Genomic DNA, 56,265 nt, shown 5'->3' on the forward strand with positions numbered 1-56,265 from the left:
CCAGATTTACCCCCCTCAGTCCCCCCTTGAAAGGGGGGAAGTAAAGATTCTTTTCTTGTTCCCTCCCCTTTCAAGGGGAGGGCTAGGGAGGGGTAAAACCTAGAACCAAGTACGATCGCTAATGGCAGATTTCATCTTGCTAATCGCTTCATCGACAGAGATTGCACCAATCTCGCCATTCTTACGACTGCGGATACTCAAGGTTCCTGCTTCGACTTCCTTTGCACCGATCACTGCCATCACAGGTACTTTCTCAAGCTCGGCTTTACGGATTTGTTTCGCCATCCGATCGCCACTATAGTCTAGTTGGACACGCAAACCTGCTGCTTTCATCTTGGTTGCAACTTCCTCAGCATATGCCATTTGACTATCAGAGACGGCAATGAGCTTAGCTTGGACAGGCGCTAACCAAAGAGGGAAATCCCCTGCATAGTTCTCAATCAAGACACCGATGAAACGCTCAACGGAACCAAACAAAGCACGGTGAATCATGATTGGTTGATGGCGCACACCATCTTCACCGACGTACTCCATCTTGAAGCGATCGGGCAAATTGAAATCTAGTTGAATCGTTGAACATTGCCAACGCCGACCGATCGCATCTTCGATCTTGATATCAATCTTTGGTCCATAAAATGCGCCGCCACCTTCATCGACAACATAGTTCCAGCCCTTATGATTGAGGGCTTGTTTGAGAGCTTCCGTAGATTTTTCCCAGATCGCATCGGAACCGACGTATTTTTCGGGGCGGGTGGAAAGATTGATCTCATAATTCTCGAAGCCAAAGGTGGAGAGAATCAATTCCGCAAGATTGAGAACGCCGAGAATTTCCGATTCGATTTGTTCTTCGGTACAGAAAATGTGAGCATCATCTTGGGTAAAGCCGCGCACCCGCATCAAACCATGCATGGTTCCAGAGCGCTCGTAACGATAGACCGTTCCCAGCTCGGCATAGCGAATAGGGAATTCCTTATAGGAATGGAGCGTATCTTTGTAGATCAGCACATGGAAAGGACAGTTCATCGGCTTTAGCTGATAAACTTGATGTTCCACTTCCATCGGCTGAAACATACTTTCGCGATAGAAGTCGTTATGTCCAGAGATTTTCCACAAATCTAAGTTTGCCATATGGGGCGTAGTTACTGCCTCATAGCCATTCTGAGCATGGGTCTCTTTCCAGAAGGTTTCGATGGTGTTGCGGATAATTGCGCCTTTAGGATGCCAGAACACCAAACCACCACCAGCATCTTCTTGAATGCTGAATAGTTGCAAATCTTTACCGATGGTGCGGTGATCGCGACGTTTTGCTTCTTCGAGCATGGCATGGTACGCCTGAAGTTGCTCAGGGGTTTCCCATGCCGTGCCGTAGATCCGTTGCAGCATCGGATTCTTTTCATCTCCACGCCAATATGCACCTGCAATGCTTTCGAGGGCAAAGGCATCGGGATGAATTTCACCAGTACTTTCGAGGTGAGGACCCGCGCACAAGTCCCACCAAGGTTGCTTTTCAAATTTTTCTGGATCACCGATGAAATAGCGGCTAATATTTTGCCCTTCAGGAATTGCAGCTAGCAGCTCAATTTTGTAAGGCTCATTGAGTTTTTCGATTTCCGCTAGCATCTCATGACGAGGCAATTCCTGACGCACAAGGGGTTGATTCCACTTGATGATCCGCTTCATTTCCTTAGCGATCGCTTTTAAGTCACTAGGAGCAAAAGGCTCTTTGCGATCGAAGTCATAGTAAAAGCCATTTTCAGTTGCAGGGCCGATAGTCACTTTCGCATCGGGATATAACTTTTGGACTGCCATTGCCATCACATGCGAGCAAGTGTGGCGAATCCGCGCTAGTTTTTCGGTATCGGCTTGCCGCAGGATATCACTAGGTTTAATATCACTAGGTTTGCTTTCGCTGGGCTTTACTGCAACTGCATCCATAACTTGATGTCGTGACCTTTATTGATTACAAATTTACAAAATTTACTTCAGGCTACTATCTTAACTTTATTTGCTGAGTTTTTTATTTGCTGAGTTTATTGTGTCCAGCCTCTCGCTATTGGCTAGCCTTTAAAATATAGGACTCACGCAAAAGAACCAAAACCTCAAGTTCTTGACTCAAAGCTAAAGTCGGCTCAGGAACCTCTCTAGATCAACCCATTTCAACGGATTTAATCTTTCAGCCCGTAACTTATAGCTGCAGTCACTTACTAATCAAAACCCAAGAAGAGAAAGGCGGCGCTTCGCGCCGCCTTTCTCTTCTTGGGTTTTGCGACAGCTCAGCTATATTACATGGCTATTGCGTACGTCCTCAAACAAGACTTGGATTGTTGTGGCGTACTATGGCATCAAACATCGGGTTCTTTGTTTTACTACAAGTCTCCAAGCACAAATTTTGTCAAATCTATAGCCATAGCCAAGTAAGTTAAGACATTAAACCCAAAAGAGAGTTGCGGCGCTTCGCGCCGCAACTCTCTTTTGGGTTTTGTTTTTGTCATAACATAACTGGCTATGGCTATATATATCCAGATACTTAGACGCTATTTCATTTCCATTTCATATTCCCATGAAATAATCGACTGAATAAAAAAAATTATTACTCTCATTCCCCATGTTGAGATTTCCTACTTCAGGCTTGATGAGTTTATCGCTATGTACCTATTTAATTGCTAATCCTGCATTAGTTCTTGCCCATGCAGGACATGGCAATGAATTTAAAGGAAGCAGTACGACTCAAACCACAGGAATTTCCGTGGATCAGGAAGTGGCTAAGCGTTTGGGTATTAAGGTAGAACCAGTTAAACGCCAAGCTCTCAAACTAGCACTTAAGACGACGGGACAAATTGAGACTTTGCCAAGCCAAAAAGCGAAGGTGACAACTCCGATTAAGGGAACGATTTTAGCTTTATTGGTGGAACCTAATCAAAAAGTAGAGGCTGGTCAGCCTGTGGCAGTGCTTTCTAGCCCTGAGTTAGCAACCTTAAAAGTCGAGGCGATCGCCAAACAATCTGAGGCGGATGGCAATGCGATGTCGGCGATCGCTAATTTGCAACTGGCTGAACAAAATCTTGCACGGCAAAAATCTCTAGTCGAAGCTGATATTCAGCAGGCTCAAACGGAACTAAATCTCGATAAAGAACGTTTCGATCGCGATCGCGAATTATTTACGCAAGGCGCAATCACCAAGCGGCAAATGCAGGAATCGGAATCTAAATATGTTGCCGCCAAAGCGTCTTTAGCCAAAGCCTCCAGTCGTTTACCTTTGCTTGAAGCGGAAGCCCAAATGAGTCGGGCGGCGGCGGATGTCCAAGTAGCGCGATCGCGTATTTCCCTGAGTGGTGCTGCCTATGAAGCAAGGCGCAATCAGTTAGGGGCGATCGCTAATCCTGATGGTACGGTGACGGTGGTTAGCCCGATCGCTGGCGTGGTTAGCGATCGCGAGGCAACTTTGGGCGAATCGGTGGAGGAGTCAGGCAAACCGATTATGACCATTGTAAATGATCAGCAAGTCATGGCTTCGGCAAATATCTATGAAAAAGATTTAAGCCAAGTGCGGATTGGTCAAGCCATACAGGTAAAAGTAGTGGGAGAAAATACCAGCTTTGCGGGTAAGATTATTGCGATTGGCTCAACTGTGGATAGTGCCACTCGCGTTGTACCTGTAAAAGCCACAATCAATAATGCTCAGGGCAAATTAAAGGTGGGGATGTTTGCCGATTTAGAGATTATTAGCAATCGCACTTCGGAACCTGTAATTGCTGTTCCCATTGCCTCGGTAGTAGAAAGCAACAATAAGCAATTAGTATTTGTACAGAATGGAACTAAGTATCAACCAGTGGAAGTGAAGTTGGGGCGAACTTCTGGCGATTTGGTAGAAATTCAAGACGGTTTGTTTGAGGGGGATCTTGTCGTTACCCAAAGGGCAAATCAGATCTTTGCTCAATCTTTGCGTGGCGATACTCAAGACAAGAAAGGTAATGCCAATGATGACCATCACGACTCTGAGCAAAGCGTCTCGACAATTAGCCAAGGTTGGCTAGTCATGGTGATCGCTTTGGGGGCGATCGGTGGTGGTGCAGTCGTTGCGGCAGCTTTTTGGTTAGGCAGGCGATCGGGTACAAAAATGGTAATTCTACGCGAGCCATCGGATGAGCGATCTAAGGTAAGCGATCGAATTGAACAATAGCCTCTTTATTTCATCGTGATTTCATAGTTGTATGCGAGAGTGAGACGCTACAAACACTTACTCTCAAAACATCAATTCATGCTCAATGGGATTCTCAAATGGTCGATCGCACAGCGCTGGTTAGTCATTATCGGCGCAGTAATCATCACCTTTTACGGAATCTATACGATCGCCAAAATGCCCTTGGACGTATTCCCTCCCTTTGCGCCACCGCAAGTTGAAATTCAAACCGAAGCCGCAGGATTAGCCCCCGAAGAAGTGGAATCCTTGGTAACTTTGCCCATTGAGAGCGCTATTAATGGCACTGCGGGAGTAAGTGCTGTTAGGTCTTCGAGTGCCGCCAGTATTTCGGTGGTGCGGGTCATTTTTAAATGGGGAACTGATATTTATCAGGCGCGGCAATTGGTAACGGAACGCTTACAGGCGGCTCGGAGCAAGCTTCCCACATCCGTGGAAACCCCAAAAATTGCACCGATTAGTTCACCCATTGGCACGATTGTGACCTATGCCTTTACTTCTAAAAATAATGACTTGATGGAAGTACGGCGACTTGTTGATTGGCAAGTTACGAACCGCTTGCTTGCCGTGTCAGGAGTTGCCCAAGTGATTGTCTTTGGTGGCGATGTGCGACAATATCAAGTTCTCGTTGCCCCTGAAAAACTCCAAGCTTTTAATGTATCGCTGCAAGAGGTATCGGATTCAGTGGCGGCAGCAAATGTGAATGCGGCGGGGGGCTATTTGATTACACCCGATCGCGAAAAATTGATTCGAGGTATTGGGCGGATTGAGGATATTGAGGCTCTCAAGCAGTCAGTGATTACGGCGCGTAATGGTGTGCCTATAAGAATTAGTGATGTCGCTGACGTAAAAATTGGTGCAGCCGTGAAGCGTGGTGATGCCAGTGTGAATACTCAAAAAGCAGTTGTGGCAATTATCAATAAACAACCGCAAGCTGATACGCCGACCGTCACCCGTGCGGTGGAAGCCGCCATGAATGAGGTGAAAGCTGGCTTGCCTGAGGGCATTGAAATTAACACCACATTCAGTCAAGAAACGTATATTGATGCTTCCATTGAAAATGTTCAGGAAGCATTAATCGAAGGAAGTGTTATCGTTGCCCTGATTCTGATTCCCTTTTTGATGAATTGGCGGAACTTAGCGGTCTGTTTGGTGGCTTTGCCTTTGTCTTTATTGATTGGATTATTAACTCTCAATTGGTTGGGACAGGGCTTAAACACTATGACCTTGGGAGGTTTAGCCGTCGCAATCGGTTCGGCGGTTGATGATGCGATCGTGGATGCGGAAAATGTGTACCGATGTCTGCGCGAAAATAAACATTCTGACAAGCCTCAACCCGTTTTAGAGGTCGTATTTGCAGGCTGTCAAGAAGTGCGGGATTCTGTATTTGGCGCGACGATCATCACCATTGTGGTTTTCTCTCCCGTCTTTGCACTTACGGGAGTAGAAGGAAGCATTTTTATTCCGATGGGATTGGGCTACTTAGCCGCAGTATTAGCCTCTAGTTTTGTGGCGCTCACGGTTACACCTGCGCTTTGTGCAATTTTGCTACCCTATGGACATCTACCTGAGCGAGAGCCTTGGGTTGCAAGATTTTTTAAGAAACTGTATTTGCCCTTAATCAAATTTGCAATGCAGAGATCGCCAATTATTATTGGGATTGCCGCAGCTAGCTTAGTCCTATCCGTGATCGCTGTTCCTTCCTTTGGGCGCATCTTTCTGCCTGAATTTCAGGAGCAATCACTAGTTAATACCTTGCTGCTTTATCCCAGTTCATCCCTAGAGGCAACCAATAGCGCCGCCTCAGTGCTAGAGCATAAACTCAAGGACAATCCGAGATTCCAAAATATTCAGGTGCGCTCTGGTAGGGCAGAAGGGGATGCTGATGCCGCAGGAGTGAACTTGGCACATGTGGATGTGGAGTTGAGCGAGGCAGGAATGAAGGATCGTAAAGCTAGTGTTGATTTATTGCGCCAAGAGTTTGGGAAGGTGATCGGTGCGGCTCCGAATGTGGGCGGATTTATTTCCCATCGGATGGATGAGGTTTTATCGGGGGTGCGAAGTGCGATCGCTGTCAAAATCTTTGGCGCAGAGCTAGAGCAACTTCGCAGTTTGGGGCAACAGGTAAATGATGTGATGCGATCGGTTGAAGGTATTGTCGATTTACAACTAGAACCGCAGATTCCTGTAGATCAAATTCAAATTAAGTTCGATCGCGTGGCGGCGGCGAGATATGGGCTAACCATTGGCAAATTATCGGAAACGATTGAGACTGCCCTAAATGGCAGAGTAGTTTCCCAAGTTTTAGAACAGCAACAAACCTTTAATCTGGTGGTATGGCTGAAGCCTGAAGCGCGTCAGAGTCTCGAGATGATTGGGAATCTGGTCGTGGATACTCCTAGCGGTAATAAAATTCCCTTGGCACAGGTGGCGAAGGTGATCGATGGCAAGGGCGCAAATACGATTAATCGGGAAAATGTGTCGCGCTTGATTGTCGTGGCGGCAAATGCACAGGGACGGGATTTACGCTCAGTGGTGAATGAAATTCAGGCGAAGGTGAAACAACAGGTGCAGATACCTACGGGTTACTACATCCAATATGCAGGACAGTTTGAGGCTGAGGAAAGAGCTTCTCAAAATATTGTTCTCTTCAGTGCGATCGCCTTTGTGGTGATCACGGTGATCATGTATCTCTCGGTCAAATCGATCGCTTCCACTTTAATGATTATGATTAACCTGCCACTGGCGATGGTGGGCGGCGTGATTGCGGTGATGCTAACGGGTGGAATTTTGTCAATCGCTTCCTTGGTGGGGTTTGTGACGCTTTTTGGCGTTGCCACTCGCAATGGCTTACTACTAGTTGACAACTACAACACCAAATTTGCATCAGGAATGCCCTTGAGAGATCTATTAGTCCAAGGCTCAATGGAACGACTCAATGCAATTCTGATGACCGCTTTTACATCAGCGCTAGGATTAGCGCCCCTAGTTGTGGCGGGTGGTGCGGGTAAGGAGTTACTGCAACCTCTATCGATTGTGGTTTTGGGTGGTTTATTTACCTCCACTGCGCTCACGCTGTTAGTACTTCCCGCCATCTATGCTCGCTTCTGGAAATATCTCATTCCCAAACAGAAAGAGAAGACCCACGAACAAGGGGCTTAAGCCCCTTGTTCGCAAACCTTTGTTCGCCAACTCACAAAAGTGTTGTCACACTTTCGTGAATTGAAAAGCAACCCCAGTAATGATTTTAAAAACTAAAAATTGTAGCCATTTTTAGTTTTGGGATAAAACTTATATCAGGAGACTTCCACTATGCAATCTTTAAAATCTCTCGCCATCTCATCAGGACTAATAGGCATCATCGCGATCGCTGCCTGTGCGAGTCCTGCTCCAGAGTCCAAACCAGCAAATCCTTTCCCAAATTCCCCTAGCTCCAGTGAACCCAAAGCTAATGCATCTGCAACAGCTAGTCCTAAAGCCAGTGAGAAAGTAAATGAGAAAGCAGGTAAACCCAATCAAGGTGGGCAAGTTGTTGAATCTGGAGCATACCATTTGGAATTGGTCACGATCAATGAAGAAGGGGGTGTGCATATCGATCTATTCTTACAAAATGGCAGCGATCATTCGCCAATCCCTGACGCGAAGGTAAGCGCACAGGTTCAACTTCCCAATGGCACGAAAAAAGCTTTGGAAATGCCCTATAAAGAGGACGGCAAACATTATGGGGCATTGCTATCGGAAACAATTGCTGGGGAATATAAAGTGGTCATTCTCAGCGAGATTAAAGGCGAAAAAATCAATGGTAGATTTAGCTTTAAGCGATAAGGGTTTTGTCAAGTGCGTTGCAAAATGCCGCACTTGACATGATTGCAAATACGAGAAAAACCTATGCGAATTCTCTTAGTAGAAGATGAACCAGATCTCGGCGCAGCGATCGCCCATCGATTGCGTCAAGAAAAATATGTCGTGGATTGGGCGAAGGATGGCGCTGAGGCTTGGAATTATTTAGAAAGTCAATGGACTCAATATACTGTCGGCATTTTTGATTGGATGTTGCCTAAGTTGTCAGGATTGGAATTATGTAAGAAATTGCGATCGCAAAAAAGTACTTTGCCAATTTTGATGCTCACAGCCAAAGATAGCCTCGAAGATCGCGTGATTGGCTTAGATGCAGGAGCCGATGACTACTTGGTGAAACCCTTCGGCATGGTTGAGTTATTGGCTCGATTGCGAGCCTTACAAAGGCGATCGCCCCAATTGCAAGCAATTCAACTAAAAGTAGGCAATCTTACGCTTGATTACAATACAGCAACAGTTTCCTCTGAAGATACTAATGGCAAATCCACACAAGTTGCGCTGACGGCAAAAGAGTTTCAGCTTTTAGAGTACTTCATGCAGCGTCCCAATCAGGTTATTTCTCGCGATCAAATCCTCTATCAGCTATGGGAAGTCCAATCCGAACCAGAAAGCAATGTGGTTGCCGCCCAAATGCGCTTGCTAAGACGCAAACTAGCGGATAGTAATTGCCTCATTTCCATTGAAACTATCTATGGATTAGGGTATCGCCTGAATCAGAAAACCTGAATTTAAAAAGGGAGACAGATGAACCAGAATAGTCTATTTTTTCGCGCCCGTTGGCGGCTTGCAATTTGGTATTCAGGAGTGATGGGTATCATTCTTTGTATAGCAGGAGTAGGAGCCTATCAGATGATGGTTCATGCCCATTGGCAAGGATTACAGGATGAGATCGAGTCAGTAGCGGGAACTCTGCACGACACACTGGAGCCAATGCTACAGCAGCCCGATCGCATGAGTCCCTATGTCCAAAATGTACTACCTAATCTCTGTGTCGTAACTGAACCATGCGCGAAAAATCAACAAAATCTGAGCAATCGCCATATTCTCGGTGTTACCCAAACCAATGCGTACTACATCCATTTTCGCGATCGCAATCATCAAACAATCGCCACAGTTGGCAACCTACCAGAAGCAGAATTCAACCAAAATTCTGTTTGGCAGATGATTCAGGACAATCAAGGTCATCGCTACTATCAGTTCTCATTATTACTCAAAAATTCCGCAGGTTTACCTTGGGGCTATATGCAGATTGGGAGATCGATGGCAGAGTACGAGCAGCATTTAAGCGAGTCGAGACTAGCTCTATTATTGGGGCTACCCATTGGCTTGGTAGCGATCGCGATCGCCAGTTGGTACTTAACCAAAATCGCCATGCAGCCTGTTTATACTTCCTATCAACAGATTCAACAATTCACCGCCGATGTTGCCCATGAGCTACGCACACCCCTCGCCGCAATCAGGGCAACCGTTGAATCATCCTTAGCAATGGATGTACTTCTCGAAAATGATTCACGCAATATCTTAAGCGTAATTGAACGCCAAAATAGTCGTCTGTCTCAACTGGTTGGAGATTTATTATTATTATCACGATTAGATATCGAGACAAGTTCATCCCATTTCTCACCCTGTTGTCTCAATGATATTCTCAGCGATCTGATCGAAGAGCTAGCACCCCTCGCTTTAACTTCAAACCTTAACCTAAAGCTAAATCTCAAAACTGAAACACGCATCTTTGTGATGGGCAATGAGTCCCAGCTATATCGGCTATTCTCCAACCTCATCGCCAATGCTATTCAATATTCCAACGTAAATGGAAAGATTACTGTTTGCTTGACCATGCAGGATCGTGAAGCGATCGCCTATATTCGTGATACAGGTATTGGCATTGCCCCACAGGATTTACCATACATTTTCGATCGCTTCTATCGCGCTAATAGAGATCGCTCACGGACTACAGGCGGCTCTGGTTTGGGGCTAGCCATTGCTAAGGCGATCGTCCATAAACATCGTGGCAACGTCCAAGCCATCAGTGAGTTTGGCAAGGGCAGTGAATTTATAGTGTCTTTACCAAGGTTATTAACTTAGCTAAATCAAAATCATGCCATGTTGCAAATTACTCAAGGAGGCTGCATCAATGGAATTGCCTCTTAAATCGAGGCGCAATAGCTTGTTGAGCTTAGCAATTTCTGGAGGCAACTTAGTGAGTTCGTTATAAGATAAATCTAGTTCGGTAATATTGATGAGATTGCCAATTTCCGCAGGGAGAGAAGTTAATTGATTATTACCAAGATAGAGATCTGTCAGATTTGTGAGGTTACCAATTTCTTGGGGCAAGCTGGTGAGTTGGTTTTTTCGTAAATCGAGTTCCGTTAAACTTTTGAGATTACCAATTTCTATGGGCAAGCTTTCTAAATAGTTTTCGCATAGATCAAACCATGTTAAAAATTTTAGGACTCCGATCTCGGATGGCAATTCCTTCAGAGCATTATTACTAAGATCAATTCTGGCAAGATTGGATAGGGATTTAATGTCTGGAGGCAATTGGGAGATTTTATTTTCTGCTAAATTTAGCACTGTCAAATTTTGGAGATACATGACAGCATTGGGAATTTTCGCAATTTGATTGCATTCTAAATGTAGCCAAGTTAGTTGTTGTAAATTGGCGATCGCATCTGGCAGGGTGGTCAACTGATTTTCACTCAGATATAGCCAAACTAAATTTGTTAATTTCCCAATTGCTTCAGGAACTGCGGTCATTTGCAGTTCACTAAGATACAGAGAAGTTGCCTCAGAAACTCTAGCGGTCTCAATTGCTTCAAATATTGCCTGTTCGTTCATTGTGGGGTTTTATGGTACGCAAAGTACAAATCGGTAACTATGGGGTCACATACTACTCAGAGGGAGATGCCAGCAATCCTGCAATTTTGTTTTTACATGGATTTATGGGCGATCGCGATGAGTTTAAACAAGCGATCGCGTTTTTGTCGAAACAGTTTTATTGTGTGGCAATCGATTTATTTGGGCATGGACAGACCTGTTTAATCGATCACAACTATCAAGATCTAGATGACATTCCCCAACCAGAGCATTACTACACAATACATTCCAGCGCCGATCTTGTCATTAATTTTTTGGATTTTCTTCGTTTGGATTACTGTTTCTTAATAGGTTACTCTATGGGCGGCAGGTTGGCTTTATATCTAACCATCCATTTCCCACAATATTTTTACAAAGTAGTCTTAGAATCAGCCTCCGCAGGTTTACGCACAGATGCCGAAAGGAGCGATCGCTTAGCCAAAGATTACCAACTTGCCACTAAATTAGAAAGTGGTGATTTTAGGCAATTTCTAGAAAACTGGTATCAACAGCCTATTTTTAATTCGCTGCGATCGCATCCAGATTTCCAGCAGTTACTAGAACAAAGACTGAAAAATTCTCCATCGCAGCTCGCTAGATCATTGCGCGATCTCAGTACAGGGATGCAGCCATCATTATGGGAAGATCTCCCTAAAATTAAAATCCCCTTACTTTTATTAGCAGGAGAGTTAGATCCTAAGTTTGTAAAAATCAATCAACAAATGGAACAACTAACTGAATATTCCCAGTTAGAAATTGTGCCTAGTTGCGGACACAATATCCATTTTGAAAATCCAAAATTGTTTGTCGAAAAGATTCAAGCTTTTTTTCAGAAATAAAGCTTGACACCCTGTGCAAATTTTACCCCCCTTAGTCCCCCCTTGAAAGGTGGGGAAAGTTAAATCCTCCCCCTTTCAAGGGGGAGTTAGAGGGGGTTTTAAAGATTTTGTGCCTAGTTGCGGACACAATATCCATTTTGAGAATCCAAAATTGTTTGTCGAAAAGATTCAAGCTTTTTTCAGAAATAAAGCTTGACACCCTGTGCAAATTTTACCCCCCTTAGTCCCCCCTTGAAAGGTGGGGAAAGTTAAATCCTCCCCCTTTCAAGGGGGAGTTAGAGGGGGTTTTAAAGATTTTGTGCATCAAGTATATGAATGCATTTCTTTCTAGCTAGCTTCTTGCCGAAGCAATATTTTTTAAATCAGGACGAGTGGCAGGGGCAAAAAAGAGAGACTCAAAGGAAGCATCACGATTGCCTAGAGTTTCATAGAAGAAAAAAGAAAACCCATCAAAGGACATCTCACGCGCAACTTTTACCTGTCCCTTAATTTGACGCATATCGACATTTTGAATTCTTAAACCTGTCAAAATCCCAACAGCGACAGGAACTTTTTGGCGAATTTCTTGCCATTCAGGACGTTCTAGCTCTTTGGTAAAGTTTTCGATATTATCTCGGTAGAGTTGCACGACTAACTCATCGACTAATCCTAAATAAACCCAGCTATACCAATCTTGGAGATACTTTCTATAGGAAAAATCCTTAGGGTTAGGAGATAAAGAAATTAGACAGTTAGGTTTAACTGCTCTGACAGCTTTAGCGATCTTCTGCATCAAATTGCTAAGCTTGCTAGCACGCCATCGCATCCATTCAGGATCTTGAAAGTTGTCAGATGGCAACCTGCCGAAATGCTCTTTTTTGTACAAAGCAATTGTGTAATCATCGTAGCCAAGCTCCGCTGGCATACCAAAATGATCATCTAGCTGAATGCCATCTACATCATATTTTTTGACGACTTCCACAATTAGATCTGTCAAAAATTTTTGAACTTCAGGATGGGCAGGAGTTAACCAAACCAGTCGATGCTCATTATTTTCGCCATGAACGAAAACTTGAGAGCCATCTTTGCGGTTACTAACCCAGTCAGGATGTTGACGCATCAACTCCGAACCTTCCTCAGTCATTAATCCATATTCAAACCAAGGAATGACTGCAAAATTTTGCTCATGCCCCAACTCGATCACCTCGGCGAGCATATCGCGGTTTTGCAGGTCAGGGTTAGGATCGATTTCTACACCAAAGGACTTTTGGGCAACTTTACTGCGATACAGGGTATGCCCCCCATTCCAAACCGTAGGATACAGGGTATTAAACTTTAGGCGTTTTAATCTGTTAATGGCTTGCTGAAGCTTCTGGGTGGAAAATAAAACATCACTATCGACATTAGTGAGCCAGATGCCACGGAGTTCGTTGTTATTGGTAGGTCTAATTGGAATTGGGCTAATTGTAGGTTGATCAACTGTGTTAATAGCCGCATCACTAGCTGTTGCATTACTAGCAGTAGTTTGCGCGATCGCCCAAAAAGGAAAATTGAGCATTAACGCGATCACTAATCCTAAGAATGTTAAAAGTAGAAAGCGTAATCGTGATCGCCAAGACGCAAAATTAATTTTCCCCATAACAAATGAGCTAGGTAAGCTCTAACTCCTCAAATTTAGGCTTCAACTTTTTCAACCATTATTGTATAGCTATTTTTAGCACCAGAAAAACACATAAAAGCGAACTGTGCAATTCTTTTATAGCTGTCGCCAAGTGTATAAGACATAAAGCCCAAGAAGAGAAAGGCGGTGCTAAGCGCCGCCTTTCTCTTCTTGGGTTTTGAGTTTGTCCTAACATAAGCGACGGCAGCTATACTTTACAAGTCTCGTAGCTGTGCTCCCAAAAGATTGCGGTTCATTTCTAAAATCGGGCATAACAAATCAGCAATATCCTTAGGCAAGATCTGTTTAACCACATCCTGCATCACTAAATAAGTCACATTACAAGCTTCCTGTGCGCCAAAAGCCTGCATGATTGTCTGAAACCAATATAAAAACTGCTGTCGCAAAAGTTCGGGGTCATCCAACAAAACTGTCATTGCTGAATGACGCAATACCCGCAAAGTATCTTGTTTCCATTTAATTCGCGTATCTTCACCTTTGATTAACAAGGCTTTGGGCTGCGATGCTTGAATTTTGGCAAAAACCGCTTCAACAATTTCTGTCTCTACGGCTTTGATCCGACGATAGGCTTCTACCCTTGCATCAAAGGAGTTGATATAGTTATCCATAAACTGCAATTCATCATCGCTCGCGTAGCGACCATCTGAGTTTATTCCTAGTTGTTGCAGTTTACTTAACATAGTTGACGATACTTTGTCCGATAAAAGTGCTATCTATAGTTTATATGGCTAACAGCTTGAAACCATCCGCCACTTTAAGCATTATGTCTAGTGATCGCAGATTTTTTGTTACGATCCAGATAAATTGATAAACATCTATGCGATCGTTCGCCGCAATATCCTGTCATGTTATCTGACAACGAACACATTGAAGGGCTATTCCCAGAAGCGGCACAAAACTGGGACTTAAATCGACTCTACGCCGATTTACAAGCTGCTAGTGGTAAGGAAATTAAACCATTTGAAAAAGCTTGTTTACGGGGGTTACTCTGTCGCTATCGGCCGGGGCAGCTTGCCTTTAAATTGGCATGGACTTCGGGAGCTTTGCGGGTGGAGTTAAATAAGGGGTTATATAGATCACTAGAAGCGATCGCCGATCAGCCCATTAATACTTTACGTTGGGAAAAAGTCCCTGAATGGCTAGAGGCAAAAGGCTATAAGGCTCAGCGTCAAAGTTTGCATGATCCTGCGGTCAATTCGTCAACTAGTTCGCAGACGAATTTGGCTGATTGGGGTGAAGCTCCGAATATTCAAACCTTTTATGGGCGGATTGAAGAAATTGCCAAATTAGAGCAGTGGATTGTAGGCGATCGCTGTCATCTCTTGGCAATTTGTGGCATGGGTGGCATTGGCAAAACGGCACTAGCAGTGAAGTTAGTCGAAAATATTCAATCGCAGTTTGATTGCCTAATTTGGCGATCGCTACGAGGCGCACAGCCCACTGCTCAATTAATCGCCGATCTGCTGCAATTTCTCAACCATTCTCAGCAAACAGGTTTTAGTATTTCTGATCTATTAGAGGTTTTACGTCAGAAGCGTTGTTTAATCGTGCTGGATGACTTTGAGGCAACCCTCCAAGATGGGGAACTAGTGGGAGCCTATCGTCAAGGTTGCGAATTATATGCTGAATTGTTGCAGCGTGTGGGGGCAGAGCGCCATCAAAGTTCTTTAATCCTGATTGGGCGCGAACAACCCAAAGAAATCTCAATGCACCAAGGGGAAGATCAACCAATTCGCTATTACAAAGTGAATGGATTACAACGCCAAGGAGCCTTTGAGTTGCTAAGAGCCAGAGGCTTTAAAGGTTCTGAGAATGGACTAGATGCGCTGATTCAACAATATCGCGGCAATCCTTCGGCACTGCGAATTGTGGCAGGGACAATTCAGGAACTCTTTAATGGAAATGTTTCAGAATTTCTCAAACAGACCGCTCTGGCGCTCGGTGATGTGTTACGCACCTTGCTCTATCAACAGTTTGAACGGCTCTCAAAATTAGAAAAAGATGTGTTGTATTGGCTCGCCATCAAGCATCGTCCAGTCTCTCTCTCCACCTTGCGCTCGGAGATGAATTTACAAGCCTCTGGTTCAGAACTAATTGATGCCCTTGAGTCATTACGATGGCGATCGCTAATTGAGAAAATCAGCGAGCAGGGAGAAGTAATGTTTTTGCTAGAGCCTGTGGTCTTAAAGTACGTCAGTCGCCAATTTGTGGAAGAGGTCAACAAAGAGATTACGGCGATCGCCATGCAGCAAAATCTTAAATCCATTAATTTATTGCAAAGTCATGTTTTAGTCGAAGATCGCGCCCCCGACTCGATTCGGGCGATGCAGATTCGGCTAGTGCTGAAACCAATTAAAGACAAACTCAATAAAGCGATCGCCAAAAACAATATTGAGCTAGATTCCCTAAGAGAGTTACTTGCTAGTCATCAACAGACAAAACCAACAGAAGGCACAAGTTACACCGAAGTTAATCTCGCTCTAATCGGCTTATGGTGGTAGTTATAGGCAATCTCGCTGAATATCAATAGAGATAAGCGATCGCCTTAATTTATAAGATAAAATCCCCAGTTAATATATTACCTGCGCGATCGCAAAACATGATGTTTAGCTTTCTAAAAAGAAACCGTGATTTGGAAACACCTGAATATCAACTATGGCGACAGCAGTTTATGCAAAAGAGACTTAGTTTAGGAATGCGAATTGCATTCTTTTACTTTGTCACATTACTAGGTGAGCAATTTATATATTTATTACGGGGTTCCACTCACTTTTCGCAAATTTGGCTTATTACCATTCTGATAATTTTAGCAGCAATTATCTATGGCACAAACCATCTCAAAAGACTGCGCTCACCATTACAAACTTCACTGATTTTCTTAAGCATTTCTTGGACAATTACAATATTAATCCAACTTGTTGACACCATAAGTAGGCGAGTCAAGCCAGAGATGATGTTAATTTGGTGGATGGTGACATTTTTCTCTCAAGCCACTTTAGTGCCAGTCCGTTGGCGATTTCATCTCATTTCACAATTAGGAGGATTAGCCTATTATTTTATAGTAAATACTGCTGTAGGTATTGATGTGATTCCTAATAATATACCTACAATCTCTTGGTTTATTAATATATTTTGGACTTGTTTTATTAGCAATATTTCTGTTTATCTCTATGAGAAATTAGCTAAGTCAGAATTTTATGCTCGCAATACCTCTGAGAAACTGTTACTAAATATCTTACCTGAATCAATCGCAATGAGGCTCAAAGATGATGAGAACACTATTGCCGATAGCTTTACCGATGTGACAGTTTTATTTGCAGATATTGTCGGATTTACACAACTTTCTAGTCATTTACCACCCGACCAAGTTGTGGAATTTCTCAATCAAATTTTTTCGCAATTTGATCGCTTAGTCGAAATCCATCAATTAGAAAAGATTAAAACCATCGGTGATGCCTATTTGGTAGTATCGGGACTTCCCTATCCGCGACCTGATCATACTGAGGCGATCGCTGATATGGCGATCGATATGCAAATAGCGATGTATAAATTCAATCAAGAGACAGGAAAAAACCTGAGTATTCGCATTGGTATTCACACAGGTCCCGTAGTTGCAGGTGTCATCGGACTGAAAAAATTTGCTTATGACCTTTGGGGAGATACAGTTAATACAGCCTCACGCATGGAATCCCACGGAATTGCAGGTAAAATTCAAGTCAGTGCATGTGCTTATGAGCGCCTTAAACATCTCTATAAGTTTGAAGAAAGAGGTGTAATCACAGTCAAAGGTAAGGGAGACATGACCACCTATTTTTTATTGGGCAAAGTATTAGGGACTTGCCTCTAAAATACTCAGAGCCACAGCCTCTGCTACCTTAATACCATCAATTCCCGCCGAGAGAATTCCTCCTGCATAGCCTGCACCTTCCCCCGCAGGGAAGAGTCCTTCGGTATTTAGACTTTGATATTTTTCATTGCGCTTAATTCTAATTGGCGAAGAAGTGCGCGTTTCCACGCCTGTGAGCATGGCATCATCCATCGCAAACCCCTTGATTTTTTTATTAAATTCGGGAATCGCTTCACGAATGGCAGCGATCGCATAGTCAGGCAAACTCTCACTGAGATCGCCCAAAAGTACATCTGGTGTATAGGATGGATGCACAGTGCCGAGAGCCTTAGAAGGACGATTCGCCAGAAAATCTCCGACTAACTGAGCAGGAGCTGCATAGGTTCCGCCACCAAGCTCAAAGGCATGGGATTCTAAACGACGCTGAAAATCAATACCTGCAAGGGGATGCTCTGGATAATCATCGGGGGTAATGCCTACGACGATACCACTATTGGCATTGCGTTCATTGCGCGAATATTGACTCATGCCATTAGTCACTACACGCCCAACTTCCGAAGTTGCCGCCACGACTAATCCCCCCGGACACATACAGAAGCTATAAACCGAGCGACCATTTTTGCAGTGATGTACTAGTTTGTAATCAGCAGCACCTAAGGTTTTATGTCCTGCATAATCACCAAATCTAGCGCGATCAATGAGCGTTTGTGGATGCTCAATTCTGAAACCAATCGAGAAAGGTTTTGCTTCGATATATACGCCGTGGTTGTAGAGCATTTGGAAGGTGTCACGGGCACTATGACCGACAGCCAAAACTATATGATTGCTAGCAATATATTCGCCACTAGCAAGGGTCACTCCCTTCGCTTTGCCATTTTGAATATCAATATCTTCTACTCGACTTTGAAAATGGATTTCTCCACCAAGTTCTTCAATTCTGGCACGGAAATTCTGGACGATGCCAACAAGCTTAAATGTCCCAATATGCGGCTTATTGATATAGAGAATTTCAGGTGAGGCTCCTGCATTCACAAATTCGGTGAGAACTTTGCGCCCATAGTGTTGTGGGTCTTTGACTTGGCTATAGAGTTTCCCATCGGAGAAAGTGCCTGCACCACCTTCACCAAATTGAGCATTAGATTCAGGATTAAAAGCTGCTCTTTTTTTCCAGAAATTAAAGGTGTCGGCAGTGCGATCGCGTACTGCCTTACCCCGTTCTAAAATAATCGGACGAAATCCCATTTGCGCCAACATTAGCCCTGCAAACATCCCTGCGGGCCCCAGACCGATGACAATAGGACGAGTTTTTAAATTACTAGGAGCCTTGGCTACATGGTGATAACTCATGTCTGGCGTAATTGAGATATGTGGATCTGCTTGGAATTTTGCTAATAACTGCTTCTCTACAGATGTCTCAACATCAACGATGTAAACCAAGTAAATATCTGTTTTCTTTCGCGCATCATAACTACGCTTAAAAATAGAATAATTAGTTAATTCTTCTGGCTTAATTTGCAGCTTTTTGAGAATTGCTAATTTCAGCGCATCTTCAGGATGATCTAAGGGTAGTTTAATCTCAGTAATTCGTAACATAATTTAAGGCAATTCTTAGTTTATTAACTTAGCTGTAAGTACTTGAGCAAATCGCTTTAACATCAACAATGAAAGCCATGTACTCAAGTTCTTAGATTATTTGCATAAGTCCTAGAACTATTAATTATAGTTTGCAATTACATTAACAACTTTACCCTCAGCATCTATTTCCATGAACTCGGCTGCTTTCACTCCATTTTGATTAACTGAGAACTTGCACCATTCTGGAAAGGGGTTGCAAAGAGAGTAAAGATGTGAAAAAAAGGGCGTAGTAGTAAATTAAATAACGATTATGGAAAGCATCGTTAAGCACGCCCAAGGTTTAGTGTATAGCCTAATTTGTCTGATGCCAAGTGTGTATCAAAAAGCAAGTCTGAATGCAATATTAGGGCTATTTCTGGAAGCGCAAGGGCATCCCTATCCAGAACATACACAGGTAAAATCAGCGAGTGCATTAAGCCGATTTCTCAATCACTATAACTGGTCAACAAGAGGACTAATTCGAGCAACAAGGCTGTCAATTTTGGGGCAAATCGCCAAGCATCGCCCATCGAAGAGAGTGCCATTAAAGATACTGATAGACCTGACCACCTTAGAAAAAAGCGGCAAGTTTTTACATTTGAGCAATCCCACCCCAAACGAACCAGACCCATGGGTGAGAATCCTCAACGGAAAGCGAGGACTACATCTGGTTGTACTGTATCTGGTCTATGGAGAGTGGCGCGTACCATGGAGTTTTAGAGTATGGCGCGGCAAAGGATACTCCAGTCCCTCTGACTTAGCTTGTAAGTTATTGGGGACAGTACCCAAGCAACTAACCCAAGGCAAGACTGTGATTGTCCTTGCTGATACTGAGTTTAGTACGGTGAAGTTTTTCAATGCTGTCCGCGCCAAGTCTTGGCGCATCGTTGTCGGTGTCCGCAACAATCGTAAACTTCAAGATGGACGTACCGTCAAACAACTTTATCCCCATGGCAAACGTGGACAACTAATTTTACTGGAAGGGCTAAGTACGCCTTTGACGATCTCTTGGTTCTGGCTCAAAAGAGCCGATAGTAAACGGGAGTTACGCTTTGTGGTCTCTTCTCATCCTTATTCTGGCGCTTATCTGGTGATGTTAGGTCGTAAGCGTTGGGCGATTGAGGGATTCTTCAAAACCATCAAACATCGCTTTGGTTTGCATTGTTTTGGGCAATCTACAAAACTTGGCGTTTATCGTTGGCTTATCCTCTCTCTGCTTTCTTATCTTTTGGCTCATTGGATTGATCAATGGTCGTTTCCTCCCATCTTGGACTGGAAAGCTACCTGTGATTTAACCCTTTCTGTTTTATTCCCTTCTGTCCTTTGGTTGAAACTTCTCAGGTATCTTCAAATTAGTGCCGATATTGCTGCTCGTCATGGCTTTGAAATTATTCTCAAACCCATTCCCACTTGACTCTTTCACGAATGCTGCAAGATCTCAGTTAATGTAATATAGGACAATGCTAGAGATTCCCCACATGACATCGATTAGCTCAAATTTCAGATCAGGATAGAACGCTAGTCCTTTTTGGAAATATGCACGTAAAGCAGTCTTTCCTGACACTTTACCCGATGGGTCATTAAGTATTCTGGTAGCGATCGGTGATATCAGGACGATATCCTCACTGTAATGAGATAGAATCGCATCTAAATCATGGGAATTCCATGTCCTAATCCAATCTTCAGCAAAAGCCAAAGCTTGACTTTCTAGGGCAACCGCACACGTTTCTTAACAATTAACGAGATTTAGACAGCGACTATGTTTAAGGCACTTAGGACATCCTTAAGATAGTTATTGTTCCAGCCAGCTTTAAGACGTTTAGTCTTGACCCCGACCTTACTAGTTTTATCTCTTGACAACAAATTTAAACTGATATGACGTATAACAGCTAAGTTTTCGGCAATATAGCCTCGACAGGATTGAGAAGCATCCTCATTAAAGCCAACATCGAGAATCCAATGTAGTCGATTTTCAATACTCCAGTGATTTCTGACAGATTGGGAAAATCTGTGGACATCACTCTCAAGACTAAGCAGATAGTATCGCTGTTCAGTAGAAATAGTTCCATTTATAATTCGATCTGATTCAACCATACCAATACTTTTCAAACCTATCCATTTCTCCGCACCAATTAAGTATTCGGTATTACCCATTGTCCAATAGCGACGGGTTTCAATGCGCCCATGTCCTTTCTCAACCGTTTCATAGAACTGATGTTCAATATTTTTGAAGTTCTGTTCTCGTGCAGAGGTAAATAGTTCACGCACATCTTTATGGAGATTACCTTGATTGCCTTTCAGCGCTAACACATAATCTGCTCCCTCTTCGATGATTGTTTTCGCGATTTCGGTCTGACATCCCATTGCATCTATGCTCACCACTGAACCTCGTATCGCTAACATTTTTAGCAATGATGGAATCGCTGTTATTTCATTGGATTTCTCGTCTACTTTTTTCTGTCCCAATACCAAATGTTGTGATGCTGACCACACACTCACCATATGAATCAGACTACGTGAATTTCCTGATCCCTTTGCCCCTCTCAGAGTTTTGCCATCTATGTTAATCAATTCTCCATCGGTTGATTTATGGACTGCTTCCATCCAACTAATAAAGCTTTTTTGCAATTCTTCTGGCTTTAGTCTCGCAAATAATCTCTCGAATGTATCTACTGATGGTATGCCGTTGGCTAATTCCAAAAATGTCTTTAACCATTCTTCTTTCTCTTTGCCATATTCGGCGATTGCGATGAAATTATCAGCTCCACAGATCACTGCACAAATCGTGATTATCAATATGTCGAGCAGCTTATGCAGGATACCGTGTGCTGCTCTGGGATCTTGCAAGTTCCCAAAGTGGGTTTCGATTAATCCGATGGGGTTGACTGTATCTAGCATTTTGGGCTGCTCATTCTAAATATTCTCTATTCTCTCGTTTCTACCTTTTTCTCCTTGTTAAAAATGCTTACTAGTTTGTTAAGAAACGTGTGCGGTTGCCCTACTTGACTTTCTAGAATCATTTGTTCTCCTCTAATTTCATGTTAGGCTAATCACTCTCTAGCATAATCATTTTTATCTCAGAAATAAAAGTTTTTGCATCAGCGATCGCCCTATTAGCAATTATCTCATCAGCTACAAAATTGGTACTATAATCACCCGACTGTCGCAGATCGTAAGTACTTTTCAGGAGTTTAGCAATATCTAGGGAAAGCTTGCCCGTATGAGCAAAATGTAGATTTATCAATTTGATCACTCCTTTATGAGTAGAAGTATCTAAACCTTCTGAAAGCAGCAATGCCTGAGCAGCATAATACATCGCATAATAAGCACGAGATATACAAGAACGATAACGCTTTGCCTCATGCAAAAGTTCTGCTGTTTCTAAATCCTCGGATGATAAGCTCAAAAGTTTAGAGATTTCACTCATAGCTCAATACCTTCCCGCTTTACTACTCGAATAAAAGAAATTGCAGAATCTAAAAAGGCTGACTTCGCAGTAGGAATAATTGAAACTAATTCACCATATTTATCCATAAAGTGCCAACCAATATCAGATGTTCGATATATTTCCTCAGCCACATTTACAGGATCATCAAGGACTGTCATCACATCAATATCTGAGTCAGGAGTTGCTTCTCCCCTAGCTTGAGAGCCAAACAGAATCACGGAAAATAAGCGATCGCCATAAAGATTTACTAAACTAGCTTTTAGCTCCGTTAGTAAAGAGGATAATTGCTTGTTCTCAACGGTTTTCGTCATTGTGCCTGATTCCTGACACCTTGGATGCCAATCCTAATATAGCTCGTACTTCATCAACTGACAGGGCAAGGCTCCATTGAGTACCGCCGTTCGTTCCGCACACTTTAATCCAATCGTCTGCGATAACTGTTTATTACCACTCAGGACAAACGCAGTCCAGCCCTTAAATTGCTGCTTGAGAACATTCCCTAATTGCTTATAAAAAGCGCCCAAATCACTGTCACGTCCTAGCCTCTCACCATAGGGAGGATTGCAGAAAACAACGCCACTATCCGCAGGTGCGACCACTTCCGCTAGATCTAATGCTGAGAAATAGACATGATTGGCTAAGCCACAATTTTTGGCATTGATCATTGCTTGATCGACCACCTCAGGATTGCGATCGCTACCCCAGATAGGTGCAGGTAAAGCATCTAAACGATTATCATCAGCTTCTTGAATTAATTTGGCTAAAAGCTCTTGATCAAAATCTAGCCAAGTTTCAAAGCCAAAATGTTCGCGAAACATTCCGGGGGCAATATTTAGAGCTTTTAAGCTTGCCTCTAGTGGCAAAGTTCCTGAACCGCAGAGGGGATCGTAAAACATTTGATTGGGTTGCCAACCTGACATCTGGATAAGAGCAGCCGCAAGGGATTCCTTTAAAGGGGCGGCTCCCACCGCAGGACGATAACCGCGACGGTGGAGACTATTGCCAGAGCTATCGAGGCTAACGGTGCAACCATTGTCATCAATATGCACACCGATTCGCAAATCTGCTTCGTGGGTATCTACATCCGATCGCTCACCAAATCGATCCATCTGCTGATCAACGATCGCATTTTTGACTTTGAGCGCTGTAAAATGCGTGTGATTAAGCTGATCGTTTTTGCCAGTAGCATTCACAGACAAGGTCATTTCAGGGGTTAAAAATTCTGACCAGTCGATCGCTTTAATTCCTTGATAGAGATCATCCGCATCAAGGCAATCAAATTGATCGAGGTGCATTAAGATGCGGAATGGTAATCTTGCCCAGAGATTGACACGATAAAGTAAAGTGCGATCGCCTTCAAAGCTAACACCACAAAATCCCGCTTCAACGGAATGAGCACCTAGTTGTTCTAATTCCTGTGCTGCGAGGGCTTCTAAGCCTCTCGCCACAGTTGCAAAATATTGATTCATTAACCTATCATACTGTTACAGCGCATTGAGCTAACTTGAAACCGAGAGAAAATTTTAAAAGCATGGCTTCGCCATGCTTTTAAAATTTTCTCTGTACCGATTTAAGGGGGAGTTAGAGGGGGTAAAAGTAGAAATTTTTGCTAAACAGGATGCTTATCAAATACGCTCTAAGCCTTAACAGGCTGTCAATTGCCCCATTATTGTTTAGTATTCACTACATCCAATGATTGCAGAACTTTGTTATATTCCTCAAAATTGATCGGATTGCAAGGCTTTCCATTGGTAGACAATCCACCTGTAATCAAAGACTGACCTTCCGCGTTCTTCCGAATCCATCCCCAGTGCTGCAAGGTTCCACTACGACTATGTGTTCCCGAAGACACTTCAACTACTCCCACCTTCGTATCAATTTGCATCTTACTCGGATTCTTTTGCCACATTGACTGATAGCCAGATCCTGCTTCAAGACAGGTGTTGTCTGTACCGATATATTGAATATTATAAAAAGAATAGTCGGCAGCTTGTGAGGTTTGCTTTTTGTATGCCTTAAAGCTGCCAAGTTTAGTTCCCGCAGGTAAATAAGTCGGGAGAATCACATCTATTCCCAATTGCGACAATTGATTTTTTTGCTCTGCGGACAAGAGATTATCGGAATTGCTAGGATTGGATGCGATCGCACTTTGATTTATTGCATTGTTGGTACTGGTATTTTCGCCAAAATCCAGCACTTTTAGTGCTTGTAGCACCTTGTCATATTCTGCGTCACTAATAGAATTGCAACGAATATTTCTACCCTCTTGACTAGAAGGCATCCAACCACCAGTTCTTAGCATATATGCACTAGTTGGTGAACCACTGGGAACGCTAAAGCGTCCCATCGTAATTGGCTTATCCTCAACATTGCCATAAATAATAGTCACGTCCTTATTGCTAATCGGAATCTGCATGAACCTTCGAGGCATCCGTGAAGTCAACATCGCAGGATCGGTATTCAAAGAAATATCGAAACAGGCATCATCTTCTCCTTTATAAAGAATGGAATAGTATGCATAGCTCCCAGAACGTAACTCTTCTCTACCAGCCTCAAGTTTAATTACCCGAAATCCCGCAGGAAGATAGGTCGGCACAATAATAGGTACGGACAGTTCTCTTAGCTTGTCTTTTTGGGCTGCATCCAGAAGATCTCCTGTGGCTTGGGCAACTTGAGCTACTGGAGTTGCGGTCACAGAGTTGGTGGGACTCGCTTCTGACTTTGCAGTTGCGGCTACTGAAGCATCGCTAGAACTGGTCGTTGTTTTAGTGGCAATAGGATTGCTACAACTAACAAGAGTACTTAGAGACAAGCTTGCAAAGATACAGGATGCAAGTTCGGGTAGTTTGATCATTACAAGAATATGTTTATAAGCTTATATTTTGATGATATTATTATAAACAATAAAAACAAAAACAGAAGAGAGTTGCAGCGCTTTGCGCTGCAACTCTCTTCTGTTTTTTGTCTTAGCTCACTTGGCTATAGCCATAATTTAACGTCAGTTCGACGAAGGCGAAAAATGGAAAAAATCGCTAAGCGATTTTTTCCATTTTTCGCCATTTGTGCGGCGCTTCGCGCCGCACAAATGGCGTTATCGAACTCACGTTAATTTAATTTGCTGTTATCTTGTAAATCCTCTAATTTTTGCAATGCTGCACCACTACTGATAATTTCTTGGGCATAGGTGATCGCCTCTGTAATATCTCCATGTAGTCCATAGAGCCAGAGATAAAAGCCACAATTCCACAATACCGAGTTGAGGTATTCGGAAGGTTCATTTTTGATGGCAGAGATGATTTTTGCCGCGATTTCAGAAGCATCTGCGATCGCAGGATCTTCTGAACTAAAGCCGTAATTTCTTGCCGATAAAGTCAAACGTTCAAAGCGATCGCCTCGGTTAATGCCGATAATTGCTGTACGCGATCGCGGTAAATCGACGCTTCCTTCCCAACCTTTCACTGTTGCAAACTCAGTAATGCCATGCTTGGCAAAGGCTTCTCGAATATTTGTCTCAGTGGGTGGATGCACAAATCCCGACACGATTAATTGTTGCCCTTGGTAGGGAGACCACATTAGCTCAATAGTTGCGAAGGGTGGACGCTTACCAATTTGTTCGCGATAGGGAACAATACTTTGAGCAAGGGGAAAATGTTTAGGCAAATAGACAAATCCCAAATGATGCTGTTCTAGATTTTGCTGTACTTGGGCAAGCTCTAAACTTTGCCAATTCAGTCCCAATTCATGCCAGATCTCAATCAACGGCAGCCCTTCCTTGGTAGGCATCCGATCGCCACCATGCATTAACACAGGAATGCCTGCTGCTGCCAACACAATTGCAGTTGCAGGATTAATAGGCGCAGTCTTTGATCTCCCGTCGTAGGGCAATCCCAGTACTAATACCCTTTTATCAGTAGCGATCGCTGCGACCTTAGCCCCCAAAAATTTATAGGCATCCAGCATTCCCGCCAACTCATCACTAGTTGGACGCTTAATCCGATGGGCGATCATAAATGCCCCGATCTGTGCAGGAGTTGCTTCTCCTTGCAACATCATCACTGTGGCACGTTCTGCCTCTTGGCGCGTTAAGCTTTTGCTGGTATGTGTACCGCTACCAACTTTACGCAAAAATTCGCGAAATTCTTTACTCATTACTCTTTGGGTGAATTTAATGCAAAAGTCGGTTAGATGTTGAATTATCTCACAGGCTTGCCATTTAAAAAAATGATAATAAGTAGAGCAAAGCTTTACCCATTACCATTTTTTAAGAACTCAAAGCACTTTTTAAGATGATCGGAATTTCCTGTTGCACCATTTCGGCAGCGAGCTTACAAAAATATTGAATTGGCGGAATTTGAATGCGATCGATGGTCGTCACTAACACAATCTCGCGAGTTAAGTTGGGTTCACTGAGCGATCGCACCACCAAGTCAGAATCATAATTTAACTCCACTAAAAAAGTTTCAGGCAACAGTGCAATCAAACTACCTTGCTTCACTACTCCTCGAAAAGCTTCAAGAGCATTTAGTTCCAAAGCAGCATTCAAGCGAATTCCCTGACGATTGAACTGATCTTGTACTAGGCGCTGTAACCCATAGCCATCCTTAAATACTGCCTGCGGAAAGTTATCGAGATCTCTCCAAGTTATAACCTCTTTTTTACTCAGTGGATGCTGAGCAGGTAGCAATAATTGAATCTTTTCTTCATATAATCTTGTGATTACCATTTCCGAACTCGCGGTCAAAAATGGATTATTCATCACGATCGCAATATCAATCAATCCATCTTTGAGAACCTTAAGAGCGCGATCGCTTCCTAATGTCGTTACCCGCAATTGTACGTTTGGATAAGTCCGAGAAAATTTTTGTAATATCGGCGGTAATTGATAGGCACAGGCGGAAGGAATTCCTGCTACACAGAGTTCTGTTTGCTTACCCGCTTGCAAATCAGTTAGCTCCTGCTCGGCAGTTGCCCAGATCTGACAAATTTTCTTGGCATGAGGTAATAGGCGATCGCCACCCAAAGTCAGCTTGGCATTGCCCTGACGATGAAACAACGATAAGCCGACAGTTGCCTCCAGAGACTGCACCTGTCGGCTTATCGTTGATTGACTAACACCGCACTTCTGGGCTGCCTGTTGAAAGTTTCCCGTTTCTGCCACTGCCAAAAAAGCCTGTAACTGTTCCAAACGCATGAGAGATTAACGCTATTCTAGTTAAGTCTCCCATCATTAAGCCGCTTCTAGGTTTTCGGAAAAGTAGCATCGGTAACAAGCTAGATTAAAAGGTAAATCCACTATTTCTTAATTTCTATGCACGATAACTTAAAGCAACTATTAGAAACAGTTGCAACGGGGGAACTAAGCCCAGAGAAAGCTTTAGAAGAGTTGAAATATCTCCACTATGAATCAGTGGGAAACTTTGCCAAAATTGATCATCATCGCAATTTACGAACAGGCTTTCCTGAAGTAATTTTTGGATTGGGCAAAACCCCCGAACAAATTGTGCAAATCATGCGCGTAATGGAATCCAAAAATCCTCTAGTTATGGCAACTAAAATTTCGGCAGCAGTTTATGCCCAAATCCAGCCATCTTTGCGCGGTTTGCGATATTTCCCCCTCGCCCAAATTTGCTGCCTTGGCGAATCAACGATGAAAAAAGAAGGGACAATTACAATTCTTACCGCAGGTACTGCCGATCTGCCGATCGCCGAAGAAGCTGCGATTACATCAGAACTCTGTGGCTTTACAGTTAAGCGACTTTGGGATGTGGGTGTCGCAGGAATTCATCGCTTGCTCAGTCATCGGGATGTGATCGCCAATGCCGATGTGATTATTGTTGTCGCAGGAATGGAAGGAGCATTAGCAAGTGTTGTCGCAGGTCTGGCAGATTGTCCGATTGTGGCAGTTCCTACCAGCATCGGTTATGGCGCAAGTTTTAATGGATTAGCTCCATTACTCACCATGCTCAATTCCTGTGCTACAGGTGTAGGTGTAGTGAATATTGACAATGGTTTTGGAGCCGCCATGCTAGCAGGGAAAATTTTACATCGTCATCAATAGAATAGGACTTCCGCGATACTAATGAATTTCGAGTGGATGTGGCGCGGGCGAAGCCCGCGCCACATCCACTCGATGCGTATTAAGAAAGTCAAGAATCGGTGAACCGATTCTTGACTTTCAAGGGAGTAAATAACACGAACGTTGATTAATGCACAAAGCGGCAGCATAACTTATGCCTAGTTCTAATTCTGTACTTAGGAGTTTTAAGTTCCAATCTCCGATCTGCAAAGTTGTACCGATCGCTGTTTCTAATAATGGCGAAACATCTAAACCTTCAAGAATATTAGTAATTCCCTGTCCAGTTGCCTTTCCATAGGCTTCCTTGAGTGTCCATGCTTGATAAAAAGCCTGAACTGCTAAAGATGGATCGCGATCGCCAAGTCCTTTAATTACCTCATACTCTGATGGTGAGAAATATCTCTGGGCAATTCCCTCAATATCACATTGAGGATTGATATATTCCAAATCGATGCCTACCTCGCGATCGCTACTGACAACATAAATTGCGAAATCTTGAGAATGGGCTAGATTAAAATAAATACCCTTGGAGTTTTGAAGATAGGGTTTACCGCGATCGCTATAGCTAAACTGAATTGCTTTGGGTTTACAACCTAGCCATTGCGCCAAGATGATCCTTAAATTTCCCCTTGCGGCTACAAAATTGCGTCTCAGATTTTCTCGCTTAAACCGATCCGCCCGCGATCGCTCATCCTCAGATAAAAGTTTCCAGAGGCGATCGCACTCAATTTCAGAGATATCGAGCCTCGCTTGATATAGTTGCAAATCTGTAGTCATTTGTGAGATTAAATAATTTGGGAGACTGCGCCCCTTTGGGGCGCGTCTCCCAAATAACTACAGATTTGCTATAGACTCTTGGAATTTGAGATGAATTGAGAAAAACTCTATGAACTTGCCTTTAGTAATCGGAGCATTAGTCGTATCGCTGCTGCTGTTGTGGTGGTTGCTCAGCGTGATTAAAGCTAGTTTTAAAACCGCCTTTCTGGTAGTTGCCGTTATTTTTAGCATCCAAGTGTTAACAGGTATCGGTCCCCAACAAATTTTTGCGCAGGTGGGGCAATGGTTTAGTGGCTTTTTTGGCGGATTGGGCAACTGGCTCCAAAACTGGGGCGGTAAGGGCAAAGTTGACGCTGATCCCAAAAAGCAATCAGCAATTTGGTTATTTCAACTCGCTGTGGAAATGCTTAGCAATATCTAATCTTTTTGGTGTCGCGGCAAGCCGCGACACCAAAAGCTAGGTCTAGCCCCCTGCGATCGCAGGAATGATGCTTACTTCATCGCCATCCTTGAGGGCAGTATTTGCCCCTTCGAGAAAACGAATATCTTCGCTGTTGACATAAAAATTAACAAAGCGGCGAAGATTTCCTTGCTCGTCACAAATACGAGCCTTGATCCCCGGACAATTGTTTTCCAATGAGTCAATGATTTCTTTAACCGAAGCACCAGCACATTCTACGGTGGCTTGGTTATTGGTTAATTGTTGTAGAGGAGTGGGAATTAAAACTTTGACAGCCATATTTTTGTATCGATATCTGAGAACTTTAGACTTGAACTTTAGGGTCGGACTTTAGATTTTGCCATACTGACCGATTTACATTTTAACGCGATCGCTTCCATAAAACAGAGGCAGCGCATTGCGCTGCCTTTGCTTACTTGTGATTCACGATTAGCGCCTGACCTTACCTGCAAATCCTGATGCTTTAAATTGTTTTAGCTCCAGTGGTTCAGGTTGATCGGCAGGAACAGCAACCATAATCTGAAAATTACTTGTGCCTGTGGGGATCTCTTCAACTGCACCTAGCCTTGCGCGTTCGGGCATAGCATCATTACCATTAGCATCATAAATGCGCCCAAAAATGTCGGCATTGTAAACAACTTTACCTGAAGTATTGTTGGCTTCTCCTTTGATGATGTAGCAGTTAGCCGACATCACCCCGCCGCCTAGCACCATATGCTTACCTACATCACCTGTACATGGCTCATAGGTAACATTAGTTAGCTTGATTTGCACATTTGCCGAAGCGGGATTGCTAAAAGCAAAGGTACAGAGGCAAAGTATCAGGGATAAAACGCTAACTTGAAAGATTTTGAGCAGGTTTTGCCAAGTTTTTGTCAAAGGGATAAATTGCCCATTTGATATCTTGTGATTTGCGATCGCCATAAATAAACCTATTTTATAAACCCTTGGATAAAAAATTTTCAGAAAAAAGAATGGCTTCTTTGACGTGGTAAAATTCATCTTAGCTCTTGAAGGAGGTCTATTTTTAATGCCACTTAGTCTATTGATTGCCACATTACCTGAAGCGTATAGAATTTTCGATCCACTGGTAAACGTTCTTCCTGTGATCCCTGTATTCTTCTTGCTACTTGCATTTGTATGGCAAGCAGCAGTCGGTTTCAAATAGGTTTCAATTTAAGTCTTGACTTAATCAAAAAAACTTATAACAAACTTTTCGGTACATCTCATACAGTTGTACTGACGCATTTATAAAACAAAAACGATAAAAGCAATCGGGGTGACGGCAACGTTACCCCGATTGCTTTCTAAGAGTGTGTCGCGAAGCGACACACTCTTAGAAACTTAAAAATAATATTTTTAATGAACTATGGAAACCATCGGACGTTGGACGAACAAATTTTTGATGTTCAATTTGTTCTTAGTATTTTTCTTTTTTGTATGGCTACTAGTTGCCCTCGGCGGTGAAAGTCTCAAAATCAACCTTGGGCTAGAACTATGGCGACAACTATGGGAACCACTGATTCAGCCAGTATTAGGGATCGTCATGGCTGGGGCGATCGCTAGTGGCGTAATCTCCAAAGTCAAGCAAAAAATCGCCAAACCATAATCACAGGAAAAAGTCACTTTGTGACTTTTTCCTGCCTTTTTTCTAGATATGCCGCACCCAACCATTGATCGTAAATCGACTGTCAGCAAAATATTCCGATGGACAACTCACAGGCAAAACTTCGTGCATACAGTGGCTAGGGAAAAAGACAATCGTATTATTCTGTGGCTGAATCACCTTATGGGACTTAGCCGCAACGGAAAAGCCATTTTCAATTTTGCCGTCATAGATGACTAACTCACCACCAGTAAAGGCTTTCGGCTCACGATAGTAATAGTAAACATAGGTCAGGGTACGTGTTGCCGTATCAGGACTACCACTATCATTATGAATTTTGTAATAATTACCGTGGTTATGGGCAGTCATTTGGGATTCAATTTGCCCAATCGCAAAGTTACTCATCCCCAAATGCGTCAGGATCTGCGGCGTAATTTTCCAAACGAGATTAATCATCAACTCGGAGAATTCAGGAAAATAAGGCAGATAGAATGAGCGCCGATAGTTAGGGTCATTTGCCGAATTTGTAGTGGGGACAAATTCGGGTTGTTTATTAATGCTGTAGCGCAATAATTCACTGAGTTGAGTTGGGGACAAAAAATCATTAATGAGGGCATAGGGAGAGGGAATAATCTCTTCCGCTGAGACATCTAGTAATACCGCTCCCCTAGGATTTGATGATGATTGAGACTCGTTAACTGTGAAAACATTTGCCGCTTTTTGCGAAGTATGGGATGTAGTCGTTGGTAATAAATCTTGCCGATCTTTAATTAACCAAAAGCCCTTCGCAAATTGTCGCTCTACCAAAGTACATTCAAAATTGCGCCAAAAAAAACTATAGTTCTGCTCCTGAGAGGCAACTTCTAGCTTGAGTTTATCGATAAAGCTATTCTCAAGATTGAGCAATATTGCTAGCTCCTCAGTTGACACCCAAAAGCCAGCTTTAACAATATGTTGGATATGCTCAAGTTGTTTGACTAGACGCTCAACTTGTTGACTGCTCTCTTCAGAAATGATTGGCGATTTTAAATGCTGATCTTGCATGATCTTCGACCATTAATTCCCATTAAAAATTTTGAGTTGAGATTTTGCATAAGGCAAAATCTCAACCTTTATAAGTTAGTTAAACCAACTTGGCATCAGCAAAACTGGTGGATCATAGTTTCCCATTTGCATATTTTGCCCAGCCAATTTTGAAGTTAACTGATCAGCGATCGCGCCAGAGATTTTGCCATTACCCACAACATCAAAAAATGGTAAAGCAATACTCACCCCAGCATGATTGAGCAATTGGTCTAATAGTCTTTCAAAGGAAGCAGGCGATTTACGAATTGGTAATTCCTTAGTTTCAGGTAAATTAAACTTCTTTCTTGCCAAGGTTCTTAAATCAACAACGGCTTCATCTAATGTCCCGATCGCATCGACTAGTTTATTTTCCTTAGCTTGGCTACCAGTGTATATCCGCCCATCTGCGAGCTTACGCACCACTTCTAAATCAAGTTTGCGCCCTTTAGCGACATCGGTAATAAATTCCTGATAGGTACTTTGCAACAGATCTTGCAGCAGTTGGCGTTCTGGGTCGGACAGATCTCGGAATGAAGAAAAAATATCTTTATAGGGGCCAGTTTTAATAGTTTGTGCTTGAATACCGACCTTACTGAGCAACTCCTTCGCATTGAATCCACTTAAAATCACACCAATACTGCCTGTTAAAGTCCCCGCATTTGCATAGATTTTAGTAGCAGAACTCGCTGTGTAGTAGCCGCCACTGGTTGCTTGGTCGAGCATACTCACAACCACAGGTTTTTTCTCGCTCAAGTCCTTGACGGCAGCATATAGCTCTTTACTTGCACCTACGGTTCCCCCCGGACTATTAATCGATAGCAAAACTCCTTTGACAGAGTCTTCTTCGATGAGTTCACGGAGGCGATCGCGTACTGCCATTGCCCCTGAAGCTGAAGCCCTTGCCCCTGTAATTACCCCATCTAAAGAGACCAGTTCAAGGCGATCGCGATCGAGTACCTTCTTTAAATTTAGGGCTTCATCCATTTGGCGGCGCTGAATCCCAAAGGTTGCCGAAATAAAGCAAACAGCGACTAAAACAAGAGCAATGATGCGATTGAGTTGCATAGCAAATTTTTCTGGTATCTGCTTTAGTTTAATATAAAACCCAGAAATGAAAGGCGGCGCGATGCGTCGCCTTTCATTTCTGAGTTAAAATCATTTTTCTGTAACCTTTCTTCACAATCATGGCTAATCAAGCTCTCAATAAGAACTCCACAAAAAAATCTCCCAAAGACAAAGACATAGTTCGCGATTATTTTAATTCCACTGGCTTCGATCGCTGGCGACGGATTTATGGAGAAGGTGGTGATGTCAACCGCGTCCAACTTGACATCCGCACAGGACATCAACAAACCGTCGATTATGTCTTAGGTTGGTTTAAGAATGACAAAAATGCGGTTGGACATACAGTTTGTGACGCAGGTTGTGGCACTGGTAGCTTGAGTATTCCCCTCACCGAAATGGGCGCAAAGGTCTATGCCAGTGATATTTCCGAAAAAATGGTGGGTGAAGGTAAAAACCGTGCCACCGATCCTGAAAATCCTGTCTTTGAAGTTAAGGATTTAGCATCATTGTCTGGGGAATATGACACCGTAATCTGTCTAGATGTGTTGATTCATTATCCAGATCAAGATTCTGAAGCGATGATTGCCCATCTTGCTTCCCTTGCTAAATCTCGATTAATCCTCAGCTTTGCTCCTAAAAATCCCTACTATGTACTAATGAAGAAGGTAGGTGACATGGTTCCAGGACCTAGCAAGGCAACTCGTGCCTATTTGCACAAAGAATCTGACGTGCGGCGCGTTCTTGAAGGCTTGGGCTTCACGATCAAGCGCAAAGAATTTACTGCTACCTCCTTTTATTTCTCACGCCTACTTGAGGCTGTCCGCAATTAGACCAAATCGCTGCCCTAGGGCAGCGATTTGACTCAGGTAAGAATTCTTTACATTTTGCAAGTAGGCGATCGCATCGAAACCGTAGCAAAACCTGTTTGAATAGAAAATGGTGCTTTTACTTCGATTTTTATAATCTTTTTATATCTTAAAAATCTCACCTTACCACCTTCACCCACAAAACTTTTTTAATTATTCACCCTTTGTCCTATGGTTGCATCCTCAACAGTTCGCATTAGTTCTCGCAAAAGTCAGCTAGCACTGGTACAAACGCATTGGGTACAAGCGGAACTAAGCAAAGCACACCCCGATCGCCAGTTTGAAGTCGTCACCATGAGTACACAGGGCGATAAGATTCTTGACGTAGCTCTCGCTAAAATTGGTGATAAAGGCTTATTTACCAAAGAATTAGAAGTATCTATGCTGACCAGAGAGTCAGATCTAGCTGTACATAGCCTCAAAGATTTACCAACTAAGTTGCCTGAAGGTTTAATCCTTGGCGCAGTAACAGAGCGTGAAGATCCCGCCGATGCCCTAGTTGTCCATGAAAAGCTCAAGGACAAAAACCTCGCAACTTTGCCTGCGGGTACTGTTGTCGGCACATCTTCCTTACGTCGCCTCGCGCAACTTCGCCATTACTATCCTCATCTCACCTTTAAGGATGTACGTGGCAACTTGAATACCCGTCTCCAAAAGCTCGATTCGGGTGAATATGATGCCTTGATTCTTGCTGCCGCAGGTTTACGTCGTCTAGGCATGGGCGATCGCGTACATGAAGTAATTGATGCTGAAATTTCCCTCCATGCCGTCGGTCAGGGAGCTTTAGGTATCGAGTGCCGTGCCGAAGATCCCGATATTTTGGCTTTGTTTACCCCGATCATCCACTATCCCACCACTCAACGTTGCCTTGCTGAGCGCTCTTTCCTTCGTGAGCTCGAAGGTGGTTGTCAAGTTCCCATTGGTGTTCATACTGCTATCAATGGCGACAAGCTAACCCTGAAGGGAATTGTGGCAAGCCTTGATGGTAAAACTTTAGTCAAGGGTGAAGTAACAGGGGATCTCACTAATCCAGAAGTGATCGGTGCAGAATTAGCCGATGATCTCAAATCTAAGGGCGCTCAAGACATCCTCAACAAGATTTTTGCGGAAGTTCGCGCTTAAAACGTCAGTTCGGCTTAATCTGGCAAATTTTAAAATCCCAAAAGTAAAAGCTTTGCTACGCAAAGCTTTTACTTTTGGGATTTGAGAGAGGGTTTGCGTAGCAAACCCTCTCTCAAATCCCGTTTCAAATTATCCCGAACTCACGTTAAAAAGCAGAAAATAACCAGTTTCTTACACTGACTCTTTTCTACTTACAAAAAAAGAGGTGGTACAAAGTACCACCTCTTTTTTGTAATTGGCCGATTACCGTTTCGAGTATTGAGGAGCCTTACGAGCTTTCTTAAGCCCGTATTTTTTACGTTCTTTACAACGAGGATCGCGAGTCATATAACCTTCAACCTTGAGAGGCTTACGATTTTCAGGGGCAAGTTCGCATAATGCACGGGCAACACCTAGACGAATTGCGTCAGCTTGACCTGTAACACCACCGCCATGAGCATTAACGAGCACATCATACTCATTTTCCAAGCCTAAGGTTTCCAAAGGAGCCTTAACACCTGAAATGTAGCTAGGATTGAATTGCAAATACAAATCACCGGGTTTGCCGTTGATTACGATTTTGCCTTCACCAGGGACAAGGCGTACACGGGCGATCGCAGTCTTACGGCGACCAGTACCCCAGTAAACAGCACGATTAGAACGTTCAGTATCTGACATCGGTTATTTCTCCTACTTCTGCGATGGAATGGTGTTGATGACCAAGGTTTCGGGCTGTTGAGCCTCATGGGGATGACTAGCACCCTTGTAAACCTTGAGCTTGGTGAAAAGCTGACGACCGAGGGTATTCTTGGGCAACATGCCTTTAACAGCATGTTCAAGAACGCGCTCAGGTACGCGGGCAATTACCTTATCAAAGGTTTCGGTCTTCATTCCACCTGGGCGACCAGAATGTCTTCTGTATAGCTTTTGGGTTGATTTTTTACCAGTTACGGCAATTTTTTCGGCATTGATTACAACGACGAAATCGCCAGTATCTAAGTGGGGCGTATAGATAGGCTTATCTTTACCGCGCAAGATTACCGCGATCGCGCTAGCAAGCCGCCCGAGGCGCTGACCTTCCGCATCGATAACATACCACTTACGATCTGGATCTTTAGGTAAGTAGCTTTTATTAGGAGTGAGTGTAGTTGTAGTCATTAGTTTCTCTACAAGCGAAATTTATCTATCAAATTTTTATCTTGGAAAACTTGAGCTTTAAGCATCAAATCAAGCTAATTGCCCGATCATTTGTTAAGCCCAAAGTTTGCTTGCGCGATGCGAACTCAGCGAATGGGTTATCGGCGTAGCCGATCGCTAATAAGCAGAGTCCTTGCGGTGGTGCTGCGTATTTAACTTCAATACGACGCTTTTCCTGCCATCTACTAGTAAAGGCTTCGACACTGAGACGCGAACGCCCCACATCAATTAGCTGTCCCACTAGCAGACGAATCATGCCGTAAAGAAAACCACTTGCCTGAACTTCCACATGGACAAAATCACCATCTCGCCAACATAGTGCTTCTTGAACCTCAAGACGACTATGGGGACGACTTGAACCTGCTCTTTGAAATGCAGCCATATCTTGTTCGCCGAGCATTGGCTGTAAGGCTTGATGAATAAGCCCTTCATTAAGGCGCTCATGGTAGTAGTGCCAACTAAACTGCCTTACAAATAAATTCGGGATTGGTGCGGTGTAAATCGTGTACCGATAACGTCGCCATGTCGCCGAAAATCTCGCATGCCAGTCAGAGGCAACCTCCGTCGAGCCAAAGATCAAGATATCCTCTGGCAAGTAGCTATTGAGGACTTTTGCCCATTTCTGAGGAGGAATCACACTCGAAGTATCGAAATGCGCTACCTGAGCCGCAGCATGAACACCTGTGTCAGTTCTACCTGCACTATGCACAACGGTTGGTTTACCGCAAATCTTAGCGATCGCTTCTTCAATCGTTTGCTGCACTGAGGTATGATTTGGCTGCCTTTGCCATCCGTAATAATGTGTACCTAGATATTGAATAGCTAAAGCCACACGACGAACAGAATCAGAATCAGCAGACAAAATCATCTCTGGCATCTCAGGAATTTACCTGCTTATACCAGTTGCAAAATCGCGATTTCGGCATTATCGCCACGACGACTGACCGTGCGAACGATACGGGTATAGCCACCATTACGATCAGCATAACGTTCTTTAGCTTGGCTAAACAGTAAGTCTACTAAGCTAGTTACGCGCTCTTCTTCAGGTAATTTCTCTTGTTTTGTCTTAGTTTGGACGCGATCGCTCACGGGTTCGCCATCCTTAACCGAGATATCGTATAAATAGGCGATCGCTTGACGACGAGCGTGCAAAGAACCATTTTTAGCAAGGGTAATGATGTGATCAGCAGTAGTGCGAACAGCATTAGCTCTTGCTCTAGTGGTCTTAATTTCGCCTCTGAGGATCAACTCAGTAGTCAAAGCCCGTAGGAGAGCTTTGCGCTGGTCAGCAGCCTTATTAAGCTGGGGTGTTTTACAACGGTGACGCATAGGTGTGTACTAGATGGATGTTTAATGCAATATTTGCGAAGCACGGAGCTGCAAATATTGCCATTTTTATAGAACTTTTATAGAGATACTCTTATAAAACTTTAGAAGACTTAGATTCGGTCAAGGTCAAGCCTAGATGCTGCTTGAGCGCATCCATAACTTCCTCAGCCGACTTTTGACCAAAGTTTTTGATCTCTAGTAGATCGTCTTGAGTGTACTCCAGCAAATCCGCCACAGTATTAATCTGTGCACGTTTGAGACAGTTGTAAGCTCTGACCGACAGTTGCAATTCTTCAATGTGAATTTGCTTCGTCTCATCTTGCTCATCACGCTCTTGGGGCAGTGAAGGCGCAAGGGTGATTTCTTGCAAGGGAGAGAATAAACTCACCAAGACACTAGCGGCTTGGCTAAGCGCTTCTTGAGGTGTAATGCTGCCATTAGTCCAAATATCAATTTGGAGACTCTCTTTATTGATCGCATCACCGATCCGAGCATCCCTAATCTCATACTTGACCTTACGCACAGGCATAAACACAGCATCAATTTTGAGCGTGTCAATGGGAGAACTGTGATCTTCTTTAGAGCGGTCTACGGAACGATAACCTTTACCACGCTCAATCGTTAGTTCCATCTCCAAAGTTGCGCCCTCACTGAGGGTAGCGATGTATTGGTTAGGGTTAACGATTTCGATGTCCGATGGCAAAGAATGAAAACTAGTGGCAGTGACTAACTTTGGACCGCGCTCTACCAGCCGAATGATCTGTGGTGCTGAGCTATAAGACTTCAACACTAGTTCCTTCAGGTTGAGCATCAAATCCAAAACGTCTTCCCGCACGCCTGGAATCGTCGCAAACTCATGGTTGACACCAGCAATGCGAACAGCAGTGACGGCCGCACCCTCAAGATTGGAGAGCAATACCCGTCTGAGCGCATTTCCAATGGTAATGCCTTGCCCCCGATCTAGTGGTTCCAGTACAAATTGGCTGTACTGGCTATTGTCTTTTTCTGTGTGGGATGCAACGCACTCAACCTGAAACTGTGCCATATTTGTACCGACTTAGTCTGCAAGAGTAAACGAAAATCAAAGGGGAAATTAGAGAATTGCAAAATTACGAATTACGAATTACGAACTTAAACTTTTAATTCGCAATTGGTTATACACGTCTACGCTTAGGAGGACGGCAACCATTGTGAGGGATGGGGGTGATATCACGAATCAAAGTGATTTCCAAACCAGCAGCTTGTAAAGCTCTGACTGCGGTTTCACGACCAGATCCAGGTCCTGTAACCATCACTTCAACTTGGCGCATTCCTTGCTCGATCGCTCTTCTGGCAGCAGATTCTGCGGCAGTTTGCGCGGCAAATGGAGTACCCTTCTTTGCGCCCTTAAAGCCGCTCGCACCAGCCGAAGACCAAGAGATTACATCGCCTACGGTGTCAGCGATCGTGACGATAGTGTTGTTGAAAGTAGACTGGATGTAAGCGACTCCATTAGGGACATTACGCTTATTCTTGCGTGCGCCAGTTCTACGTGTTGTTTGACGAGCCATAGTTTCGTACTAATCCTTAATTACTTCTTACCTGGAGCCTTCTTCTTACCTGCAACAGTGCGACGACCGCCACGACGGGTACGAGCATTGGTACGGGTACGTTGTCCACGCACAGGAAGTCCCATACGATGTCTACGACCTCTGTAGCAGCCGATGTCTACTAGGCGTTTGATGCTTAAACCTTCGAGACGACGCAGATCGCCTTCTACTTGAAAGTTGGATTCTACCTCTTGGCGTAAAGTCGTTACTTCAACGTCAGTAAGTTCTTTAACCCGCGTATCGGGGTTTATTTTGGTAGCTGCTAAGATTTTTTTGGCGCTAGTTAGACCGATTCCGTATATATACGTTAGTCCTATTTCAATGCGCTTGTCACGAGGAAGGTCAACTCCTGCAATGCGAGCCACTATAAGTCTCCCAATTTGTTGTCAGTTTTCAATGTAACGTTTGCCCTAAATTAAAATTAAAATTTCTATTCTTAAAAATTCTAATTATTTGGTTGTCCTAAAATAACTTTTTGGTAAATTTTGGGCGAACCTTTGGGGCGGATAGCTGTACAAGTCAATCTTCGAGCGAGCGAGCGTTTTATGCAGTGGGTTAGCTACAGTCATCAGCAAGAGCAAATTACGAAGACAGCATATTTTACAGCGAACTCTATAATATATTGACAATGGCAACTTCTGTCAATATTTTTGCAATTTAGCTTCTCAGAGTTAGCTCTATGCTATTGCTTGTTGTGGTTAAAGTGCGGTGTAGTTACCGCTAAAAGATCCTCAGAGTTAAGAGGAACTAAAATTATTACCTTAAGTTACTACTAGTCGCGATCGCTATCGATCGATCCTATCCCAGAAATTGGGCGATAGGAATAACTAGCGATCGCAGGGGCGGAACTAGGAGATTGTGGACGTGATATTTTCATAATATCTTCTTTAATCGCTTCGAGATCGACATAGCGGTCAGCAACATTGATCAGGTGATCACTAGTCATTGAGCGCAAACTGACTACCTCAACGCGCACACCCCGATAACTAGCAGCATCAACGGCATAGGCGAGATCCCCATCGCCACTAACAAGAACGGCTGTATCATAGGAACCAATCAAGGCCATCATGTCCACAGCAATTTCCACATCAAGGTTCGCTTTTTTAGAACCATCGGGAAGTTGGACAAGCTCTTTAGAAATTACTCGATAGCCATTACGGCGCATCCACAATAAGAAGCCTTGTTGCTTTTCATTGGTGCGATCTACCCCTGTATAGAAAAAAGCTCTGAGTAAACGAGAGCCATCAGTAAGACATAAAAGCAGCTTGGTGTAGTCGATTTCGATACCTAGCTGAAGAGCTGCATAAAAAAGATTAGAACCATCAATAAAGATGGCAACACGCCCTCGATTTTCTAAAATTTGGTCTGGTTTAAAGCCAGAATCTTGCTCGAACGGTAACATATTTTTGCCTATAGAACGTTTGTTATCTAGTGCTGTGGGATGAAGCTTTGGTATTAGCATTGATACTTAAAACCGTCCTAAGTGTTTACCTAATTCAGAAGAACCTCTTAAAATTTTTTATAAACTACCGCTTAAATCGTATAAGGATTAGCGATGGACGTTTAAAGCAATCTTTAATAAGACAATCAGCCTTATCCCAAGACCATCAGAAAAAATAAATTTTGAATAAATTTTGGAAAAATTTAAAGCGAATTTAAGAATATAAAACGTTTTTTATAATAAGCCTATAATAATAAATTATTTATTTTTATAGCTTATCTTTAATTATACACTATAAGTAAATATACTTACAGGAGTATATTTTAGGGAAGTTAATATTTAATAAATAAGCAATTAAAAAGACAAAACTGAAGCCTTAAATTCTAACTAATCCCCAGTTTTTTCAATACGTTGAAAGATTGGGGTTGGGGAGGAAAGGGGAAGCCCTGATTGTAGTATTCCCCAATTTGTATGACTCCAATCAGGTGGGTTAGTTTCATCAAAACTTAAGCCTAATTGTTGATAGGAAGCAATACTCAAGCTTGGTGTAATCGGTGAAAGCAAATAAACAGCGATACGCACAGATTCTAATAAAGCATACAAAGTTTCGTTAACTTCTTTTTGTTTTCCTGCTTTAAATTGCTTCCACGGTGTAGTTTCATCAATTAATTTGTTGCAATTCCAGATTAACTCTAAGATTTTTTCACAAGCAGCTCGAAAATTAAGATTTTGATAATCAATTGCCACGCGATCGCCTAAATTTGATGCCTGTTCGATAACTGGTTTAATTAAATTTGATACCTCACTGGGATCGCTGGGATCATTTGCAGGTATAGTTCCTTGACAATATTTATTTGCCATTCCTAGACTGCGATTGAGCAAATTGCCAAGACTATTAGCGAGATCAGCATTGACAATTGAGATAAATCTCTCTTCGCTAAAGTCACCATCTTTGCCAAATTCAATTTCTTTTAAGAAATAGTACCGAATAGCATCTGCACCAAAGCGATCGACGAGATCATAGGGATCAATCGTATTGCCTAAGGTCTTGCCCATTTTGAGACCATCCTTTGTCAGCAAACCATGACCAAATACGCGCTTTGGTAAAGATAGTCCCGCCGACATCAACATCGCTGGCCAGTAAATCGCATGAAATCTTAAGATATCTTTACCAATGATATGCAAATTAAAGGGATACCACTTCTTGAGGGCATTTTTTAGAGTCGGCTCATCCTCAGGATCAAGCAGAGCTGTCACATAACCAAGCAAAGCATCAAACCAAACATAAATAGTATGGGTGGGATCGTTAGGAATCGGGAAACCCCAGTCAAGATTCACACGAGAGATCGAAAAGTCCTGCAAGCCTTGCTTCATAAAGCCGAGAACTTCGTTGCGGCGACTGTCAGGCTGAATAAAGTCAGGATTAGCTTCGTGAAATTGATCGAGTGCGTCTTGATATTTAGATAGGCGGAAAAAATAGTTCGGTTCGTCGCGCCATTCACATACAACATTGGTATGGATCGGGCAATGATGGGTGGAGGGCAGTTCTCGCTCCTCTTTAAATTCTTCGCAAGCGACGCAGTACCAGCCTTTTTGCTGATTTAAGTAAATGTCGCCCGAATCGTAGACCCGTTGAAAAAATTCGTTAACGATCGCTTGATGTTTGGGTGCAGTGGTGCGCGTAAAGCGATCAAAGCGAATATTAAACTTTTCCCAGAGTGTATAAAATTCTGCAACAGTGCGATCGCAATGTTCTTGGGGCGATAGATTATTTTTTTCGGCAGTGCGCTGAATTTTTTGTCCATGCTCGTCTGTGCCTGTCACAAACATCACAGGATGACCTTTGAGCCGATAGAACCGTGCAAAAGCGTCGGCAGCGATCGTCGGATAGGCACTGCCAATATGTGGGCGATCGTTGACGTAAAAAAGTGGTGTAGTTAAAGCAATCGGTTCTAAAGACATAGGGTACTCAATTCACGGCTAATACCATTTTGCAAAAAAATGGTGGTAAATGTAACATTTTTCACCAAAAGTAATGAAAAACCTACAAACTCATCAAAATTGCATGGATCAAGCGATCTCCTTGGCGCAACAGGCAGGAGAGGCGGGAGAAATTCCTGTAGGGGCAATTATTGTCGATAATCAAGGGAGTGCGATCGCCACAGGGGTAAATCGCAAAGAGCGAGATCAAGATCCTACTGCCCATGCTGAGATTGTAGCGATTCGTGAGGCTTCGCGCATATTAAGAGATTGGCATCTAACGGGTTGCACCCTCTATGTCACTTTAGAACCCTGTCCCATGTGTGCAGGGGCAATTTTGCAAGCGCGGATTAGTACTTTAGTTTACGGTGCTGATGATCCCAAAACAGGCTCAATTCGCACAGTAGCCAATTTACCCGATAGTCCCGTGTCTTTTCACAAGTTGGAAGTAATCGCAGGAATTCGCGAGAGAGAATGCCAAGAATTATTGCAAGCTTGGTTTAAAAATCTCAGAATTTGATATTGGTGGCACTTTTCTCCACCAATATCTAGGAATATGCAGCAATTTGTTGGGAAAACCAGATTGCAGCTTCAGTATTAGTTTTTGTAGCTAACAGTTCCACGGTTTGTTCTAACAAGGCGATCTCTAAATTTGGTAAAACGTGAGAAACCTCGCTTTAGGGTTATTTGGCACATAGGGTATTTATCGAATCGACCAAATCACTCTCCTTACCTGCCGCAGTTTCTAAATCCTGTTTAGCTTTGGTCTGAGCATTGGTATCCTTCGCTTCTACCGCCTTTGCCTGAGCCTTTAGCGCCGATGACACATCACCGTACATACTCAAGAGTTTAGTTTGCAACTCTTTAAGCTGTGAATCCTTAACGGCGATCGCTTGCGTCTCAGTACGAATTTGATCAATTTTGTCCGCAAGCTGGGTAAAGCCTGCCGCATCCTTAGGAGCTACTAAATCTTTGGTTTTATTCGCAACTGTAACAAATTTGTTACATTGAGTAACTCGATTTTCCCCACAACCATATAGGAGTAATCCCATACTCAAAGCAGTCATACCAAGAACATTGTAACGATTGAGCCGACTCGATGAAGTATGGGATGAAGACTTTTGAAGTTGCATTATGGTGATTGCCGATAGTCCAAATTTATTCTGCTGGGGTCTAAAAATTCTAAAATGTTTTAGTTAAGCTAACTCAAGAGATTTGAACTATGTCCGATAATCGCCGCAGTCGTGCAATTACCGAAGGCGTTCAGCGATCGCCTAACCGCGCTATGTTACGCGCCGTTGGTTTCCAAGACTCAGATTTTACTAAACCTATTGTCGGTGTTGCAAGCGCCCATAGCACAATTACACCTTGCAATATGGGCATTGCGCCTTTAGCTATCCGCGCCGAAGCTGGAATTCGTGCCGCGAATGGGATGCCCCAAGTTTTCGGCACAATCACCATCAGCGATGGGATCTCCATGGGAACTGAGGGGATGAAGTATTCCCTCGTTTCCCGTGATGTCATTGCTGACTCCATCGAAACTGCTTGCACAGGTCAAAGCATGGATGGGGTTTTAGCGATCGGGGGCTGTGACAAGAATATGCCAGGGGCAATGATTGCTATGGCGAGAATGAACATTCCTGCATTATTTGTCTATGGTGGCACGATCGAACCCGGACATTTAGATGGTGAAGACTTGACGGTAGTTAGCTCCTTTGAAGCGGTCGGACAATATAGTGCGGGCAGAATTGACGAAGTAAGATTGAATGCGGTTGAGCGCAATGCTTGTCCGGGCGCTGGATCCTGTGGGGGGATGTACACAGCAAACACCATGTCTTCTGCTTTTGAGGCAATGGGTATGAGCTTGATGTATTCCTCCACCATGTCCGCCGTTGCTCCTGAAAAGGCAGCCAATACAGAGCTTGCGGGTACGGTTCTAGTCAATGCGATTCGCAATAATCTATTACCTCGCGACATCATCACTCGTAAATCAATTGAGAATGCCATTTCCGTGGTTATGGCAGTGGGTGGTTCCACTAATGCGGTCTTGCACTTTTTAGCGATCGCCCATTCCGCAGGTGTGGAATGGAACCTTGATGATTTTGAGCGCATTCGTGAGCGTGTCCCTGTTCTCTGTGACCTCAAGCCTTCAGGCAAGTATGTTGCCACCGATCTCCACAAAGCAGGTGGTATTCCCCAAGTGATGAAGATGCTCTTAGTTCATGGATTATTACATGGCGACTGCATTACGATTACTGGTCAAACCGTTGAGGAACTTCTCAAGGATATTCCTGCTGAACCTCGCGCCGATCAAGATGTGATCCGTCCTTGGGATCGTCCCATGTACAAGCAAGGACATCTCGCCATCCTTAAAGGCAATCTTGCTGAAGAAGGTGCTGTTGCGAAAATCTCTGGTGTCAAAAATCCAATCATCACTGGACCTGCACGCGTTTTTGAATCGGAAGAAGATTCTCTCGCGGCGATTCTCGATAATAAGATCAATCCCGGAGACGTATTAGTTATTCGCTATGAAGGACCAAAGGGTGGACCTGGTATGAGGGAAATGTTAGCTCCTACCAGTGCAATTATCGGTGCTGGTCTAGGTGATTCCGTTGGCTTAATCACCGATGGACGGTTCTCTGGTGGAACCTATGGTATGGTCGTCGGTCACGTTGCCCCTGAAGCCTATGTTGGTGGCACGATCGCCTTAGTCCAAGAAGGTGACTCGATCACGATTGATGCCCATCAGCGTTTGATTCAACTCAACGTCAGTGAGGAGGAACTAGCCACACGCCGTGCTAATTGGAAAGCTCCTGCCCCTCGCTATACCAAAGGTGTTTTGGCGAAATATGCCACCCTTGTCTCAACTAGCAGCAAAGGTGCTGTAACTGATCTAGATCTGTTCTAGTTAATTGCAAGTAAAGAGAGACTTGCGTACAAGCCTCTCTTTACTTTTTTGCATAAAAGTAAAATAGCGATCGCTTTAAGTAGATCAGCTTTTAGCTAAATTACTATTTGTTTTGAGGTGCAGTAAAGGCGAGCGCTAAAAATTAGATTATGCCTTGATAATATTCTTCTGGCGACTTTTAGTCAGTCTCTGCAAAGAATGTTCAAGCGCTAATTCTACAAAAGAATTTAGAGAATGAGAACGCTCAGTAAATCCCATTAGATCAAGATAGATCGCCAATTCAAGGATGAAATGCAACACCTAGAGATCTTTGCATAAAGGGACTCATAAGGATAATCTGATGATAATCACAACAATCAGGATATCCTCATGAGCTTTACTCATCTTAGCATCACAGAAAGAAGTGAACTGTATAAACTGCGAGTAATCGAGCAACTATCGATGACAGAGATTGGTCGTCGGATGAAGCGAAACAAAAGTACGATATCCAGAGAGCTATCGCGGAACACAGATGAGCGCGAGATCGGATATCTGCCAGATACGGCAGTTGCCCTGATGCAGGCAAGACGGAAACAAGCAAAGGTAAGATTCCAGAGCATCAGCGACAAGACGATTGCCGAAGTCAAGCAACGGTTAGAGCAACACCACAGTCCAGAGCAACTGGCAGGGAGGATGGAACGGGAGGGGCTAGGTAAAATCAGCTATGAGACGATTTATCTGATGATCTATGCAAACCATCAAGAGATGGGAATATATCAACAATATCTAAGGCAAAAGCAGAAGCAACGACGGCGCAAAAGTCGCAACCAGAAACGAGGTGGTATCCCTAATCGAGTGGGAATTGAGAAACGTCCGAAGATTGCGGATTTAAAGACAGAGATCGGGCATTGGGAAAGTGATACCGTAATTGGTTGCAACCACACAGGTATCGTAGTTACCCATGTTGATAAAGCATCAAAGTACTTACTTGCTGGACTAGCTAAGAATAAGACAATGGAAGAGATAAATAGAGTGACGCTCAAGCTATTTGAGCCTGTGAAGTCAACGTTCCGAAAGACAATGACCTTTGATAATGGCAGAGAATTCTGTGGACATGAGAAGCTATCTGAAAGGCTGCAAATAGACACTTTCTTTGCAAATCCCTATCATTCATGGGAGCGCGGATTGAATGAACACACGAATGGATTAATTAGAGAGTTCTATCCCAAAAGTACAAACTTCAAAATCGTGAAAGAAGATAACTTTCAGAAAATGGTGAGTTTGATCAACCACAGACCGAGAAAATCTCTTGACTATCGCACTCCTTACGAAGTATTCTTTGCTTCATCAGATACCGTTGCATTTCATCCTTGAATTGGCGGATATCTGTGGTCATAGCTAGACCTTTCCAATAAGCGCTACGACCTTTTCTCTGTAATTTTACAGGTTTAGTAAATTTTCCAGTTTGAATTTCTTCATCAGTAACAACCAACCAACTTTTTCTCTGGTTTTCTATGTAAGCAATATATTGAACAATGCCATCAACTATCCAAAGTCTCATCATGGCAGTTCTTTTATAACTATCTCTTGTATTGCATTGTCCATTAACAGTTACAAATGGCAACCATAGATAAATAGCAAGACTTTTTCTCTTGTTTTCCCAACCTATCTCAGCAATGGGATTTTGTTTGTTTCTTTCAAACCGAACCCATTTACTATCTGGTTTCTCATAAATTCTATAGTTTAAAGATTGAGCAAATTGATAAATCTGATCACGAATTTCAATAGCCCATATTTTTTCACATTCTGAACAACTCCCTAAAAGATTAACAAAAGCTTTTGGAGGGTCAGGCAAATTAGGTGTAGGTGCAATTTCAGCAGCTATTGGTATGTCTATTTTGGCTATTTCTGTCTTTGTAAGCCATTCATACAATGTAAATATAAATTCTTGATTGCTGCTTTTTACTGCATAAGATAAGAGAGTAAATTTAAGTTTGTGGTGTTTTAGTGTTGTTACAGTACGATTCCTATAGGTTGGACAAACAGTGTATAGGTCAATAGGTTTAGTATAATCAATTTGTTCACTAAAGGGCTTTTCTTCGATAAGGGCATCGAAATATGCAGTAATTTGTTCAATAACATGAGAATCTTCAACATTTTTTAACTCTATGATGACGAGTTGATTCTGATTCCCTTTTGCTAATATGTCACAAATTCCTTCTCTGCAAGTGTACTGACTTTTTAGTGGCTTCAGTCCAATTTTGGGAATAACTGTATACCAAAAGAACCATTCTAGATGTCGTTCAGTCTCAAACTCTACGCTCTCCCCATAAATACGAAATCTAGGTAATATTGCACTGCCCTGATTTGTCATTTCATAGCTATTAAATCTGTTGGTAAAAATTTTATCAGTTTGGTTGAATTAGAAAGTAATAATCTCTCTTTACTTTCACTGAGATTACAGTCCATTGAGGGATTAAGTAGTACAGTAACAACACTTAGTAAACCAATTTTTGAAGAAATCTTTTTCTAACAAGTAAGGGAAAACGTTGATTAAATGCTGAAGTAGTTTTTGAGAATGAGGTCTAAGCAATCTAATAAAATATTTGAGAACCGACCACATCATCTCAATTGGATTAAAATCAGGAGAATAGGTGGGTAAGTACAAAATCTTAGCACCTGTCGCTGTAATTGCTTTTGCGACCCCCTCAACTTTATGGCAGTTGAGGTTATCTGAGATCTTGCAGCATTCGTGAAAGAGTCAAGTGGGAATGGGTTTGAGAATAATTTCAAAGCCATGACGAGCAGCAATATCGGCACTAATTTGAAGATACCTGAGAAGTTTCAACCAAAGGACAGAAGGGAATAAAACAGAAAGGGTTAAATCACAGGTAGCTTTCCAGTCCAAGATGGGAGGAAACGACCATTGATCAATCCAATGAGCCAAAAGATAAGAAAGCAGAGAGAGGATAAGCCAACGATAAACGCCAAGTTTTGTAGATTGCCCAAAACAATGCAAACCAAAGCGATGTTTGATGGTTTTGAAGAATCCCTCAATCGCCCAACGCTTACGACCTAACATCACCAGATAAGCGCCAGAATAAGGATGAGAAGAGACCACAAAGCGTAACTCCCGTTTACTATCGGCTCTTTTGAGCCAGAACCAAGAGATCGTCAAAGGCGTACTTAGCCCTTCCAGTAAAATTAGTTGTCCACGTTTGCCATGGGGATAAAGTTGTTTGACGGTACGTCCATCTTGAAGTTTACGATTGTTGCGGACACCGACAACGATGCGCCAAGACTTGGCGCGGACAGCATTGAAAAACTTCACCGTACTAAACTCAGTATCAGCAAGGACAATCACAGTCTTGCCTTGGGTTAGTTGCTTGGGTACTGTCCCCAATAACTTACAAGCTAAGTCAGAGGGACTGGAGTATCCTTTGCCGCGCCATACTCTAAAACTCCATGGTACGCGCCACTCTCCATAGACCAGATACAGTACAACCAGATGTAGTCCTCGCTTTCCGTTGAGGATTCTCACCCATGGGTCTGGTTCGTTTGGGGTGGGATTGCTCAAATGTAAAAACTTGCCGCTTTTTTCTAAGGTGGTCAGGTCTATCAGTATCTTTAATGGCACTCTCTTCGATGGGCGATGCTTGGCGATTTGCCCCAAAATTGACAGCCTTGTTGCTCGAATTAGTCCTCTTGTTGACCAGTTATAGTGATTGAGAAATCGGCTTAATGCACTCGCTGATTTTACCTGTGTATGTTCTGGATAGGGATGCCCTTGCGCTTCCAGAAATAGCCCTAATATTGCATTCAGACTTGCTTTTTGATACACACTTGGCATCAGACAAATTAGGCTATACACTAAACCTTGGGCGTGCTTAACGATGCTTTCCATAATCGTTATTTAATTTACTACTACGCCCTTTTTTTCACATCTTTACTCTCTTTGCAACCCCTTTCCAGAATGGTGCAAGTTCTCAGTTATCCATGATGATCCTATGCTCAGGACGTAATTTAGGTACTAGGTCATCTTGGACAAAGGTGAGAAAATCTGCTCCTTTCATAGAACCCTGAATCGTTTTCAGGCAAACAATCCCATCAACTGAAATAGCGCCAATTATTGTGTATTTCTGACCTTTGTAAAAGGGACGAAGACTGAATACTCTTTTGCCACATTCACTTCTTGCCACAGAGCGTTCCATCCCCTGCCATACTCCCGTTTCATCAATACAAATCAGATCTTCAGCTTTCACTTCATTCAATGCTTCCCAAAATTCACATCTTTGCTGTTGTACTGCCTCACTTTTTACCTTTTCATGGCGATAGGTCTTTTTTTTAGAGTGATGTTATGCCTCTGGAAAAATCGGCACATGCTGCCTGTGGTCACTGATACTCCTGTTTGTTCTGCTACTTCTTCACAGTACTGCCATAGTGTCCAATCTGGATGCTCTGAGACAATTTCGAGGATTTTCTCCTGATGCGCTTCGAGGGGACTTTTGATTGGACTACCTAATGGTTTGTGGTTTAGTTCTCCTGTCTCTCGGTATTGATTCAGTAGTTTTTGCACTGTTTTCGTCGCGACTTGAAATTGCTTCGCTACTTCCCGAATCGATGTATTTCCTGCTTCGTAGTTTGCTACGATCTTTTCTCTGAGATCTAGTGAGTAAGGTGCCATTTTTTACTCTCTTTTGGGTTTTGCTATCCTAGCTTATCTTGTACTACTCTTTCCCTCAATAGGCTGTAAGATGTTTGCTATGGAATAGATGGGAAACCAGAGATTGTTCTGTCTATTTATGCTCATCTACTTACCACGATGTGATGGAGATTAAAGTGGTGCTCAGGACTAGGCAAATGCGGTTTCAGGTTCTTGGACTTCCTGACTTGAATCATTAAACACAAGAGCATCAGCCATCTGACTCAACTTACTACTATGTGCTTCAGTATTTTCTTGATACCTGCCGCGAATCTGCACATACTCATCCTCCAACAGAAAATCTTTCACCTTCTCATAGTCTCGCGCTGCATAAACAACTTGATACCCCTCAGTGGGGTCATAAAGTGTATAGCTTCCATCTACATCACCAACCAACATCAACACATACGGCAGATCGGAACTAGGATCGACCCACATTTCAATAAATTTCCAACTAGATAACTTCGCTTGGTTTTGTGCGTGGAATGACATGATATTCACCCTTAATAATTTTCATCTCTGCAAAATACAATGGCAATCGAGTCCCTTCTAAATCAATTCTATAGCCAATTGCTTGATCGAAATACATCCCATAACGCTCATGACCTCTTACCATGCCAATAAACTCACCCAACTCAAACAAAGCTTCTGTAACCTCAAGTAATGTTTGGAGATCGTTAAACACGTGAGCTTTGCCATCTTCCTTCAGTAGTTTCAGCATCTGCGGCGTATCAGGTAAATGCTTCTGAACGTGTCTTTCTGCTAGGTTAAGCCCTCTTGGTGGCTTGCGATTGACTCCATTCCCTTGCGGCATAAATTCTAAAGTACTGTTCCGAAATGGCTTAACATATCATTATCTACAGTAAAGATTTCAGTGAATTAGGCGATCTCGCTTTACTTTCACAAAAATTCAAAGTGGCGATCGCAAGTAGGGCATTTTTTTAGTCTTAGTCATGGATACACTGTCACTTTTCCCTACCGAAGATGGGTCTGTTACTTTTTGGTCAGAAACTTTTCAAGAAACATTTCATAGCTCTCATGGTGCAAAGCACGAAGCCGAAGCGAAATTTGTGATCCCTGCCAAGATTGCCGAAAAAGCTCAAACTCAGACTAAACTCAACATTCTCGATGTTTGCTATGGCTTAGGTTACAACTCAGCTGCCGCGATCGCCTGCATCTCTAATTTAAAACAATCCAGTCAAACTCCCATCACCAGTCTCCACATTATGGCGTTGGAAAATAATCTCGAAGTCCCACAAAAAGCGATCGCCACAAGATTAGTAAATATTTGGCAACCTGCGATCGCGCAAGTCCTTACAACTGCTGCAACAACTCAAATTGTCGAAACTGAAGATTTAACCTTACAACTGCTTATCGGTGATGCCCGTCAAACCATTAGCCAAGTCCCTCAAAAATGGGCTGATGCCATCTTTCTCGATCCCTTCTCGCCGCCCCATTGCCCCCAACTCTGGACAGTCGAGTTTATCCAACTTTTAGCCAACTGCCTCAAACCCGACGGCTATCTCGTTACATACTCCTCATCCGCCGCCGTTCGTACCGCCATGCTAATGGCTGGCTTACAAATTGGTGCGATCGCCCCCATCGGACGCAAATCCCCCAGCACGATCGCCGCCTTTGCTCCTACTGCACTACCACCCATCTCTGACACCGAAGCCGCCTTTCTCAAGACTCGTGCTGCCATCCCCTATCGCGATCGCACCTTACAAAGTACTGCCTCAGAAATTATCGAGAGTCGTAAATCTGAACAAAATCAAAGTGAACTTCCCGCAAGCTCTAGCCTCCGTAAGAAATAGTCATCACCATAATTTTGATTTTGGTAGCGAGGATTCGCTGCGACACCAAAAATCAGAACCTTCAACATGTTGCATTGACGGATATTTACTTTTTTTACAAAAAATATAGACATTGGAGCGATCATCCTCTAACATAGATGATCGCGACTTTTTTGGCATTCCTCATGAACGCTGTTGAAATCATACGCTCAATTGAAGCGGAATACATCAAAACAGATCTCCCCCAGCTTTATGTGGGAGACACTGTGAAGGTTGGAGTAAGGATCAAAGAGGGCGGCAAAGAACGTACTCAGCCTTACGAAGGCGTGATTATCTCAAGACGTGGTTCTGGCATTAACTCTGTCATTACTGTTCGTCGTGTATTTCAAGGAGTAGGAGTTGAGCGAGCCTTCTTGCTACATTCTCCACAAGTTGAAAGCATCAAAGTGATCCGTCGTGGCAAAGTGCGTCGTTCTAAGCTCTATTACTTACGCGACCTCGTTGGTAAAGCAACTCGTCTTAAACAACGATTTGATCGTCCACTATAGAACCATTTATGGTTATACTAGGTGTCAAGCACTATTTTGATATAGCGATTGATACCTGAGATATAGCTGGTAACGTGTCAAAATCTTGTTTTTATAACGTGCGTCCTTAGTTCAGTTGGTAGAACGCAGGTCTCCAAAACCTGATGTCGGGGGTTCGAGTCCCTCAGGGCGCGCTTCACCATCTTCACAAGCCTAAGATTAATTTTTAAGTTTGCTCAAGACTGTAGTTAAATACATCGCATTTACAAAGATTTCAAAGGGATCGCAAGAGTTGCCGCTATGACCAAAAACGAAGTAAAAGAGCAACCAAAAGAAACGTCAAAAGCAACATCAGAAAATTCTGACAATGCCGATATGACTAACTTTTTCGCAGAAACTAAGGCGGAATTTGGCAAAATTGTTTGGCCGACCCGTCAACAATTAATTAGTGAATCTGCATCTGTGCTTTTAATGATCGTTGCGGTTGCAACTTTTGTGTACTTAATTGATGCTTTGTTTAGAGCGATCGCATTGCAGGTGTTTCAATAATGTTTACCGAAGACATCGACCATTCATCTAGTCGTGAAGAGTCAGACGTACTATTTCAGTGGTATGCCGTACAGATTGCTTCAGGCTGCGAAAAAAAGGTCAAGTCAAGCCTAGAGCAACGCATCAAAACCCTTGATGTTGAAGATAGGATCAAGCAAATTGAAATCCCGCAGACACCGACCGTCAAGCTGAGAAAAGATGGCAGTCGGCTTACATCTGAGGAAAAGATTTTCCCTGGGTATGTCCTGATTCAGATTAAGACTGTTAGAAATGAAATCGGACAGTTAGAAGTTGATGATGATGCGTGGCTTGCTGTCAAAAGCACTCCCCATGTAATTAACTTCGTCGGAACAGAACAAAAACGTCACTATGGTCGTGGTCGTGGACATGTTAAGCCTCGCCCATTGACTGAGAAAGAAGTCGAAAGAATCTTCCGTGTCACCGTCGAACAAGAGCCAGTTCTCAAAATTGATATGGCTCAAGGCGACAAGATTAAAGTGCTTAATGGACCTTTCAAAGACTTTGAAGGTGAAGTGGTCGAGGTTAGCCCAGAGCGCAGTAAACTCAAGGCGCTTCTCTCAATATTTGGAAGAGACACTCCTGTAGAACTAGAGTTCAATCAGGTGCAAAAGCAAAACTAAATCACAAGTAAAACTAATCCACTCAAACGCAGGTTTGCGGGGTTTCTAGTGGATTTTTTAACGGCTATTAATTAGAGTGGCTCAGAAAGCAAATGGCTAAGAAAGTTACAGCAATCATCAAGCTAGCGCTTAATGCTGGCAAGGCAAGTCCAACGCCACCAGTTGGTCCTGCTTTGGGTCAACATGGTGTCAACATCATGATGTTTTGTAAGGAATATAATGCCCGTACTGCTGACCAAGCAGGTATGGTTATTCCTGTAGAAATATCTGTTTATGAGGATAGAAGTTTTACCTTCGTTCTCAAAACACCTCCTGCATCGGTTTTAATCCAAAAAGCGGCAGGTATTTCCTCTGGTTCTGCTGAGCCTAACCGTAAAAAAGTTGGTTCCATCACCAGAGATCAATTACGTCAAATCGCAGAAACCAAAATGCCTGATATCAATGCAAATGATATCGATGCAGCAATGAAGATTATTGAAGGTACTGCTAAGAATATGGGCGTTACCATTACTGCTTAGGATTCTTTACCTTTATATATTCAATTTCTTTCTCAATATAAATTTTCTTAATTGGGGGAGGAAACAAAGGTTTCCACTCGTACCCCGAAGGAGCAACAATGACTAAAAAAGTATCAAAGCGTCTCAAGGAAGCTCGAAGCAAAGTAGAAGAGCGTCCCTACGCACCTATTGAAGCCTTGGAACTTGTCAAGGCAACCGCAACTGCTAAGTTTCCTGAGTCCGTAGAAGCCCACGTAAGACTTGGTATTGATCCTAAGTACGCTGACCAACAATTGCGTACTACGGTGACTTTACCGAAGGGTACAGGACAAACAATCCGTGTAGCAGTTATTGCCCGTGGTGAAAAAGTTGCTGAAGCAACTGCTGCTGGTGCAGATATCGCTGGATCTGAAGAATTAATCGATGAAATCAGTAAGGGGAGAATGGACTTCGACCTACTGATTGCGACACCTGATATGATGCCTCAGGTAGCTAAGCTTGGTAAATTGCTTGGTCCTAGAGGATTGATGCCTTCGCCTAAAGGTGGTACGGTAACTACTGATCTCGGTGGAGCGATTAATGAGTTCAAAGCTGGTAAGCTAGAATTCCGTGCTGACCGTACAGGTATCGTCCACATTCAGTTTGGCAAGGCTGCTTTCACCGCAGAAGATCTATTGCTAAACCTAAAGGCTCTACAAGAAACGATTGATCGTAATCGTCCTTCTGGCGCAAAGGGTCGCTACTGGCGATCGCTCTATGTATCGGCAACAATGGGACCTTCAATTGAAGTTGATGTTCCTGCATTGCGCGATCTTAAACTTGCCGAAGCATAATAAAAAGCCTTTCAAAGTCATTCAAAATAAACTTCTTTTCCTACGGAAAAGAAGTTTTATAAAAAACCAAGTCTAATTGTTGTAATCAGCCTAGAAAGAAATTTCGACAACTAAATAGCTCCATAGACAGCAGGTGCTAATGGCTTAATTTCCTGCCGAGGTGATTTGAAAGAAATTCCAAACTGGAATCGCTTTTTAGCCTCGGTCTGCGAAAAGACGAGGCTTTTTTAATGACTTTAAAGATTCAAGGTTAATCACAATGGGGCAAAGCCCCATTGTGATTAGCTCCAAACACAAGGAGGTGCAAAATACATGGGTAAGACCCTAGAACAAAAAAAGGCGCTAGTTAACGAAATCAGCCAAGAGTTTGACGGAACTAAGCTGGTACTCGTAATTGACTATGCAACATTGTCGGTAGCTGAAATTACTAAGCTCCGCCGCTCACTCCGTCCAACTGGTACGGTGTGCAGAACAACTAAGAACACTCTGCTCAAGCAAGCGATTTCAGGTACTCCTGAATGGCAACCTCTAGAAAAGTTTCTAGTTGGACCTTCTGCTTGTCTATTTGTGAAGGATGACATTGGTGGTGCTGTTAAGGCATACCAAGCTTTCCTCAAGGAATCTAAGAAAACCGAACTTCGTGGCGGTGTCTTAGAAGGTCGCGCTTTAAGTGCAAAAGACTTACAAGCGATCGCCGATCTACCTTCCAAGGAAGTACTCATCTCGCAAATCGCTGGCGCAATCAATGCCGTCACTGCCAAGATTGCGATCGGTATCAAAGAGGTTCCCCAATCTCTTGGACGTGCCGTCAAAGCTGTTTCCGAAAAAGAAGCTGCTTAATCAATTGGCAATTACCAATTACCAATCACCAATTACCTACATATTTAACTAAAGAGAAAACCTATGTCCGCAAAAATCGACAGCATTATTGAAGAACTAAAGACTTTAAGCCTTCTTGAAGCTT

General features: G+C 43.1%; 61 protein-coding genes, 1 tRNA gene, 1 pseudogene and 1 other annotated feature (1 of these 64 cut by a window edge). Of the genes and pseudogenes, 28 read left to right on the forward strand and 35 right to left on the reverse strand.

The genetic code is table 11. From position 1 onward, the window contains the following. Positions 1-99 precede the first annotated feature (99 nt). Positions 100-1,935: a threonine--tRNA ligase gene (gene thrS / locus NMG48_RS02425; RefSeq protein ID WP_271253839.1), complete on the reverse strand. Its 1,836-nt coding sequence runs from the start codon at positions 1,933-1,935 to the stop codon at positions 100-102. Positions 1,936-2,605: 670 nt separating this feature from the next. On the opposite strand from thrS, the gene NMG48_RS02430 reads away from it, so the two are divergent. The 5 genes from NMG48_RS02430 (at position 2,606) to rppB (ending at position 10,141) form a co-directional block, all read left to right on the forward strand. Further along, positions 2,606-4,180 carry an efflux RND transporter periplasmic adaptor subunit gene (locus NMG48_RS02430; RefSeq protein ID WP_271253840.1) on the forward strand — a complete coding sequence of 525 codons (1,575 nt, stop codon included), beginning with the start codon at positions 2,606-2,608 and terminating at the stop codon, positions 4,178-4,180. 78 nt (positions 4,181-4,258) lie between these two features. Then, a complete protein-coding gene (locus NMG48_RS02435; RefSeq protein WP_271253841.1) occupies positions 4,259-7,360 on the forward strand; it encodes an efflux RND transporter permease subunit in 3,102 nt (1,033 codons plus the stop codon). 150 nt (positions 7,361-7,510) lie between these two features. Continuing rightward, positions 7,511-8,023, forward strand: a complete 513-nt coding sequence (locus tag NMG48_RS02440) for a hypothetical protein (protein WP_271253842.1) — start codon at positions 7,511-7,513, stop codon at positions 8,021-8,023. A gap of 63 nt (positions 8,024-8,086) precedes the next feature. Beyond that, entirely contained in the window at positions 8,087-8,782 is a 696-nt protein-coding gene (gene rppA, locus NMG48_RS02445; RefSeq protein WP_271253843.1) for a two-component system response regulator RppA, read from the forward strand. An 18-nt stretch (positions 8,783-8,800) separates the two neighbouring features. Then, positions 8,801-10,141: a two-component system sensor histidine kinase RppB gene (gene rppB, locus NMG48_RS02450; protein ID WP_271253844.1), complete on the forward strand. Its 1,341-nt coding sequence runs from the start codon at positions 8,801-8,803 to the stop codon at positions 10,139-10,141. Here rppB and NMG48_RS02455 read toward each other — a convergent pair whose 3' ends face one another. Further along, positions 10,142-10,894: a leucine-rich repeat domain-containing protein gene (locus NMG48_RS02455; RefSeq protein WP_271253845.1), complete on the reverse strand. Its 753-nt coding sequence runs from the start codon at positions 10,892-10,894 to the stop codon at positions 10,142-10,144. Between the two features lie 11 nt (positions 10,895-10,905). On the opposite strand from NMG48_RS02455, the gene menH reads away from it, so the two are divergent. Next, positions 10,906-11,751, forward strand: coding sequence for a 2-succinyl-6-hydroxy-2,4-cyclohexadiene-1-carboxylate synthase (menH, locus tag NMG48_RS02460; RefSeq protein WP_271253846.1), 846 nt, complete (start codon positions 10,906-10,908; stop codon positions 11,749-11,751). Positions 11,752-12,082: 331 nt separating this feature from the next. On the opposite strand, the gene NMG48_RS02465 is transcribed toward menH, so the two are convergent. Further along, positions 12,083-13,369, reverse strand: coding sequence for a glycoside hydrolase family 10 protein (locus NMG48_RS02465; protein ID WP_271253847.1), 1,287 nt, complete (start codon positions 13,367-13,369; stop codon positions 12,083-12,085). Between the two features lie 236 nt (positions 13,370-13,605). Further along, complete coding sequence (locus NMG48_RS02470; protein WP_271253848.1) at positions 13,606-14,091, reverse strand: phycobilisome protein; 486 nt, start codon at positions 14,089-14,091, stop codon at positions 13,606-13,608. A 165-nt stretch (positions 14,092-14,256) separates the two neighbouring features. Here NMG48_RS02470 and NMG48_RS02475 point away from each other — a divergent pair, with 165 nt between their 5' ends. Next, on the forward strand, positions 14,257-15,912 hold the full coding sequence (locus NMG48_RS02475; protein WP_271253849.1) for an NB-ARC domain-containing protein: 1,656 nt from the start codon (positions 14,257-14,259) through the stop codon (positions 15,910-15,912). Between the two features lie 98 nt (positions 15,913-16,010). Then, positions 16,011-17,258: an adenylate/guanylate cyclase domain-containing protein gene (locus NMG48_RS02480; RefSeq protein WP_271253850.1), complete on the forward strand. Its 1,248-nt coding sequence runs from the start codon at positions 16,011-16,013 to the stop codon at positions 17,256-17,258. Here NMG48_RS02480 and NMG48_RS02485 read toward each other — a convergent pair. Continuing rightward, a complete protein-coding gene (locus NMG48_RS02485; protein WP_271253851.1) occupies positions 17,241-18,851 on the reverse strand; it encodes an NAD(P)/FAD-dependent oxidoreductase in 1,611 nt (536 codons plus the stop codon). The two genes, NMG48_RS02480 and NMG48_RS02485, sit on opposite strands and share 18 nt — an antisense overlap. A gap of 292 nt (positions 18,852-19,143) precedes the next feature. Between NMG48_RS02485 and NMG48_RS02490 the strand changes: the two genes are divergently transcribed. Next, on the forward strand, positions 19,144-20,286 hold the full coding sequence (locus NMG48_RS02490; RefSeq protein WP_271252192.1) for a transposase: 1,143 nt from the start codon (positions 19,144-19,146) through the stop codon (positions 20,284-20,286). Between the two features lie 24 nt (positions 20,287-20,310). Here NMG48_RS02490 and NMG48_RS02495 read toward each other — a convergent pair whose 3' ends face one another. The 6 genes from NMG48_RS02495 to NMG48_RS02520 all read right to left on the reverse strand — a co-directional run bounded on the left by NMG48_RS02495 (position 20,311) and on the right by NMG48_RS02520 (position 25,174). Then, complete coding sequence (locus tag NMG48_RS02495) at positions 20,311-20,568, reverse strand: nuclear transport factor 2 family protein (protein ID WP_271253852.1); 258 nt, start codon at positions 20,566-20,568, stop codon at positions 20,311-20,313. A 50-nt stretch (positions 20,569-20,618) separates the two neighbouring features. Next, positions 20,619-21,770, reverse strand: coding sequence for an ISAs1 family transposase (locus tag NMG48_RS02500; protein ID WP_271252233.1), 1,152 nt, complete (start codon positions 21,768-21,770; stop codon positions 20,619-20,621). 148 nt (positions 21,771-21,918) lie between these two features. Beyond that, positions 21,919-22,299, reverse strand: coding sequence for a HEPN domain-containing protein (locus tag NMG48_RS02505; RefSeq protein ID WP_271253853.1), 381 nt, complete (start codon positions 22,297-22,299; stop codon positions 21,919-21,921). Beyond that, positions 22,296-22,631 carry a nucleotidyltransferase domain-containing protein gene (locus NMG48_RS02510; protein ID WP_271253854.1) on the reverse strand — a complete coding sequence of 112 codons (336 nt, stop codon included), beginning with the start codon at positions 22,629-22,631 and terminating at the stop codon, positions 22,296-22,298. Before NMG48_RS02510 ends, NMG48_RS02505 begins: the two co-directional genes overlap by 4 nt. Before the next feature lie 33 nt (positions 22,632-22,664). Then, a complete protein-coding gene (locus NMG48_RS02515) occupies positions 22,665-23,789 on the reverse strand; it encodes a THUMP domain-containing class I SAM-dependent RNA methyltransferase (protein ID WP_271253855.1) in 1,125 nt (374 codons plus the stop codon). A gap of 197 nt (positions 23,790-23,986) precedes the next feature. Beyond that, complete coding sequence (locus tag NMG48_RS02520; protein WP_271253856.1) at positions 23,987-25,174, reverse strand: hypothetical protein; 1,188 nt, start codon at positions 25,172-25,174, stop codon at positions 23,987-23,989. A gap of 9 nt (positions 25,175-25,183) precedes the next feature. Here NMG48_RS02520 and NMG48_RS02525 point away from each other — a divergent pair, with 9 nt between their 5' ends. Continuing rightward, entirely contained in the window at positions 25,184-25,429 is a 246-nt protein-coding gene (locus NMG48_RS02525) for a hypothetical protein (RefSeq protein ID WP_271253857.1), read from the forward strand. Here NMG48_RS02525 and NMG48_RS02530 read toward each other — a convergent pair. Further along, complete coding sequence (locus NMG48_RS02530) at positions 25,426-26,469, reverse strand: anthranilate phosphoribosyltransferase family protein (protein ID WP_271253858.1); 1,044 nt, start codon at positions 26,467-26,469, stop codon at positions 25,426-25,428. The two genes, NMG48_RS02525 and NMG48_RS02530, sit on opposite strands and share 4 nt — an antisense overlap. 112 nt (positions 26,470-26,581) lie before the next feature. Then, positions 26,582-27,511, reverse strand: a complete 930-nt coding sequence (locus NMG48_RS02535) for a LysR family transcriptional regulator (protein WP_271253859.1) — start codon at positions 27,509-27,511, stop codon at positions 26,582-26,584. Between the two features lie 117 nt (positions 27,512-27,628). Between NMG48_RS02535 and larB the strand changes: the two genes are divergently transcribed. Continuing rightward, entirely contained in the window at positions 27,629-28,378 is a 750-nt protein-coding gene (gene larB / locus NMG48_RS02540; protein ID WP_271253860.1) for a nickel pincer cofactor biosynthesis protein LarB, read from the forward strand. Positions 28,379-28,495: 117 nt separating this feature from the next. Here larB and NMG48_RS02545 read toward each other — a convergent pair whose 3' ends face one another. Next, the gene (locus NMG48_RS02545; RefSeq protein WP_271253861.1) at positions 28,496-29,173 is read right to left on the reverse strand and encodes a 4'-phosphopantetheinyl transferase family protein; all 678 of its coding nucleotides are present in this window, start codon (positions 29,171-29,173) and stop codon (positions 28,496-28,498) included. Between the two features lie 109 nt (positions 29,174-29,282). On the opposite strand from NMG48_RS02545, the gene NMG48_RS02550 reads away from it, so the two are divergent. Next, on the forward strand, positions 29,283-29,594 hold the full coding sequence (locus NMG48_RS02550) for a hypothetical protein (RefSeq protein ID WP_169363961.1): 312 nt from the start codon (positions 29,283-29,285) through the stop codon (positions 29,592-29,594). A 42-nt stretch (positions 29,595-29,636) separates the two neighbouring features. Here the strand turns inward: NMG48_RS02550 and NMG48_RS02555 are convergent, their stop codons facing one another. Further along, positions 29,637-29,912, reverse strand: a complete 276-nt coding sequence (locus tag NMG48_RS02555) for a MoaD/ThiS family protein (RefSeq protein WP_271253862.1) — start codon at positions 29,910-29,912, stop codon at positions 29,637-29,639. A 150-nt stretch (positions 29,913-30,062) separates the two neighbouring features. Continuing rightward, a complete protein-coding gene (locus NMG48_RS02560; protein WP_271253863.1) occupies positions 30,063-30,557 on the reverse strand; it encodes a hypothetical protein in 495 nt (164 codons plus the stop codon). A 106-nt stretch (positions 30,558-30,663) separates the two neighbouring features. Between NMG48_RS02560 and NMG48_RS02565 the strand changes: the two genes are divergently transcribed. Further along, entirely contained in the window at positions 30,664-30,801 is a 138-nt protein-coding gene (locus NMG48_RS02565) for a photosystem II reaction center protein K (protein WP_009627037.1), read from the forward strand. A gap of 201 nt (positions 30,802-31,002) precedes the next feature. Continuing rightward, on the forward strand, positions 31,003-31,242 hold the full coding sequence (locus tag NMG48_RS02570; RefSeq protein ID WP_126388071.1) for a hypothetical protein: 240 nt from the start codon (positions 31,003-31,005) through the stop codon (positions 31,240-31,242). Positions 31,243-31,284: 42 nt separating this feature from the next. On the opposite strand, the gene NMG48_RS02575 is transcribed toward NMG48_RS02570, so the two are convergent. Together NMG48_RS02575 and sppA are read right to left on the reverse strand one after the other, a co-directional pair. Beyond that, positions 31,285-32,283: a 2OG-Fe(II) oxygenase gene (locus NMG48_RS02575; protein ID WP_271253864.1), complete on the reverse strand. Its 999-nt coding sequence runs from the start codon at positions 32,281-32,283 to the stop codon at positions 31,285-31,287. Between the two features lie 75 nt (positions 32,284-32,358). Further along, positions 32,359-33,369, reverse strand: a complete 1,011-nt coding sequence (gene sppA, locus NMG48_RS02580; RefSeq protein WP_271253865.1) for a signal peptide peptidase SppA — start codon at positions 33,367-33,369, stop codon at positions 32,359-32,361. A 119-nt stretch (positions 33,370-33,488) separates the two neighbouring features. On the opposite strand from sppA, the gene bchM reads away from it, so the two are divergent. Both bchM and hemC read left to right on the forward strand, forming a co-directional pair. Further along, positions 33,489-34,199 carry a magnesium protoporphyrin IX methyltransferase gene (bchM, locus tag NMG48_RS02585; protein WP_271253866.1) on the forward strand — a complete coding sequence of 237 codons (711 nt, stop codon included), beginning with the start codon at positions 33,489-33,491 and terminating at the stop codon, positions 34,197-34,199. A 207-nt stretch (positions 34,200-34,406) separates the two neighbouring features. After that, positions 34,407-35,357, forward strand: a complete 951-nt coding sequence (gene hemC, locus NMG48_RS02590) for a hydroxymethylbilane synthase (protein WP_271253867.1) — start codon at positions 34,407-34,409, stop codon at positions 35,355-35,357. A gap of 243 nt (positions 35,358-35,600) precedes the next feature. On the opposite strand, the gene rpsI is transcribed toward hemC, so the two are convergent. The 9 genes from rpsI to metG form a co-directional block, all read right to left on the reverse strand. Then, entirely contained in the window at positions 35,601-36,014 is a 414-nt protein-coding gene (rpsI, locus tag NMG48_RS02595) for a 30S ribosomal protein S9 (RefSeq protein ID WP_009628981.1), read from the reverse strand. Positions 36,015-36,026: 12 nt separating this feature from the next. Continuing rightward, positions 36,027-36,494, reverse strand: coding sequence for a 50S ribosomal protein L13 (gene rplM, locus NMG48_RS02600; protein ID WP_126388058.1), 468 nt, complete (start codon positions 36,492-36,494; stop codon positions 36,027-36,029). A gap of 64 nt (positions 36,495-36,558) precedes the next feature. Further along, a complete protein-coding gene (truA, locus tag NMG48_RS02605) occupies positions 36,559-37,401 on the reverse strand; it encodes a tRNA pseudouridine(38-40) synthase TruA (RefSeq protein ID WP_345961238.1) in 843 nt (280 codons plus the stop codon). A gap of 26 nt (positions 37,402-37,427) precedes the next feature. Continuing rightward, positions 37,428-37,862 (reverse strand): 50S ribosomal protein L17, encoded by a 435-nt coding sequence (rplQ, locus tag NMG48_RS02610; protein ID WP_126388056.1) that lies wholly within the window; start codon positions 37,860-37,862, stop codon positions 37,428-37,430. A 91-nt stretch (positions 37,863-37,953) separates the two neighbouring features. Continuing rightward, positions 37,954-38,907 carry a DNA-directed RNA polymerase subunit alpha gene (locus NMG48_RS02615; protein WP_126388054.1) on the reverse strand — a complete coding sequence of 318 codons (954 nt, stop codon included), beginning with the start codon at positions 38,905-38,907 and terminating at the stop codon, positions 37,954-37,956. A 109-nt stretch (positions 38,908-39,016) separates the two neighbouring features. Continuing rightward, entirely contained in the window at positions 39,017-39,412 is a 396-nt protein-coding gene (gene rpsK / locus NMG48_RS02620; protein WP_126388052.1) for a 30S ribosomal protein S11, read from the reverse strand. A gap of 20 nt (positions 39,413-39,432) precedes the next feature. Then, on the reverse strand, positions 39,433-39,816 hold the full coding sequence (gene rpsM, locus NMG48_RS02625; protein WP_126388050.1) for a 30S ribosomal protein S13: 384 nt from the start codon (positions 39,814-39,816) through the stop codon (positions 39,433-39,435). 407 nt (positions 39,817-40,223) lie between these two features. Beyond that, positions 40,224-40,853, reverse strand: coding sequence for a LabA-like NYN domain-containing protein (locus NMG48_RS02630; RefSeq protein ID WP_126390352.1), 630 nt, complete (start codon positions 40,851-40,853; stop codon positions 40,224-40,226). A 426-nt stretch (positions 40,854-41,279) separates the two neighbouring features. Next, complete coding sequence (gene metG, locus NMG48_RS02635) at positions 41,280-42,854, reverse strand: methionine--tRNA ligase (RefSeq protein ID WP_271253869.1); 1,575 nt, start codon at positions 42,852-42,854, stop codon at positions 41,280-41,282. A gap of 73 nt (positions 42,855-42,927) precedes the next feature. On the opposite strand from metG, the gene NMG48_RS02640 reads away from it, so the two are divergent. Continuing rightward, positions 42,928-43,392: a nucleoside deaminase gene (locus NMG48_RS02640; RefSeq protein ID WP_271253870.1), complete on the forward strand. Its 465-nt coding sequence runs from the start codon at positions 42,928-42,930 to the stop codon at positions 43,390-43,392. A 163-nt stretch (positions 43,393-43,555) separates the two neighbouring features. Here the strand turns inward: NMG48_RS02640 and NMG48_RS02645 are convergent, their stop codons facing one another. Further along, positions 43,556-44,005, reverse strand: a complete 450-nt coding sequence (locus NMG48_RS02645; protein ID WP_271253871.1) for a hypothetical protein — start codon at positions 44,003-44,005, stop codon at positions 43,556-43,558. Positions 44,006-44,094: 89 nt separating this feature from the next. Between NMG48_RS02645 and ilvD the strand changes: the two genes are divergently transcribed. Together ilvD and NMG48_RS02655 are read left to right on the forward strand one after the other, a co-directional pair. After that, complete coding sequence (gene ilvD / locus NMG48_RS02650; RefSeq protein ID WP_271253872.1) at positions 44,095-45,780, forward strand: dihydroxy-acid dehydratase; 1,686 nt, start codon at positions 44,095-44,097, stop codon at positions 45,778-45,780. A 369-nt stretch (positions 45,781-46,149) separates the two neighbouring features. Then, entirely contained in the window at positions 46,150-47,133 is a 984-nt protein-coding gene (locus NMG48_RS02655) for an IS30 family transposase (protein ID WP_271253873.1), read from the forward strand. Here the strand turns inward: NMG48_RS02655 and NMG48_RS02660 are convergent. The 7 genes and pseudogenes from NMG48_RS02660 to NMG48_RS02690 all read right to left on the reverse strand — a co-directional run bounded on the left by NMG48_RS02660 (position 47,045) and on the right by NMG48_RS02690 (position 51,275). Next, positions 47,045-48,133: an endonuclease NucS domain-containing protein gene (locus NMG48_RS02660; protein WP_271253874.1), complete on the reverse strand. Its 1,089-nt coding sequence runs from the start codon at positions 48,131-48,133 to the stop codon at positions 47,045-47,047. The genes NMG48_RS02655 and NMG48_RS02660 overlap by 89 nt on opposite strands. Before the next feature lie 212 nt (positions 48,134-48,345). Continuing rightward, positions 48,346-48,499, reverse strand: a pseudogene (locus NMG48_RS21770) (transposase); the annotation flags it as partial. A 21-nt stretch (positions 48,500-48,520) separates the two neighbouring features. Continuing rightward, a complete protein-coding gene (locus NMG48_RS02670) occupies positions 48,521-49,663 on the reverse strand; it encodes a transposase (protein WP_271252192.1) in 1,143 nt (380 codons plus the stop codon). 82 nt (positions 49,664-49,745) lie between these two features. Beyond that, complete coding sequence (locus NMG48_RS02675) at positions 49,746-50,021, reverse strand: transposase (protein ID WP_271255229.1); 276 nt, start codon at positions 50,019-50,021, stop codon at positions 49,746-49,748. A gap of 53 nt (positions 50,022-50,074) precedes the next feature. Beyond that, positions 50,075-50,443, reverse strand: coding sequence for a helix-turn-helix domain-containing protein (locus NMG48_RS02680; protein ID WP_271251623.1), 369 nt, complete (start codon positions 50,441-50,443; stop codon positions 50,075-50,077). A 168-nt stretch (positions 50,444-50,611) separates the two neighbouring features. Further along, positions 50,612-50,953, reverse strand: coding sequence for a hypothetical protein (locus tag NMG48_RS02685; protein WP_271253875.1), 342 nt, complete (start codon positions 50,951-50,953; stop codon positions 50,612-50,614). Further along, entirely contained in the window at positions 50,916-51,275 is a 360-nt protein-coding gene (locus NMG48_RS02690; RefSeq protein WP_271253876.1) for a DUF6972 family protein, read from the reverse strand. The genes NMG48_RS02685 and NMG48_RS02690 overlap by 38 nt, the downstream gene beginning before the upstream one ends. A 139-nt stretch (positions 51,276-51,414) precedes the next feature. Here NMG48_RS02690 and NMG48_RS02695 point away from each other — a divergent pair, with 139 nt between their 5' ends. The 9 genes from NMG48_RS02695 to rplL all read left to right on the forward strand — a co-directional run. Further along, positions 51,415-52,275, forward strand: coding sequence for a tRNA (5-methylaminomethyl-2-thiouridine)(34)-methyltransferase MnmD (locus NMG48_RS02695; protein ID WP_271253877.1), 861 nt, complete (start codon positions 51,415-51,417; stop codon positions 52,273-52,275). A gap of 164 nt (positions 52,276-52,439) precedes the next feature. Continuing rightward, the gene (rplS, locus tag NMG48_RS02700) at positions 52,440-52,802 is read left to right on the forward strand and encodes a 50S ribosomal protein L19 (protein ID WP_126388037.1); all 363 of its coding nucleotides are present in this window, start codon (positions 52,440-52,442) and stop codon (positions 52,800-52,802) included. Positions 52,803-52,902: 100 nt separating this feature from the next. Beyond that, a tRNA-Trp gene (locus NMG48_RS02705) sits at positions 52,903-52,975 on the forward strand. 106 nt (positions 52,976-53,081) lie between these two features. Continuing rightward, positions 53,082-53,330, forward strand: coding sequence for a preprotein translocase subunit SecE (gene secE, locus NMG48_RS02710; RefSeq protein ID WP_126388035.1), 249 nt, complete (start codon positions 53,082-53,084; stop codon positions 53,328-53,330). Next, on the forward strand, positions 53,330-53,971 hold the full coding sequence (gene nusG / locus NMG48_RS02715) for a transcription termination/antitermination protein NusG (RefSeq protein WP_126388033.1): 642 nt from the start codon (positions 53,330-53,332) through the stop codon (positions 53,969-53,971). The genes secE and nusG overlap by 1 nt, the downstream gene beginning before the upstream one ends. A 92-nt stretch (positions 53,972-54,063) precedes the next feature. Next, entirely contained in the window at positions 54,064-54,489 is a 426-nt protein-coding gene (rplK, locus tag NMG48_RS02720) for a 50S ribosomal protein L11 (RefSeq protein WP_126388031.1), read from the forward strand. Positions 54,490-54,587: 98 nt separating this feature from the next. Then, positions 54,588-55,301 carry a 50S ribosomal protein L1 gene (gene rplA / locus NMG48_RS02725; protein WP_126388029.1) on the forward strand — a complete coding sequence of 238 codons (714 nt, stop codon included), beginning with the start codon at positions 54,588-54,590 and terminating at the stop codon, positions 55,299-55,301. A gap of 102 nt (positions 55,302-55,403) precedes the next feature. After that, positions 55,404-55,539 (forward strand) — a sequence feature (ribosomal protein L10 leader region). A 74-nt stretch (positions 55,540-55,613) separates the two neighbouring features. After that, a complete protein-coding gene (rplJ, locus tag NMG48_RS02730) occupies positions 55,614-56,141 on the forward strand; it encodes a 50S ribosomal protein L10 (protein WP_271253878.1) in 528 nt (175 codons plus the stop codon). A gap of 63 nt (positions 56,142-56,204) precedes the next feature. Continuing rightward, positions 56,205-56,265: the 5' end (the start) of a 50S ribosomal protein L7/L12 gene (rplL, locus tag NMG48_RS02735; RefSeq protein ID WP_126388025.1), read on the forward strand. It continues 332 nt past the right edge of the window; the window shows 61 of its 393 coding nt (coding positions 1-61); the start codon lies at positions 56,205-56,207; its stop codon lies beyond the right edge, outside the window.

Origin of the sequence: Pseudanabaena sp. Chao 1811, from assembly GCF_027942295.1 — a bacterium.
Classification (GTDB): Bacteria; Cyanobacteriota; Cyanobacteriia; order Pseudanabaenales; family Pseudanabaenaceae; genus Pseudanabaena.

Bases quoted from the DNA above. Each gene is read 5' to 3' on its own strand.
- thrS (WP_271253839.1), bottom strand. From the start codon at position 1,935: ATGGATGCAGTTGCAGTAAAGCCCAGCGAAAGCAAACCTAGTGATATT.
- NMG48_RS02430 (WP_271253840.1), top strand. From the start codon at position 2,606: ATGTTGAGATTTCCTACTTCAGGCTTGATGAGTTTATCGCTATGTACC.
- NMG48_RS02435 (WP_271253841.1), top strand. From the start codon at position 4,259: ATGCTCAATGGGATTCTCAAATGGTCGATCGCACAGCGCTGGTTAGTC.
- NMG48_RS02440 (WP_271253842.1), top strand. From the start codon at position 7,511: ATGCAATCTTTAAAATCTCTCGCCATCTCATCAGGACTAATAGGCATC.
- rppA (WP_271253843.1), top strand. From the start codon at position 8,087: ATGCGAATTCTCTTAGTAGAAGATGAACCAGATCTCGGCGCAGCGATC.
- rppB (WP_271253844.1), top strand. From the start codon at position 8,801: ATGAACCAGAATAGTCTATTTTTTCGCGCCCGTTGGCGGCTTGCAATT.
- NMG48_RS02455 (WP_271253845.1), bottom strand. From the start codon at position 10,894: ATGAACGAACAGGCAATATTTGAAGCAATTGAGACCGCTAGAGTTTCT.
- menH (WP_271253846.1), top strand. From the start codon at position 10,906: ATGGTACGCAAAGTACAAATCGGTAACTATGGGGTCACATACTACTCA.
- NMG48_RS02465 (WP_271253847.1), bottom strand. From the start codon at position 13,369: ATGGGGAAAATTAATTTTGCGTCTTGGCGATCACGATTACGCTTTCTA.
- NMG48_RS02470 (WP_271253848.1), bottom strand. From the start codon at position 14,091: ATGTTAAGTAAACTGCAACAACTAGGAATAAACTCAGATGGTCGCTAC.
- NMG48_RS02475 (WP_271253849.1), top strand. From the start codon at position 14,257: ATGTTATCTGACAACGAACACATTGAAGGGCTATTCCCAGAAGCGGCA.
- NMG48_RS02480 (WP_271253850.1), top strand. From the start codon at position 16,011: ATGATGTTTAGCTTTCTAAAAAGAAACCGTGATTTGGAAACACCTGAA.
- NMG48_RS02485 (WP_271253851.1), bottom strand. From the start codon at position 18,851: ATGTTACGAATTACTGAGATTAAACTACCCTTAGATCATCCTGAAGAT.
- NMG48_RS02490 (WP_271252192.1), top strand. From the start codon at position 19,144: ATGGAAAGCATCGTTAAGCACGCCCAAGGTTTAGTGTATAGCCTAATT.
- NMG48_RS02500 (WP_271252233.1), bottom strand. From the start codon at position 21,770: ATGCTAGATACAGTCAACCCCATCGGATTAATCGAAACCCACTTTGGG.
- NMG48_RS02505 (WP_271253853.1), bottom strand. From the start codon at position 22,299: ATGAGTGAAATCTCTAAACTTTTGAGCTTATCATCCGAGGATTTAGAA.
- NMG48_RS02510 (WP_271253854.1), bottom strand. From the start codon at position 22,631: ATGACGAAAACCGTTGAGAACAAGCAATTATCCTCTTTACTAACGGAG.
- NMG48_RS02515 (WP_271253855.1), bottom strand. From the start codon at position 23,789: ATGAATCAATATTTTGCAACTGTGGCGAGAGGCTTAGAAGCCCTCGCA.
- NMG48_RS02520 (WP_271253856.1), bottom strand. From the start codon at position 25,174: ATGATCAAACTACCCGAACTTGCATCCTGTATCTTTGCAAGCTTGTCT.
- NMG48_RS02525 (WP_271253857.1), top strand. From the start codon at position 25,184: ATGTTTATAAGCTTATATTTTGATGATATTATTATAAACAATAAAAAC.
- NMG48_RS02530 (WP_271253858.1), bottom strand. From the start codon at position 26,469: ATGAGTAAAGAATTTCGCGAATTTTTGCGTAAAGTTGGTAGCGGTACA.
- NMG48_RS02535 (WP_271253859.1), bottom strand. From the start codon at position 27,511: ATGCGTTTGGAACAGTTACAGGCTTTTTTGGCAGTGGCAGAAACGGGA.
- larB (WP_271253860.1), top strand. From the start codon at position 27,629: ATGCACGATAACTTAAAGCAACTATTAGAAACAGTTGCAACGGGGGAA.
- NMG48_RS02545 (WP_271253861.1), bottom strand. From the start codon at position 29,173: ATGACTACAGATTTGCAACTATATCAAGCGAGGCTCGATATCTCTGAA.
- NMG48_RS02550 (WP_169363961.1), top strand. From the start codon at position 29,283: ATGAACTTGCCTTTAGTAATCGGAGCATTAGTCGTATCGCTGCTGCTG.
- NMG48_RS02555 (WP_271253862.1), bottom strand. From the start codon at position 29,912: ATGGCTGTCAAAGTTTTAATTCCCACTCCTCTACAACAATTAACCAAT.
- NMG48_RS02560 (WP_271253863.1), bottom strand. From the start codon at position 30,557: ATGGCGATCGCAAATCACAAGATATCAAATGGGCAATTTATCCCTTTG.
- NMG48_RS02565 (WP_009627037.1), top strand. From the start codon at position 30,664: ATGCCACTTAGTCTATTGATTGCCACATTACCTGAAGCGTATAGAATT.
- NMG48_RS02570 (WP_126388071.1), top strand. From the start codon at position 31,003: ATGGAAACCATCGGACGTTGGACGAACAAATTTTTGATGTTCAATTTG.
- NMG48_RS02575 (WP_271253864.1), bottom strand. From the start codon at position 32,283: ATGCAAGATCAGCATTTAAAATCGCCAATCATTTCTGAAGAGAGCAGT.
- sppA (WP_271253865.1), bottom strand. From the start codon at position 33,369: ATGCAACTCAATCGCATCATTGCTCTTGTTTTAGTCGCTGTTTGCTTT.
- bchM (WP_271253866.1), top strand. From the start codon at position 33,489: ATGGCTAATCAAGCTCTCAATAAGAACTCCACAAAAAAATCTCCCAAA.
- hemC (WP_271253867.1), top strand. From the start codon at position 34,407: ATGGTTGCATCCTCAACAGTTCGCATTAGTTCTCGCAAAAGTCAGCTA.
- rpsI (WP_009628981.1), bottom strand. From the start codon at position 36,014: ATGTCAGATACTGAACGTTCTAATCGTGCTGTTTACTGGGGTACTGGT.
- rplM (WP_126388058.1), bottom strand. From the start codon at position 36,494: ATGACTACAACTACACTCACTCCTAATAAAAGCTACTTACCTAAAGAT.
- truA (WP_345961238.1), bottom strand. From the start codon at position 37,401: ATGATTTTGTCTGCTGATTCTGATTCTGTTCGTCGTGTGGCTTTAGCT.
- rplQ (WP_126388056.1), bottom strand. From the start codon at position 37,862: ATGCGTCACCGTTGTAAAACACCCCAGCTTAATAAGGCTGCTGACCAG.
- NMG48_RS02615 (WP_126388054.1), bottom strand. From the start codon at position 38,907: ATGGCACAGTTTCAGGTTGAGTGCGTTGCATCCCACACAGAAAAAGAC.
- rpsK (WP_126388052.1), bottom strand. From the start codon at position 39,412: ATGGCTCGTCAAACAACACGTAGAACTGGCGCACGCAAGAATAAGCGT.
- NMG48_RS02630 (WP_126390352.1), bottom strand. From the start codon at position 40,853: ATGTTACCGTTCGAGCAAGATTCTGGCTTTAAACCAGACCAAATTTTA.
- metG (WP_271253869.1), bottom strand. From the start codon at position 42,854: ATGTCTTTAGAACCGATTGCTTTAACTACACCACTTTTTTACGTCAAC.
- NMG48_RS02640 (WP_271253870.1), top strand. From the start codon at position 42,928: ATGAAAAACCTACAAACTCATCAAAATTGCATGGATCAAGCGATCTCC.
- NMG48_RS02645 (WP_271253871.1), bottom strand. From the start codon at position 44,005: ATGCAACTTCAAAAGTCTTCATCCCATACTTCATCGAGTCGGCTCAAT.
- ilvD (WP_271253872.1), top strand. From the start codon at position 44,095: ATGTCCGATAATCGCCGCAGTCGTGCAATTACCGAAGGCGTTCAGCGA.
- NMG48_RS02655 (WP_271253873.1), top strand. From the start codon at position 46,150: ATGAGCTTTACTCATCTTAGCATCACAGAAAGAAGTGAACTGTATAAA.
- NMG48_RS02660 (WP_271253874.1), bottom strand. From the start codon at position 48,133: ATGACAAATCAGGGCAGTGCAATATTACCTAGATTTCGTATTTATGGG.
- NMG48_RS02670 (WP_271252192.1), bottom strand. From the start codon at position 49,663: ATGGAAAGCATCGTTAAGCACGCCCAAGGTTTAGTGTATAGCCTAATT.
- NMG48_RS02680 (WP_271251623.1), bottom strand. From the start codon at position 50,443: ATGGCACCTTACTCACTAGATCTCAGAGAAAAGATCGTAGCAAACTAC.
- NMG48_RS02685 (WP_271253875.1), bottom strand. From the start codon at position 50,953: ATGTCATTCCACGCACAAAACCAAGCGAAGTTATCTAGTTGGAAATTT.
- NMG48_RS02690 (WP_271253876.1), bottom strand. From the start codon at position 51,275: ATGCCGCAAGGGAATGGAGTCAATCGCAAGCCACCAAGAGGGCTTAAC.
- NMG48_RS02695 (WP_271253877.1), top strand. From the start codon at position 51,415: ATGGATACACTGTCACTTTTCCCTACCGAAGATGGGTCTGTTACTTTT.
- rplS (WP_126388037.1), top strand. From the start codon at position 52,440: ATGAACGCTGTTGAAATCATACGCTCAATTGAAGCGGAATACATCAAA.
- secE (WP_126388035.1), top strand. From the start codon at position 53,082: ATGACCAAAAACGAAGTAAAAGAGCAACCAAAAGAAACGTCAAAAGCA.
- nusG (WP_126388033.1), top strand. From the start codon at position 53,330: ATGTTTACCGAAGACATCGACCATTCATCTAGTCGTGAAGAGTCAGAC.
- rplK (WP_126388031.1), top strand. From the start codon at position 54,064: ATGGCTAAGAAAGTTACAGCAATCATCAAGCTAGCGCTTAATGCTGGC.
- rplA (WP_126388029.1), top strand. From the start codon at position 54,588: ATGACTAAAAAAGTATCAAAGCGTCTCAAGGAAGCTCGAAGCAAAGTA.
- rplJ (WP_271253878.1), top strand. From the start codon at position 55,614: ATGGGTAAGACCCTAGAACAAAAAAAGGCGCTAGTTAACGAAATCAGC.